This is a genomic window from Tamlana sedimenti (assembly GCF_038148895.1).
Lineage (GTDB): Bacteria > Bacteroidota > Bacteroidia > Flavobacteriales > Flavobacteriaceae > Tamlana.
Genome location: NZ_JBBVGQ010000001.1, coordinates 115,343 through 173,013, shown reverse-complemented (window position 1 = coordinate 173,013; position 57,671 = coordinate 115,343). Strand labels below are relative to the sequence as shown.

The window sequence follows — 57,671 nt, the reverse complement described above, 5'->3', positions numbered from 1 at the left end:
AAGATGTGGTGGTAACGCCAACGGGAACATCGGTTTCCGTGAAAAATCTGTTTTTCAATATTCCGGCACGGCGTAATTTTTTAAAATCGGAAGCGGTAGAGTTGCGTCATGTTATTGATGAGCTCCATCGTGTGGCTTTGGCGCATCCAAATATTGCTTTTGCCATGTACAACAATGGCAGCGAAACATTTAATTTACCTGTCAGCAATTATCGTCAGCGTATTGTAAACATTTTTGGCAGTAAAACCAATGAAAAATTGGTTCCAGTTGAAGAAGATACAGAGGTGGTTAAGATTTCAGGTTTTGTTGGTAAACCCGAATATGCCAAAAAAACCCGTGGCGAGCAGTATTTTTTTGTCAATAACCGTTTCATAAAAAGTGCGTATTTAAACCATGCTGTGGGTTCGGCTTTTGAGGGGCTGTTAAAAAACGGTACACATGCAAGTTATTTTTTGAATCTTTCTGTTAATCCGCAAACTATAGATATCAATATCCATCCAACAAAAACTGAGATTAAGTTTGATGATGAACATACGCTTTATGCGCTGTTGCGTTCTGCAGTAAAGCATAGTTTGGGACAATTTAATATTGCGCCGGTGCTTGATTTTGAACGTGACCCGAATTTAGATACACCTTACAGCTATAAAAGTAGCGCTGCCAATGCACCTAAAATTGAGGTGGATAGAAGTTTTAATCCTTTTAAAAGTGAACCTAAATTTTCTGGCCGACAAACAGCTGCTTTTAAATCTACGCCAAATAACTGGGACAGCCTTTACGTTGGTTTAGAGTCAAAAGGAAATGGTTCGGAACAAGATTTTAGTGAAGTTCAGTTTGAGAGTGAAGAAGAAACGGCTTCCATGTTTCAAAATGATAATCAGGTAGAAACGGCAAATACTACGTATCAACTGCATAACAAGTATATTGTTAGCACGATAAAATCAGGTATGTTGGTGATTGACCAGCATCGTGCCCATGAACGCGTTTTGTATGAAGAGTTCCTTCAGAATTTAACCATTCATGAAGCCACAAGTCAGCAACTGTTGTTTCCCCTTCAACTTCATTTTTCATCACAGGATATCACTATTGTCAATCAATTGAAAGATGATTTGGAGCATACCGGTTTTGTGTTTTCAAATATTGAGGAAGGCACGGTTGAAATTACGGGTGTACCCATCGGTGTTCCTGAAAGTGAAGTCTCCATTATATTGGAACAATTAATATCTGATGTGGAAAATGAGGTGCCAGATAGCAACTTCAGCGCAACTGATCTGTTGGCAAAATCTATGGCAAAGAGTTTAGCTATTAAAACAGGGCAGTCCTTAAAAAGAGACGAACAAGAGCATTTGGTAAATAAACTGTTTGCCTGTAAAGAACCCAATATGTCGCCCGCAAACAGAACAACATTTGTTACGATGAGTGTTGATGAACTGGATAAAAAATTTATTTGATAAACAATTATTGTGATGTCACCTTGAGCGCAGTCGAAAGGTTTACAAACAAGAAAATTAAGTTATGATGCAAATTTCAGAAACCGTTAAGCATTTAATAATCATTAATGTGATTATGTTTGTTGGAACATTGGCCATAGGGAATGGTACTTTGTTTTATGAATGGTTCGCGCTATACTTTCCAAAAAATGATGCCTTTCAACCTTGGCAAATAGTAACCCACATGTTTATGCACGGTGGGTTTATGCATATATTCTTTAATATGTTTGCCCTTTGGATGTTTGGTACCCCTGTAGAGCAAGTTTTAGGGAGCAAGCGGTTTTTGTTCATTTACTTTTCGGCTGGTTTGGGCGCGTTTTTATTTCAACTAGCGTACTATTATGTTCAATATGTGCCTAATTATAATGCTTTGATTGAGTCTGGTCTGTCTCCAGAAAAAATTAAACAAATGCTTACGACTAACGAGGTTATTTCTGGAACTACCAATGCACAGGTTTCAATGCTAAAAGATATCTTTCCGGCATATAACGCCTCTATGGTTGGAGCTTCAGGTTGTATTATGGGTGTTTTGGCCGCTTTTGGAATGATGAATCCAGAGGCCAGGTTAATGTTGATATTTTTGCCCATTCCAATAAAGGCCAAATATTTCATTCCTGGAATTATTATTTTAGATTTGATTTCTGGCTTAACGGGTCAGTCTTTTTTCAGTCCAAGCAATACAGCATACATGGCGCATGTAGGTGGAGCGTTAATTGGCTTTATTATTATGTGGTATTGGAAAAAAAATCAGTTTAATAATAACCGTTGGTATTGATGGGTTCGTTTTCTCAAGACATAAAATACAAGTTTTCTAGGCTTAATGCGCTAGAAAAAATAATCGTCGTAAATGTTCTGGTTTTTGTCTTAGGATTGTTATTAAAACCATACATGGACTGGTTTAAACTACCTAGCGATTTTGGCGATTTCATTTTAAAACCGTGGAGCCTTATAACCTACGCTTTTCTTCATTTTGATATTTGGCATATCTTGTTCAATATGCTTTGGTTGTATTTTTTAGGGCGTATGTTTTTGAATCTTTTTAGTCCTAAGATGGCATTGAATGTCTATTTTTTAGGGGCCATTTTCGGTGGTTTGCTGTTTATGCTTGGTTATACGTTGTTACCAAGTTTTTTTGGTAACTATTCCAAGTTAGTCGGTGCTTCGGCCGCCGTTAGGGCCCTGTTGATATTTTTATGCGCTTATATGCCCAATCAAGAACTACGTTTTTTTACTTTCAATTTAAAGCTTTGGTATATTGGGGCAGCTATAGTTGTATTGGATATTATTGGGGTTGTTTCAGGGATTAATAACCCTGCTGGAAACGCAGGAGGAAATTTGGCTCATTTGGGCGGAGCTTTGTTGGGTTACATTTATGCCAAACAATTATTAAAAGGACAGGATGTAGGTAAGGGTTTTGAGAACGTTATGGATACTTTATCAAGTTGGTTCAAGCCTTCAAAAAAAGGTCCGCTTAAAACAGTGCATAAAAATAAAAGTAAGGTTGGTGGCTATACTAAAGCTGATTTTAATGAGTTTAATAACCAAAAGAAAATTGATGTTATTCTGGATAAAATCAGTAAAAGTGGATATGATAGTTTAACTTCTGAAGAAAAGGAATTTTTATTCAGGGCAGGGAAGTAGTTCGTTTTTGTTAGAAGACGGAGGACAGAAGACAGAAGCAAAAGAGGAATCTAAGGTTAAAAATGGAGTTTGAATGTAATGGACAAGTTTAAGTTTGAAAAACTATTGATATGGCAAAAAGCCATGGATTTAGGAGAAGATATTAATTCATTAATTAAACATTTTCCAAATCATGAAGTTTACAATCTTTCAACTCAGATATTAAGGGCTGTAGATTCCGTTGCTTTAAATATTTCTGAAGGCTCAATAGGTCAATCCAATCCAGAGCAGAATAAGTTTATTGGATATTCTGTTCGTTCTTTGGCCGAAGTTGTAACTTGTCTGCATAAAGCTCATAGAAGAAATTATATCAATAGTGAACAATTTCAAAAATATTATGATGAATCGTTTCATTTGATGAATATGATGATAGCATTTAGAAAAAATTTGTAAACAAACTTCCGTCATCGGTCAACTAGCTTCAAGCAAAATATGGGTAAACTGGGCATAGTCAATAAAATCATTTATTTTATAAATGTAGTTGCTGCGGTACTGCTTTTATTGTCTTTTATTTTGCCCTACTTGCCCCCAAAAACCTTTGCCATATTGGCCGTGGTTAATTTGGGCGTTTCCTTTTTAATCTTGCTCAATATACTTTTCTTTCTTTATTGGCTCATTAAATTCAAAAAGCAGTTTATTCTTTCGCTTGTCGTACTCATTTTTGGGTATTTTTGGTTTGGTTCACTATATAAATTTTCATCATCTAAAAATGTTGAAGACCCAAATAACTTTAAGGTGATGAACTATAATGTGAGGCTTTTTAATCTATATGAATGGATTCCCGAAAAGGGCATAGAAACAAAAATAAGGGATTTTATAAAGCTAGAATCTCCAGACATTCTATGCCTTCAAGAATACCATCCACACAAGAATATCGATTTGTCATTCTTTCCTTATAAGTTCGAAAAGCTCTCTGGAAAAAGAGATAAATACGGACAAGCTATATTTTCAAATTTTCCCATTGTGAATTCTGGATCTGTTGAATTTCCAAATACCTCAAATAATGCCATTTTTGCCGATGTGGTAAAGGGTAGTGATACAATAAGGATTTATAATGTTCATTTACAGTCATTGAGGATAAACCCAAAAGCCGAAAGCCTTCAGCATGAAGATTCTGAAATGCTTTTAAAACGGGTTGGCAATTCCTTTAAAATGCAGCAGTTGCAAACCGAATTGTTTTTGGTCCATAAAGCAAAATGCCATTATAAAATGGTCATTTGCGGGGATTTTAATAATACCGCGTTTTCGTATGTGTACCGAAAGATTAGAGGCGATTTAAATGATACCTTTAAAGAGGCTGGACATGGTTTTGGTCGTACTTATGACTTTAATTCTTTCCCGGTTCGTATCGATTTTATTTTAACCGATGAAACTTTTGAGGTAAATGGTTTTAAATCCTATAAAGAACTGTACTCAGACCATTATCCAATTTCTGCCACTTTAAATTTAAGCAATTAGTCTTTGCAGCTTTGTAACTTTCAGGCTTAGTTACTTTTTAAAACGATGCTACATAAAACTACAGTCCACAAGATCGGCAATGATATGTGCTACAAGTCCTAGAGCTATCAATCTAGTTTTATTTGGAAAAAGCAATACAATATAAATGGCTATGGCATAATAGGAATGCAAGGGGTGAAAATTTATGCTGCACCTGTTAGGTGCAAAAATAGGACTTGCCAAAAGGTGGTCAACGTCTATCCACATGCCGGAAATCATGATCAAAAAAGCTATTTTCCATTCGGGTTTATACCAAATTAGCGCTAAGCCTAAGGGAAGCAGAATATGGCATCCATAATGGGCAAACAGTTGGAGCATTACGGTGTTTTTATGGTTTGCGATTTTAAATAATTCAATGCATTTGGGCCTTCATTAAAAAGTAAATCCAATATACTCAAATTGGGAATAAAACCGTGCTTGTTGCCAAAAACCTGTGTGTATGGTTCAAAGTCTTGAGGTATTTCTTTTTTTGCCTGCACCAAAAACCGAAAATCGGTTTTGCCTTCGGATACTTTTTCGTAGGTCTCGGTTTCTGAAATATTCAAATCCAATTGCAAACAATCGCAAATTACGTTCAAGCATTTCAAATTAAAATCTAATATGTAATCTACTTTTTGCTCAAACAACGGCCGGATGTCATCTTCATAATACTCAAAAAAAGGTGAGGTTCTATATGACGAAAGCAAGGATTTTAAGTGAATATCCTGCCATTTTTCTTCGTTGAAAATCTTAACATCTCGGTACTTCTGTCGATTTTTTTGCGAATGCACCACTGGGATGTTTAAAGCCAATTTGCCATTTGCTCCGTAAATGTAGGCTCTGTTTCGGTAGGTTTGTTTCAGGAAGTTGTCCTCTATTTCAAAAACTACTTCCGAAGCTTTAATCATAGCAACAAAATGAGCAATGTTAGGGAAATATGTGGGGTGGACAATTACGTTCATTTGTTAAGTTGTTTGTTGTTAAGTTGAAATTGGCTCAACAACTTAACGACTTCACATCTAACTATTCGCCTTTTTGCGTTTTCTCCATTTGCTGAAACCAATCCAACCAGCCAACAAAATTAAAAAAGGTATTAAGTACGATGTCGCTTTTCCTTTTCCGCTAACAGTAGTAAAGAAACGTTCCCAACGTGGAGATTTTCCATCCCAGCTCATCCAGATGAACACAGGTTTACCAACTACATGGTTAAATGGTACAAACCCCCAAGCACGTGCATCAATGGAATTATGACGGTTATCACCCATCATCCAATAGTAGTTTTGTTTGAAGGTGTAGTTGTCGGTTACTTCACCATTAATTAAAATCTGGTTTCCTTGTACCTGCAAGCTATTGCCCTCGTATTCCGTTATAACACGTTTGTAAAGCGGTAAGTTTTCTAAATTAATATCAATGGTTTTTCCTTTTTCAGGAATATACAGTGGCCCAAATTGATCCACATTCCAATTATAATTGGGGTCATGCGGAAAAATATTTGGGTCTCTTGTCCCTTTTTCTTTAATGTTTGGTGTTATGCTAACAACGTTTGGATGGTCTTTAAATTTAGCGAGAGCTTCATCTGAAATCGCCGAGAAATAATAGGTATTTTGCGCATTGATTATTCCAAAACCATCCGTAATATCATAGCGTTCTTTAAGGAACTTCGGATTGAATTGATGCGTTTTAGGTTGCACGTAATAGCTGAATTGTAAGTGTGCCCTATCGGGTAATTCGTTTTTCTGTCCATTGATATAAACAAAGCCGTCACGAACTTCTAAAGTGTCTCCAGCAATACCAACACAACGCTTTACAAGGTTTGTTTTTTTGTCTATGGGCTTGTAGTAGTTTCTGTCTGGATGAAAATCGTTCATATCCAAAAGCGTATCTGCCGGCTGATTGAATACTACAATATCATTTCTTTCGATATCTTCAAAACCCGGCAAGCGTAAATAAGGAAGCTGCAATTTGTTTTTCCATGAACTGCTGCCTTTATGGTCATCAAATAAATAGGATTTGCTTTTTAAAACAGGAATGGTATCGTGAACCATGGGTGCACCAACCGTAGTCATAGGCACTCTAGCACCATAATGGAACTTGCTTACAAAAAGGAAATCACCAACCAACAATGATTTTTCCAATGATGAGGATGGAATGGTGAATGGTTGAATGAAATAGGTATGTACAATTGTGGCGGCTACAATGGCAAACAAAATAGAACTTGTCCATTCACCTGAACTAGATTTTGGATGAATGCTTCTGTCAGAAATATAGCTTACATCGGCCACATAGTTTAAGTAGAAATTGTAGAAACCAAGGGAAACAACAGCCAACAATGTGTCTAAGGTTTTGTTTTTTCCAAAACTTCTGGCCGTTTCAACCCAAACCACAGGAAACATGATGAGGTTAACAATGGGCAAAAACAATAGAATCACCCACCACCAAGGACGATTGATTATTTTCATTAAAATAACCGCATTATAAACAGGAACAAAAGCCTCCCAAGCTTGTCTTCCAGCCTTAATATAGAGTTTCCAAGTTCCTAAACCATGAATAACTTGAATGATTAAGATGAAAATAAACCACTGTGTCCACGTCATAATCTTGAAATTTTAATTTTTTGTTGGTAGTAACTGCCTTTCTAACGTTACGTTTTTAAATAATATTAACCAATATTTAACACGTCCTTCATACTGAACACACCTGTTTTGCCCACAATCCATTCTGCGGCAATAACTGCTCCTAGAGCAAAGCCTTGCCTGTTATGGGCTTCATGTTCAATGGTTATAGTGTCCACTTCACTTTGGTAGGTTACCGTATGTGTTCCTGGAACATCAGCTATACGTTTAGCCACGATGGGAATTACCAAATCTCCATTTTCGTCCAATTTCCATGCATTGAAATTTTCATTATTTGAAATAATGTCATTGGCCAAAGAAATAGCCGTTCCACTTGGTGCGTCTAGCTTTTGGGTGTGGTGTATTTCTTCCATAGAAACGTTGTACTGTTTCAATGAGCTCATCATTTTTGCCAAAGTTTTATTAAGTTCAAAAAAGATGTTTACACCCAGACTATAGTTTGAAGCATAGATAAAAGCACCTTTGTTTTCTTTACAAAGCGCCACAGCATCGTCATATTTATCCAGCCAACCTGTGGTTCCAGAAACAACGGGAACATTATTGTTTAAGCAGTTTGATATGTTGTTGAAAGCAACCGTTGGAATACTAAAATCTATGGCAACATCGGCTTTTGTAATATCGTAATTATGGTCGTCTTTATCAATAGTCAATACTACATCGTGCCCACGTTTAAGAGCAATTTGTTCGATGGTCTTTCCCATTTTACCGTATCCAAGTAGTGCTATTTTCATCTGTTTATTTTTTTAATTTTAGCTTAGAATTTAAAATTTAATGTCAGTCCTAGGTTGCCGGTTGCATCAATTTCGTTAAATCTATAATGCGGTGCCAAAGATAAGTTTTCATCCACATTATATTGCATTAAATGGGCATCAACATTGGCATCAATAATATTTAGTGCATATAGGCCAAAAGTTACCAACAAAGATATTTCTTTGTTTCTTCGGTAAAATTTTTGTGCGTCCTCAAGCCTACTGGTGGTGATTCTGGGCGTTGTAAGTTGATTGCCGTTGGCATCAAAATAGAACTCATCATTTTTAAAACCAGCCAATCTGCTTTTGTAGGCATCCCTGTAACGATCATATTCTTTGCTGTTGTTAATGTAAAAGTAAATACCGGTACCAATAGCCCCATAAACAATAGGTATTTTCCAATATTTTTTGTTGTAAGCCTGACCCAAGCCTGGTAAAATAGCAGAATAAAAAGCTGCTTTTGCAGGGGACAAAGGATTTATTCGTTCTCGAGCTAATGAAATAGTATCAACAGCAATAAGCGGTTCCGGAATAATCTCTTCTTCAGGTTTTTTATCTTGGGCTATTAACGTAAAACAACTCAAAAAGGTTAAAGCTAATGCCAATAAGGATTTATTTGGAATCACCTTGAACTAATTTTTTTATGCGATTAAAGTCTTCTTCTGAATGGAAGGGAATGGTAATTTTCCCTTTTCCATTTTTAGAAACTTTAACGTCAATTTTATGTCCAAAGTATTCTGAAAATGCCGCAATGCCTTTTTTGACAAACTTTGGCAGTTCTTCATTTTCTGATTTTTTAGCAGGAACTTTAAGGTCTTCTGAAGCATTAAAGTCGCGTATCAAATTTTCAGTTTCCCTAACCGAAAGTTTATTTGAAAGTATTTTTTCGTAAATATCCAGTTGGATGGATTGGTCTTCAACCGCAATTAAAGCACGTCCATGTCCCATGGAAATAAAGCCATCACGCATGCCTGTTTGAATAATGGGGTCTAACTTTAACAAGCGCAAATAATTGGTAATTGTAGAGCGTTTTTTACCCACACGCTCGCTCATTTGTTCTTGGGTCAGGTTAATTTCGTCAATTAATCTCTGATAAGATAGAGCAATCTCAATGGGGTCTAAATCTTGTCGTTGAATGTTCTCAACCAAGGCCATCTCTAATGATTCTTGGTCGTTGGCAATTCTAACGTAAGCCGGAATTGTTTCTAAATCAATTAACTTTGAAGCTCTGTATCGACGTTCACCAGATACTAATTGATATTTATTTTGACCAACTTTTCTAACCGTAATGGGTTGAATGATGCCAAGCTCTTTTATGGATGAAGCCAACTCACGGAGCGATTCCTCGCTAAAATTGGTTCTGGGTTGAAACGGATTTACCTCAATAAAATCAATATCTAATTCAACTATATTCCCAACAACTTTATCGGCATTTTTATCATGAACCGATTGAATATCGTTTTCAGGGTCTTTCAACAATGCCGATAAACCTCTACCTAAAGCTTGTTTTTTAGTTGCCTTAGCCATAATTAAGCGTTTTTATTGATGATTTCTTTAGCCAAACTTAAGTAATTATCAGCACCTTTACTACTGGCATCGTAATTAATTATGCTTTCGCCATAGCTCGGCGCCTCGCTTAAACGGACGTTACGTTGAATGATGGTTTGGAAAACCATATCGTTAAAGTGTTTTTGTACCTCTTCAACCACTTGGTTTGACAAACGTAAACGCGAATCGTACATGGTTAACAATAAGCCTTCAATATCCAATTCTGAATTGTGTATTTTTTGAACGCTTTTAATGGTGTTCAATAATTTCCCCAAGCCTTCAAGGGCGAAATATTCGCATTGAATAGGAATAATTACAGCATCCGATGCTGTTAATGCATTCAATGTTAATAATCCCAAAGAAGGAGCGCAATCTATCAAAATATAATCGTAATCATCTTTAATATCGCCCAATGCTTTTTTCAGCATATATTCACGTTCATCTTTATCAACAAGTTCTATTTCAATAGCCACTAAATCGATGTGGGCAGGGATAATATCGAGATTGGGTGTTTCTGTTTTAACAATAGCTTCCCTAGCTACATTGGAATGCTCTAAAAGCTGGTAAGTTCCAATCTCAACGGACTCTACATCTATACCAATTCCAGAAGTTGCATTTGCTTGAGGGTCAGCATCTATAAGTAGCACTTTTTTTTCTAGAACACCGAGTGAAGCTGCTAAATTAACTGAAGTTGTGGTTTTTCCAACACCACCTTTTTGGTTAGCAATTGCAATTATTTTACCCATTAATTGTTATGGTTTGATGAGCCGCAAAAATACGATTATTTAGTTGGAATAAAAATGGAAGAAGTTAATAAATCGGTAAAGTGAAATCAATTATATTATTGATAATTATTCGGTTAATCTATTAGGATTTCTAAAATTTTAATTGCTGCATCACTAATTTTTGTACCGGGTCCAAAAACGGCCACGACACCGGCATCAAATAAAAATTGGTAATCTTGTTTTGGAATAACGCCACCAACAATAACCATGATATCATCGCGACCATATTTTTTTAATTCCTCAATAACTTGCGGTACCAATGTTTTATGCCCCGCCGCCAATGAAGAAACCCCTAAAACATGCACATCGTTTTCAACGGCTTGTTTTGCAACTTCCTTTGGTGTTTGGAACAATGGGCCAATATCTACATCAAAACCAACATCGGCGTAACCTGTAGCAACTACCTTGGCGCCGCGGTCATGTCCATCTTGTCCCATTTTTGCAATCATAATTCTTGGGCGTCTGCCGTCTTGCTCTGCAAAAACATCAGCCAATTCTTGGGCTTTTTTGAAACTGTCGTCTTCTTTAATTTCTTTTCTGTACACGCCTGAGAATGATTTTATTTGTGCTTTATATCTGCCAAAAACGGCTTCAAGTGCATCACTGATTTCACCAAGTGTTGCCCGCTCACGAGCCGCTTCAACAGCTAAAGCTAATAAATTTTCTTGTCCTGACTTTGCTGCTTCGGTTAATTTTACCAAAGCTATTTTTACCTTTTCAGAGTTCCTCGTTGCCTTAATGCTTTTTAAGCGCTCTATCTGTGCATTTCGAACGGTTTGATTATCCACTTCGAGCGTTGCAATTGGTTCTTCTTTTTTGAGTCTGTATTTGTTTACGCCAACAATAATGTCTTGCCCAGAGTCTATCCTAGCTTGTTTTTTGGCTGCCGCTTCCTCAATTCTCATTTTTGGGATTCCAGCTTCAATGGCTTTGGTCATTCCGCCAAGTTCTTCAACTTCTTGTATGAGTTTCCAAGCTTTTTCGGCAATATTGTGGGTTAACTTTTCCACATAAAAACTGCCTCCCCATGGGTCCACGGTTTTAGTGATTTTGGTTTCTTCTTGCAAAAATATTTGCGTGTTTCTAGCTATTCTTGCTGAGAAGTCTGTTGGTAATGCAATGGCTTCATCCAGGGCATTGGTATGTAAACTTTGTGTGCCGCCAAATGCCGCTGTCGCAGCTTCAATAGTTGTTCTGGCAACGTTATTAAAAGGGTCTTGTTCAGTTAAACTCCAACCACTGGTCTGGCAGTGCGTGCGCAATGACAACGATTTTTTATTCTTAGGGTTGAATTGTTTTACCAGTTTTGCCCAAAGCATTCTTGCGGCCCGCATTTTGGCAATTTCCATAAAGTGGTTCATGCCAATGGCCCAAAAGAACGATAGACGAGGCGCAAAAGAATCGATGTCCATACCGGCCTTAAGCCCTTTTCTTATGTATTCCAAACCATCAGCCAAAGTATAAGCCAATTCAATATCGCAAGTGGCACCAGCCTCTTGCATATGATAGCCAGATATGCTTATACTATTGAATTTCGGCATGTTTTTACTGGTGTATTCAAAGATATCTGAAATGATTTTCATGGAAGGCGTTGGTGGATAAATATAGGTGTTTCGCACCATGAACTCTTTTAGTATATCATTTTGAATGGTTCCTGCCAATTGTTCGGGTTTGACGCCTTGCTCTTCGGCAGCCACGATATAAAATGCCATTATGGGCAAAACCGCACCATTCATGGTCATAGAAACAGACATTTTTTCAAGTGGAATTTGGTCGAAGAGTGTTTTCATGTCCTCAACCGAATCCATGGCTACCCCAGCTTTGCCAACATCTCCAACCACACGTTCATGGTCTGAATCATAGCCGCGGTGGGTGGCTAAATCAAAAGCGACGGAAAGTCCTTTTTGACCTGCTGCCAAATTGCGTCTGTAAAAAGCGTTGCTTTCTTCAGCAGTACTAAAACCGGCATATTGCCTAATTGTCCAAGGCTTTTGCACATACATTGTGCTGTATGGTCCACGAAGGTTTGGTGCAATGCCAGCCACAAAGTTTAAATGTTCTAAACCTTCAACATCTTCTTTGGAATATATAGATTTAATCTCAATTCCTTCGGCAGTCTGGAAGGTAGAAACTTCAGGTTTCTGTTTTCCATCTTCTGTATTTAATGCTATATGTTGAAGATTTCTTCTCAAACTTTATTTTTTGTTATGGCTTTGGTAGGTTGTTAAAATCAACATTTTGAATGGGTTTGTTCAAATCTACAGCTGAAAAATCTATTCCAAATAGGTTGGCATAAAACAAATCTAAGGCAGTATAAAGTGCTAAATATTTATCGTTTTGCGTGTCCCTAAGTTTTGCGCTTAGTGGTGCTCCAAATAATTTGGGGCTCATGCTATTTGTGGTTAAGAGGGCATTAAAGGTTGTTTTTAAATCTTTATCTTGAATGTTTTTGGAAATGCAACTAACCGCCGAGCTGTTATAGTTTAAGTTGCTTTTAGGGTTATTGGTATCCCATAGGTCTGTTTCATTTTTTAAGGCCTCAAAAACATCAAGCGTGTGTTTGGAAATAATATCTTCATATTTTACGGTTGAGTATAATGCCGATCTTAAGTATTGCGAATAGGCTTGAAACAATGTGGTGTTAGGTCGTGCTCTCCTATAATAATTTATCATGTCGTTTTCAAAACTATACAAGGCTTCATTATATAATTTTGAATTTAAACCGTCGCAATTTATCAGTGTAGGTTGGACGGTATATTTATAATCTGTAAACGAGTTTTTATTATTACAACTGAATAAAATAAGTGCAAATAAAAATGTGGCAAGTGTAATTTTTGGGTTCATTTTAAAGTTCATTTTTTAATCGTTCTTGTTCTGTATGTTCCGCCAATCTTTTTTCTATGATTGGTTCAATTAGTGTTTTTCTCGGATTGTTTTTTGTGAATGGATAGAGTTCCAATTCATCTTTCATCCTGTCCTTGGGGTTGGCGTATTTGTTGGTTCCAAGCAAAACAATTTCACCAATGTCAAACTGCTGCTGTTCTTTGGAGGCACTTTCTTTTATTTTTCTTTGGATGGTACCACTTTTAAGTTGTTTTAAAAAGCCACCTTGAATTTCGATATCCTTGAAGAGAAGCAAAGCTTTTTCGGCAAGTTGATGGGTTAAACTTTCAATATAATAAGAGCTGTCGGATGGATTGTCAACTGTATCAAAATAGCTTTCATGTTTTAAAATCAAAAGCTGATTTCTGGCTATGCGTTCTCCAAATTCATTGTTTTTATGATAAACGGAATCATAAGCCAGATTGCAAATGGTATTTGCCCCGCCAAGTATGGCACTCATGCATTCCGTGGTGGTGCGCAACAAGTTCGTGTTAAAATCGTAAATGGTTTTGTTACGTTTTGATGGAACTGCAAAAATATGGCAATTCGGATTTATGTTATATTCAGCGGCCAAGGTTTTCCAAAGTAAGCGTAATGCCCTAAGTTTGGCTATTTCAAAAAAGTAGTTACTGCCAACTGAAACTTTGAAATTTATTTTTAGAGATTGCTTAGCTTCGCTCGTAAAGACATTGTCTAAATGATTTAGATATTCGTTGGCATGGCTTAACCCGTAGGCCAATTGCTGAATCATATTGGCTCCTGCATTTTGGTAAAGGGAAGTGTCAATGGAAAAAGAATTTGTGGTTTTTATGATGTTTTCGAATTTTTGAAAATCATCATTTAGATTTTTATGCCAATTTCCTGTTTTGGCCAAGTTGCCAATAATATCGGCGTGAATATAGATTCCCGCTATTGAACTGAATTTTGCAAGATTTTGAATGAATTCGTCCGAAAGAAAGAGCAGTTTAAAATGAAGGGAAACAAAATTCAAATCGATGTTCTTAAGTAAATCATCGATTGAAATATCTTCAGAAGGAATTATGAATTCTATGCTTTCTGCGCCACGTTCAATAACATCAATGGCATGAAGGTTTGATTTTTCTATATTGGCCACAAAAATGGATTGGCAGATTTTCCATTGCGTGGCTTTGGTGTCTGATATTTCTGGGAAATCATCAAAATCATCAGCGTGATAAAAAGGCTTTACGGCAATGTCTTCATTCGATTTCCAAATCAGGGTATCATTGTAATCAGCCCCTTTTAAATCGAACTGTATTTTTTGCTTCCATTGTTTTGAAGAAACGGCATCAAATTCGCTGAATAACGTTTTATTCATTATCCTTTGTTTTTAAACTGTCTTCGTATTCAATGATGTAAATTTCTTCGTTGTCGCGCTTCATATAATACTCTTCACGGGCAAATTTTTCCATGCCTTCTTCAGAACTCAATTTTTTCAGGTCTTTCTTATCTTTTTCTATCTCTTTTTGATAGTATTCTTTTTCATTTTCCAGATCGTCAATTTCGGTATTTAATTCATGGTGGATGAGCCATGAGTTGGCATCAAAAAATATCATCCAAACCGCAAAAACTGCCAAAATGAGCAGGAATATATTCTTGAATGGTTTTAAAAGTTTCTTTTTTGAAAAGCCCATAGTTATAGTTTTTGGGTTATGATGGTACGAACAATATCTATGGCCACGGTATTGTATTTGTTGTTGGGGATTATAATGTCTGCGTACTCTTTCATGGGTTCTATAAACTGGTCGTGCATGGGTTTTAAAGTGGTTTGGTATCTGCTCAAAACTTCATCTAAATCTCTGCCCCGTTCAGAAATATCGCGTTTCAATCTTCTGATGAGTCGTTCATCACTATCGGCATGTACAAAGATTTTTATATCGAACATGTCTCTCAATTCGGCATTGGATAAAACCAATATGCCTTCAACAATCATAACTTTTCTGGGGTGGGTTAAAATGGTGTCGCCCGTTCTATTATGTTTAACGAAAGAATACACGGGTTGGTGTATGGGCCGTTCATTTTTTAGCTCCAGTAAATGCATTGCCAAGAGTTCGAAATCAATAGATCTAGGGTGGTCAAAATTTATTTTAATGCGTTCGTCGTAGCTTAAGTGTGAGGTGTCTTTGTAATAGGAATCTTGGGATAGAATGCCCACTTCGCCTTCCGGAAGCTCATTTAACAATTGATTAACCACTGTGGTTTTTCCACAGCCGGTTCCACCTGCGATTCCTATAACTAACATGAATTTGGCTTTTTACAAAGTTAAATAAATGAAAAAATCAGCAAGGTAGAAATGCCATTATTTTTCAATTTTTGAAACTTCTGCTTCCGTAACCATGTTGTCGTTTTTGTTTCCCCAACTGTTGGAGATGTAGTTCATCACATCGGCCACTTCATCATCGGCTAAACCCATTGGTGCCATAAACCCATTGTATTTTTGACCATTCACAACAATTTCTCCTTGTTGGCCATATTTAATGCCTTTTATGCTGGCCGTTCTGTTGTTAATTAAATAATCTGATTTTGCCAGTGGAGGATAGGTTTTTCTGATGCCTTCACCAGTGGGTAAATGACAAGAAACGCAAAAATCTTGGTATATTTCACTACCTCGTTTTATGCTCTCTTCCAAGGGTGTGGTCTGGGTGTAGTCATCATTATTGGAAAAGAATTGTAATGCTGATGTTATTAAAACAATTAAAAAAATAACTACTGATTTCATAACTCTAGTTTTTAGGGACAATTTTATAGATACCTTTTCCCTCTACTCCAATGTAAATAATACCGTCTGGCGCTTGAATAACATTACGTAATCTGCCAATGCCTTCAAACAATTTTTCGCGTTTAACAACTTTGTTCTTTTCTAAAACAAGTCGCTCTAAATATTCAAATTTTAACGAGCCAACCAATACATCGCCTTTCCATTCAGGATAATTAATTGAGGATACTATGGCCATGCCACTTGGTGCGATGGAAGGCACCCAATAGAACAAAGGCTGTTCCATGCCTTCCTTTTCGGTAATGTCTGTAAACGTGGTGCCGCTATAGTTAATACCATAAGAGATTACAGGCCAACCGTAATTTCTTCCTTTTTTGATGACATTTATTTCATCTCCTCCTCTCGGACCATGTTCATTGACCCAAATGGCTCCGGTAAATGGGTTTTTTGTCATACCCTGCGGGTTTCTGTGTCCATAACTATAAATCGCTTTTTTGGCGTCTTTATTTTTATAAAATGGATTGTCCTTTGGAATGCTTCCGTCATCATTCAAGCGGTAAATTTTACCACAATCTCTGGTAATATCTTGTGGGTTTACATCGCGCTCACCACGTTCCCCAATTGAAAAATATAAATAGCCTTTATTGTCAAACTCAATTCTTGAGCCAAAGTGTTGGCCTTTTCTGGTATTTGGTTCAGCTTTGTATAGTACCTGTTTTTCAACAAATTTGTTGTCTTTTAATTTGGCTCGCATCAAAGCTGTGTTGCCACCATCACCATCACCTTCGGAGGAACTGTAAGTCATGTAAATCCATCCATTATTTGCGTAATTTGGATGCGTTTTTATATCCATTAAACCACCTTGACCACGAACATAAACTTCTGGGCCGTCTTCAACAGTTGTTTTCTTTCCATTTTTAAAATGGATTATTTCACCTGTTTTTTCCGTAATCAGCATACTGCCATCAGGTAAAAAAGTCATTCCCCAAGGGATGTATAAATCAGGAACAACCAATTCGGTAGTGTAATTTAAGTTTTCAGGTTTTTCAGCTTTAACTTCAGATTCTTTTTGTTGCCCGCAGGCCGAAAGTGCCATTAAAACAATGGCTAGAAAAGTGTGAATGTATTTCATAACACGATTTTTTTTGATTTAAAGTTACTTAAAAACTATAACTCACATTGATTCCCGTGTAAAAATTAGCGGGATTGCCAGGATAATAATATCGTGGCGCATTGCCTCCAAAACTTGGTGCATTTATTAATATTTGGGAGGCATATGCTTCATCAAAGATATTGTTTACACCGAAGAATGCATTGGACTTTAGCTTTTTGTTAAGATTTGTTTTGAACCCAAATTTCAGATCTGTAAGGCTGTAGCTTTCTGAATAAATGCTGTTGCTGTCGGTCATTGGCATTTTACCAACATGTTGAAAGTTGATGTTTCCATAAAACCCAATTTTAGAATTAAAGTCAATGCCCATATTGAAGATTTCAGCAGGTACGCCTGTTAAATCGTTTCCAGAGTAATCGGTCGTGTCGTCTACAAATTCTTTAAAGGTAAAGTTGTTTAATGTGTAGCTAATAAAAGTGCCGATTGAAAAATTCTCTTGAGTTCTAATTTGATAATCCAAACTTGCTTCAAGTCCGTCATGTTGGGTTTTACCTGCGTTAATGCCAATGAATTCATCTTGAGCAGTCCTTCTGGGCACCAACAGATTTTTGATGTTCAAGCGGTAGATAGACAAACTATATTGCAATCGGTTTTTAAATGAAGTACCCCGAGTACCCAGCTCAAAATTCCAGCCAGTTTCTGGTTTTAGGTCGGTGTTTATTTGCCCATCTGGCAGTAAAGTTTCATTTAATGAAATAGGTGAGAAGCCATGGCTGGCATTGGCAAAAACGGTAGAACTTTTACAAATAATATGTGAAATGCCCAGTTTTGGAGATACAATGGTTTTGAACTTAAAACTTCCAGATTGGTCGGGATTTGAGTTGGATGCCGGAAATCGGTCATCTAAAACATACCCTGTTTTATTCAGATTAAGCCCCAGGGAAAATGTGGTTTTTTCCGAAATCTCATAATTGCCATCAAAAAAAAGATTGAAATAATGCCTTTTTTCTGAAAAGCTAGACAATTTATTGCCGGCAACACTGCCCTTGTCTGGTGGAAAATCTGAATACAAATTCTCGAAAGTTTCGTAATCATAATTATCTTTAAAAATTTCCCCACCGAATGTGTAATTGAGGTTTTTGTTCGAGATATCTATGTTCCCAAGCAGCCGAGTCCGGATTCCAAAAGCCAAAGTTTCTTCTTTTAGAATATTGAACGGTCTGGGTTCGTAAGCATTTCTAAAAGACATAAAAACACTAGTAATTTGTTTTATTTTATTGGTGAAATCATGGTTCCACGTTATACCAAAAATGCCACGTTTAAAATCTTCATAACCTTGCGCGGCCTTCCAGTTTACATCGGCAGATTTTGGGCTATTTAGATAAGTTGTTTCGTTTATTGAACTCGGTATAAAAGCCCTTAAATCAACATAACTGGCCAAAAAGTATAAGCTGTTTTTTGCATTTAAAAAATGATTTGAATTGAAGGTAATTGTTTGTCTGTTATAGTTGTTGTTTTCTCGAAATCCATCGCTACTGGTATTGCTGTATACAAAACCCAAACTGTTTTTTGATGAACCATAGCTTCCATTTAAAACGCCTTTCCTCAAACCAAATGAACCTATTGAGAATTCTGAATTCACCTGCGATTCGTTTAAAAATGCCAGTTTTGGAGATATGTTTATGGTGCCGCCAAGTCCAGCGCCATAAATACTTGAAACGGCTCCTTTAGTTATTTCCATTCGAGAAATGGATGCCAATTCAAAATCTTCAATATTGGTTTCGCCACTACCATTTGTTAACGGAATATCTTTAAAATATGCCCTTATTTTTGATGAGCCAAAAAGGTTTCTGGAGCCAATGCCGCGAATGGTAATTCTGTTGGTGTTAAGGGCACCACTTTGCATAAAAACGCCGGGAACTCTATTTAAAACAGAGTTAAAATTTACGTGATTGTAGCGCTCAATATCCTTTGAGGAAATAATACTTATTGCCGTTGTTGCTTTTTTTAATTTAGTTGGAATTTGGTCAATTTTAATAATAATCTCGTTTAATTGTGACGTGCTGATTTCCAATTCAATAATCGAAAAAGTATTTCCTTTAAACTCAATTTGTTTTGGGGAATACCCTTCTTTTTTGAATAAAAAAGTTCCCAGACTGACTTCAAAAATTCCATTTAAATTTGAAAGAACAGAATCGTTGCTTTTCAAATTAATAATTAAAACCTCTGGGATAGGTAATTTGTTTTCCTTGTCAATTACTTTGCCGGTTATTGGGTTTTGCCCAATGGAAAAAGTGCTGATAAGGGCAAGGCACAGAAAGGATAGATGGGTTTTTATTGAAAACACAAATTCTAAATAATTGATAAAAGGCGAATTTATGATATTAAAAATAACTAGGGAATCAACGGCCATAAATATTTTTAAAAATTATGATTTGCCAAATGAATAAAAGAAGTATATTTGCAACCCGTTACAGATAACCAAAATCGGGGTGTAGCGTAGCCCGGTTATCGCGCCTGCTTTGGGAGCAGGAGGTCGCAGGTTCGAATCCTGCCACCCCGACCAATAAAAATTAATGAACACTGCGAAACTCGATATTTGCAGTGTTTTTTGTTTTTTTGGGACTTTATTTAAGATTGAATAAAAGCGTCTATTTCCAAAAATGTTTACATTTTAATCAAATAATGAGTTTACATCTATTAGTTTGTGGTTTATAAACCAACGATAATTACTTAAAAAATGTATATTTGATATTATTTCTTACCATAGATGGATAAGCACGTTGAAGTTACAATTTATGATATTGCAGAAAAGCTAAATTTAGCTACCTCAACAATTTCAAGAGCTTTAAAAAACCATCATAGCATCAGTAAAAAAACTATTGAAAAGGTTAAAAAAACCGCCAACGAAATGGGGTATCGACCCAATAATTTGGCGGCAAGCTTGCGAAGTAAAATAACGAAAACCATTGGAGTTTTATTACCTACAATTACACAGCCATTTTTGTCCTCATTAATTAGCGGTGTTGAGATTGCTGCCAGAAAAGCTGGTTATAGTGTTGTAATCATGCAGTCTCATGATTCTTATAAAGAAGAGGTTGATTTAGTTAAAGCTCTATACGATAATAGGGTTAGTGGTGTAATTTGTTCCTTGGCTATGGAAACCGTTGACACATCTCATTTTCAAATGTTTATGGATAGTCAAACCCCTCTTGTTTTTGTTGATAGGGTGCCAAAAGGGTTTAATACTTACCGCGTGGTTATTGATAATTACACTGCGGGCTACAGAGCTACAAAGCACCTTATTTCACAAGGTTGTAAAAGAATAGCTCATATTACAGCTGGATCGGAGTTTGGCTCAATTTACTTTGAAAGAAAACGAGGATATTTGGATGCGTTGAAAGAACATGGTTTGCCAGTGGATGAAAATCTCATTGTACGAGTTAAATCTATTACCTATGAAGATGGTGAAAAGGCCTCAGCTAAATTGTTGGGCATGAAAAATCCACCAGATGGCATTTTTGCGCCGGGTGATATTTTGGGTGTAAGTGCTATTCAAGTTGCCAAGAAAAAAGGGTTTAAGGTTCCTGAAGAACTGGCGGTAATTGGTTTTAATGATGACCCCATATCCCATATAATAGACCCTAATTTATCTACCGTAACCCATCCTGCTGAAAAAATGGGTCAAGCTTCGGCTGAAATCATTTTAAGCAAATTAAAAAACCCTAAAAAAGACGAAATACGGGAAATAGCCTTTTTAAATACCGAAGTGCTTATTAGAGAATCTTCATCTAGAAAACAATAAGTTTTATTTTTTTACTTCAAAAGGTGAAGCTGGTAAACCTTCTTCTGTGAATAAATTGGCAGTATCAGGATTGTCTCCCCAAGCATATCTTACAACAGTTGGATTTTTAATGGCATCATGCCAAACCACTACTTTATTGCCGTCAATTTTAGCTTTTGCCCAAACAAAATGCTCGCCGTCATTTGAAATAGAGAAATTTTGCAGCGCATTACCTTGTTTAATTTTAAGGCCAGAGCCCGTGTTTTTAAAGGAAATAATGGCCTGATTTTCTTCAAATTTTGATTTATAAGGAATGGGGCTTTCGGCATGAAGATGCTTTTCGCCATAAACCATTTTACGGGCCACAAGGGCCAATCGTACACCAACATCTTGTTTGTTTAATGGGTGTATGTCGTTCCACTCGCCTAAATCAATGGTAACGGCCATTCCGGTGCACGGAAGTTTTAAGGCTTCTAATTGTGCTTGCCTCAACGTTGCCCATTGGCTTTCACGAGGTTCAGGGTATGTTTCCATAAAATTGGCTAACTGCACATAAAGAAAAGGCATTTTGGCTTGTTTAAATTTGTCTCTCCAATTTTCAATAAGTTTTGGAAAGGTTTTGAAATATGAATCAGGGTCTTTTGTGTTGGATTCACCTTGATACCACAAAGCCCCCTTAATTTTTAAATTTAACAAAGGAGCAATCATAGCTTTATATAGCCCTACGGGTTTCCACCGAATAAATGTAGGGCCATCTAAAGGAGGCATTGCGGCACCTACTTTGTATTTCCAAGTCCCTTTTAAGTCGATAGTGTTATTACCAACTTGCATTAAATATGGCTTATCCATTACAAATCCACCGCTTCCCGAATTATTAATGACCCTCACAGCAACGGTATTTTTACCTTCTTTTAAAATTCCTGGTTTAATCTCATATCTACGAGGTGGGTATTGATAGCCTATGGTGCCTACAAAAGAGCCATTAACATACACCGAATCTTGGTCTACAATGCGACCCATGAAGAATTTTACAGGTTTGCCAACCATTTCCTTTGGCACGATTATATTTTTTCTAAACCAAAGAGATCCATTTAAATGTCCGATAGGCTCATTTTTCCAATAACCGGGAATTTCCATGGTGTCCCATTCGCTATCATCTAGGTCTGTTTGACTCCATTTTAAGCTATCCACTAAAATGCCTTTATCCTTGGCATTTAACTCACGGTACCAATGGTCATTCCTTTTTTTATCGCTCTTTACAATGCTGTCAATAAGCTTATCGTTTTTAAATTTTTGGGCTTCATTGTAAGCCTCTGGAAATTCCAAAAGCCCATCTTCACTCATCCATGCTTCCACTGGGGAGCCGCCCAAGGCGCTATTAATCAATCCTATGGGAATATGGTGTTTTTCATAAACCTCTTTGGCAAAGAAATAAGCTACTGCCGAAAAATCCAGAACATTTTCTGGGTTTGCAGATACCCAATGGCCAGATTCAAAATCCGTTTCATTTTGTTTAAAATTATATTTATCCGGCACCAAAAACTGGCGGATGTTCTTATTTTCAGAGTTTTTAATGATTTCACCATATTTTTCTTTAACGCGTTCCATGGGCAATTCCATGTTAGATTGCCCTGAACAAAGCCAAACATCACCAAATAATATGTCTTTAATTCGTATTTCGTTACTGGCTTTAATGAGTATTTCATGAGGTCCTCCAGCTTTTTGTTTAGGTAAAATGATGTTCCAATTCCCTTGAATATTGGCTTGTGTGGAATATTTTTGTTCATTAAAAAACAAATCTATTTTCTCATTTGGAGCCGCCCAACCCCAAATTTTTACTTTTTCGTTTCTCTGAAAAATAACCCCATCACTAATGAGTTTAGGAAGTCTAATTTGTGCTATTAAAGTATTGAAACATACAACACATAAAACAAAAATTATGGATTTAAGTTTATACATTAGTTAAATTATTTTACCGTTATCTGAATATCAGATAGTTTGGATGCCCCTAGTTCTGAACTTCTAGGCATTGGGCTCGAGCCTCCCACATATATTTTAAAAGTTCCAGATTCCACAGTTCTTGTACCATCATGAAGCACAATTTCAAAATCTTTTGGTGCTAATTCGAAATCCAAAATCTTGGATGCTCCTGATTTTAAATGGATTCTTTGGGTTTTAACCAATTGAAAATTGGGAACATCTACCGATGCTTCTTCATCTGAAACATATACCTGAATGACCTCATCAGAGTCTGTATTTCCCGAATTGCTTACCGTTATTTTTATCTTTAAAGATTCATTTTTTGAAATCGTGGAGGTTGAAGTTTGGATATCTCCATAGCTGAAGCTCGTATAACTTAAACCAAACCCAAATGGATACAGGGGATCTTGGTTCATATATTTATAAGTCCTTCCTTTCATGGAATAATCTTCAAAAGTAGGCAATTGACTTAATGATTTTGGGAATGTAATGGGCAGTCTTCCCGAAGGTGATATGTTTCCAAAAAGTACATCGGCCACGGCGGTTCCGCCTTCTTCGCCAGGATACCATACAAACAAAACGGCATCGGCCAGTTCTTGCACTTCTGTTAAATTTATGGGGCTTCCTCCAGTAATAACAGCCACAATAGGCTTTTTGTCACTCGGGTTTTTATCCGCTGTTTTTCTTAAATCGCGTAAATAATCTATTTGGTTTTTTGGCAAGTCATAATCCAATCGGTCGCCAGCAGTGTTGGAGTCGATAGAGTCGCCTTCTTCTCCTTCCAATTGACTGGAAACACCCAATACTACAATGGTGACATCACAGTTTGCGGCATTACCCGTTGCATAGTTTATGGGGTTTATAGAAGGTTTGTTCAACATAGCACCCAACCTAAATTGCAGTTGGCTTACGGGGCTTATTGCATCGCTAATGCCTTCTAAAATAGTGACCAAATTAGGGTTTACTCCATAGTAATTGCCTAAAAGTATTTCAGTACTTGCCGCGTTGGGACCGGTAAGAAAGTATTTTGGCAGGTTGTCTTTTAAGGGTAAAATTCCATTGTTTTTCAGTAAAACAATACTTTTTTGGGCGGCTTCTTTAGATAAGTTTCTATGGGCTTGGCTGTTCACTACATCAAACGGTATATTATCGTATGGATTGCTGCCTTTTGGGTCGAACAAGCCTAACTTAAAGCGCGTTTTTAATAACAAAGCTAATTTTTCATCTATTTCATCTTCGGTGATTAAACCTTCTTTTACGGTTTCAGGTAATTTGTTAAAAACACTTCCACAATTTAGGCTTATACCTCTTTTAACAGCCATTGCAGCAGCTTCTGCCTCTGTTTTGACAAAGCCATGGCCGCCTTCATTGGGTTGATTGTATAAATCCTTTAAAGCGCCACAATCGGTTAAAACATGCCCTTTAAAATGCCAAGTATCTCTTAAAATATCTGTAATTAAATAATTGTTGGCGCAACAAGGCTCTCCATTGGTACTGTTGTAGGCGCACATTACAGCTTCAACATTTGTTTCAACCAAAGCTTTGAAAGCAGGCAAATAGGTTTCCCATAAATCTTTTTGTGTGGCCTCGGCGTTAAACTCGTGGCGCAACTTTTCGGGACCACTGTGTACGGCAAAATGTTTGGCGCAGGCAGCCGTTTTTAAATAATTTGGATTATCACCTTGCAAGCCATTTACAAATGCTGCTCCCAAAACGGACATTAAATAAGGGTCTTCACCGTAGGTTTCTTGCCCGCGCCCCCACCGAGGGTCTCTAAAAATATTGATGTTGGGTGTCCAAAATGTCAAGCCATTATATCTATTGTAATAGCCTTTGTCGCTGGTTGCGTTATAAATAGCCCGAGCTTCATCAGATATGGCCGATGATACCCTATAAACCAAATCGGCATCAAACGTTGCTCCCAAGCCAATGGCTTGTGGAAATACAGTTGCTGCACAAGTACGGCCCACACCATGTAGGGCTTCATTCCAATAATCATAAGGAGGAATATGTAATCGTTCAATGGCTGATGTAGCATTAACCATTTGACTCGCCTTTTCTTCCAAAGTCAATCTTGAAATCAAATCTTGAACCCGCTCATCTATAGAAAGTTTAGGGTTATAAAAAGGAAATGTATCAATAACTTGAACTGTTTTATTTTCAGGACTTATCTTGTTGTCACCTTTTTTTGAGTTGCACGAATGAAAAATTGCTATTAAAAATATTGGCAACAGGGATTTTATCAATGACTTTGTCATGAGCGGTAAGGTTTTTAGTTAGTTGGATAGTAGATTAAAATATAAATCTATTCAAAATAAATTATTTAGAACAGTTTTTTAATTTTACGCAATCGGTTGCAATTTAAAATATTTTTTTTATCTTCACAATTTATTAGAGCACTTATTGTGGTCAAATATTTTAACCAACACTAAAATTGAATTTAATTAAACTTAAAGATTACCTGATTTAAAAGGAATAATATTAATGAAAAAAAAATTACTTCTTCTGTTTCTGCTATTGCTTCTGTATAATGGTTTTGCCAACAATGGTTACAAATTATGGTTGCAATATAGCTATATCGAAAATGACTCTTTGCGCGAGGTGTATCATTCACATATTCAAGATTTGATGCCTTTGGGTGGCTCTGAAACCATTAAGGCAGCAACCAAAGAACTACAATTGGGCCTAACAAATATGTTGGACATCCCTTTTTATGAAACAGATAGTATAAAAGGATATACGCTTATCTACGGTACAAAGTCCTATCTGAGTGATAACATTTCAAGTCAATTGATAAATGAATTTAATGCCGTTAACGATGAAGGCTTCATAATAAAAACTATAACTGTAAAAGGGGCCAAACAAACCATCATTACAGGTAAAACAGATGTTGGTGTACTATATGGGGTGTTCCATTTTTTAAGGCTGCTTCAAACATATCAACCTATCGAAAACCTAAACATCATTGATTCACCAAAAATAAAAGTACGTGTTCTAAACCATTGGGACAACCTAGATAGAACAGTTGAAAGGGGATATGCTGGGTTTTCAATTTGGGATTGGCATCGCTTACCAGATTATTTGGATATTAGATATACAGACTATGCTCGTGCAAACGCCTCTATTGGTATTAATGGTACGGTCTTAAACAATGTAAATGCCAATGCCTTAATTCTTACACCCCAGTATTTAGAGAAAGTGGAAGCATTAGCTAATGTTTTCAGGCCTTATGGGATAAAAGTATATTTAACGGCGCGCTTTTCAGCACCCATAGAGATTGGTGGATTAAAAACAGCTGATCCGTATGATGCCGAAGTTATTGAATGGTGGAAGGAAAAGGTGAAAGAGATTTATGCCAGAATTCCAGATTTTGGAGGGTTTTTAGTGAAAGCCAATTCCGAAGGACAGCCAGGGCCACAAAACTACGGTCGAAACCATGTAGATGGAGCTAATATGATGGCCAATGCCCTAGATCCTTTTGGAGGAATTGTTATGTGGCGTGCTTTTGTTTATTCGGAGCATGATACAACAGATAGAGCCAAACAGGCTTATTCGGAATTTGTGCCTTATGACGGTCAGTTTAAAGATAATGTTTTTGTTCAGGTTAAAAACGGCGCTATCGATTTTCAACCCCGAGAGCCATTCCATCCCATGTTTGGTGCTATGCCCAATACACCCCTCATGATGGAGTTTCAAATTACACAAGAATATTTGGGGCAGAGTACACATTCCATTTTTCTTCCAAAACTATATGAAGAAGTCTTAGAATCCGACACGTACAGAAAGGGGAAAGGCTCTTTGGTTGCCAAAGTAATTGATGGATCCTTGAATAGTAAGCGAATAACGGGTATTGCAGGTGTAAGTAATATTGGTAACGACTTAAACTGGACAGGAAACCCCATGTTGCAGGCCAACTGGTATGGCTATGGCAGGTTGGCATGGAATCCTTATTTAAGTGCAGAAACTATAGCGGACGAATGGCTTAGGCAAACATTTGCCAATAATGAAGCGTTTGTTGAACCTGTAAAGCAAATGATGCTTAACTCCTATGAAGCAGTTGTTAATTATATGACTCCCTTAGGTTTGCATCATATTATGGCTACGGGTCATCACTATGGTCCTGGACCGTGGGTATCTAACCTCTCAAGGCCAGAGTGGAACCCTGTATATTATCACAAAGCGGATACAGAAGGTATTGGTTTTGACCGTACGCCGACTGGGAGCAATGCTACCGAACAGTACGCACCTGAGGTTGCCAAAATGTTCAATAATATTGAAACCTGTCCAGAAAAGGATTTGTTATGGTTTCATCATTTGTCATGGAATTATAAATTACAAGATGGCCTTGCCCTTTGGGATGGATTAGCATTAAAATACCAGGCGGGTGTAGACCAAGTTAAATCGATGATAAAAACATGGGACGCTGCCAAACCTTATTTAGATGAAACGCGTTACGATGAAGTTAAGATGCTATTGAACATTCAATATAAAGAAGCCCAGTGGTGGCGTGATGCCTGTTTGCTTTATTTTCAGCAGTTTTCGGGCAAGCCTTTACCAGATGGTGTTGAAAAACCAACTAAAACATTAGAATATTTCGAATCTTTAAAATTTCCTTTTGCTCCTGGGAATTGATTAGAGTTTAAGTTCCATAAATGAATACCAAAATTAAAATACTAGCCTTCGTTCTTCTGCTTTCAATGTTGGGTTGCAACCATAAAGAAAAGAAGGATGCCATTCTTTTAACACCATCACTTAAGAACGAATTTAAGGCCAATTTCCTTATTGGAACTGCCTTAAGCGAAAATCAAATACTGGAAAAAGACACGATGGAAATCGCACTGATATCTCATGAATATAACAGTATTACTCCAGAGAATATTATGAAATCGATGTTTATCCATCCGCAAAAGGATACGTTCAATTTTAAAATAACTGATAAATATGTTGCCTTCGGAGAAAAGTACAATATGTTCATTCATGGACATACTTTGATTTGGCATAGTCAACTTTCATCTTGGTTTTCAGAATTAAAAGATAGTACAGCCATGGCTAATGCGATGAAAAACCACATTAAAACTATTGTTGGGAGGTACAAAGACAAAATGGGTTCTTGGGATGTAGTTAACGAAGCATTAAATGAGGATGGTACATTACGAAAATCTGTTTTTTTAGATGTTTTGGGTGAAGATTATTTGACTTTGGCTTTTAAGTGGGCAGGTGAAGCTGACCCAAACACAGACTTATATTATAACGATTATAATATGACATATCCTGAGAAAAGACAGGGTGCCAATAAGCTAATAAAACAGCTTCAAGAAAAAGGAATTAAAATTGATGGTGTGGGTATGCAAGGGCATTGGGGTTTAGAAAGGCCATCTCTTGATGATATTGAACAAAGTATTATTAATTATGCTGCTTTGGGAATAAAAGTAGCCATAACCGAGTTAGATATCAATGTATTGCCTAGTCCTTGGGATTTGGTAGGTGCCGATGTAAATCAAAATTTTGAAAGTGATGAAAAAATGAATCCCTACAAAAATGGACTTCCAGATTCTGTACAAACTAAATTTACCAAACGCTATAAGGATATTTTCAACCTGTTTTTAAAGCATCAAGATAAAATTAGTCGGATCACTTTTTGGGGCGTGGGTGATGGTCAATCATGGCTAAATGATTGGCCTATAGAAGGAAGAACCAATTACCCTTTACTTTTCGATAGAAAGCTACAACCCAAACCAGCTTATAATGCCATTTTCAATCTCAACCCACTAAATAACTAATATGAACATATCTTCTCAAAAACTATCTGTTAAAGAAAAAATTGGCTATAGTTTAGGAGACCTCGCGGCAAACTTGGTTTTCCAAACATTAATGACCTACCTGGCCTATTTTTATACAGATATTTATGGTCTGGAAGCACATCATGCATCTGCGATCATGCTAACTGTTGGACTTGTTGCCGCTTTTGGTTTTAACCCTATAATTGGGGCTTTAGCAGACAGGACAAATTCAAAATGGGGAAAATTTAGGCCATGGATTTTATGGACTTCCATACCATTGGGTGTAGTTGCATTATTGGCATTTACCACCCCAGATTTTGATTATAAAGGAAAGGTTATCTACGCTGTTGTAACCTATACCTTATTGTTGCTTTTGTATGCCGCAAATAATTTGCCTTATTCTGCTCTTAGTGGGGTTATTACCGGTAATATGGCTGAACGTAACAGTTTGTCGTCTTATAGGTTTGTGGCAGTTATGTTTGCCCAATTTTTTGTGCAGGTGTTTATGTTGGCTATTATTGAATCCGCTGGTGGTGGAAATAAAGCTGAAGGCATTGAAATAGTAATGACTTGGTTGGCAATTATAGGAACCATCATGTTATTGATTACCTTTTTTACAACACGAGAGCGCATCGTTCCAACACTTGAGCAAAAATCCAGTGTTAAGGAAGATTTAGCTGATTTATTTAAAAATAAACCATGGGTTATCATTTTGGTTTCAACCACCTTAATATTTGTAACACTTGCCATGAAAGGGGGTTCATATGTGTATTATTTTGAAAACTATGTTAACGAGGAAAAGTTGACACAGTTTATTATGCCCATATTAGATTTTCTTTCGGGCATTGGTATTAACTTTTTTGGAGAAAACCCAGTTTCTGCGGGCTTTGGTTTGTTTAATGCTGGTGGTATCATTTTTATGATAGTGGGTATAACGCTTTCAAAAAGATTTGCCGATAAGTATGGGAAAAGGGATGTTTTTAAAGTAGCCTTATTTATTTCCACATTGTTTATTCTGGCTTTTTATTTCTTTTCTCCAACTTCGGTGGAACTCATGTTCACATCACAAATTCTACATGGTTTTTTCTATGGCTTGACCATTCCATTACTTTGGGCTATGATTGCCGATGTGGCCGATTATTCTGAATGGAAAAACAACCGTCGCGCCACAGCTATCATATTTTCTGCTATGATGGTTGGTTTAAAAACTGGGCTTAGTTTAGGAAGCGCTTTTGTAACCTGGATTCTAGGTTTCTACCACTATGTGACTAAAGAAGCAGCACAGGCCGGAGAACTTATTGTTCAGCCAGAGAGTGCTGTACAAGGCACCAAAATGTTAGTAAGTATCTTTCCTTCCATACCATTTTTAATTTGTGTAGGCTTATTGTTCTTCTATGAGATCAATAAGAACATGGAGGTTCAGATAGAAAAAGATTTAAAAGAACGAAGAAAATAAAAAATTGAAAAACATGCCGGAAGATAATATTGAACATATCGACTTTAAAAGATTAGAAAAAAAGGCTATTTCTCAGCCCTTAGTTACTCATATATACACTGCAGATCCATCTGCACATGTCTTTAATGACAAAATTTACATTTACCCATCTCACGATATTGATGCGGGCATTCCTTTTAATGATAATGGCGACCATTTTGGTATGCAGGATTACCATGTAATTTCTATGGATACTATTGATAGTGAGGCGGTTGATAACGGTGTGGCTTTACATGTAGATGATGTGCCTTGGGCAGAAAAGCAAATGTGGGCGCCAGATGCCACAGAAAAAGATGGAACTTACTTTTTGTTTTTTCCTGCAAGAGACTATGATGGCATTTTTAAAATAGGGGTAGCCACAAGCCAGTATCCAATAGGGCCTTTTGTAGCGCAACCAAAACCTATTCAAGGAAGTTACAGTATAGACCCTGCGGTCTTTAAAGATGATGATGGCAGTTATTATCTCTATTTTGGTGGTATTTGGGGCGGGCAATTACAAAAATTCCGTAACAATATTTACGATGAAAATAACGAACTACCTAAACCAGATGAACCTGCCTTATTGCCTTTGGTGGCTAAGTTAACCGATGATTTGTTCAAGTTTTCTGAAGAAGTGAAAGAAGTTAAAATAGTAGATGAGCATGGTAATTTATTATTAGAAGGAGATAATGAGAGACGCTTTTTTGAAGCATCGTGGATGCATAAATACAAAGGCAAATATTATTTCTCATACTCCACGGGAGATACACATTTTATATGTTACGCCATAGGCGATAATCCTTATGGGCCGTTTACTTACACTGGACGAATTTTAAACCCTGTTGTGGGTTGGACGTCACATCACTCTATTTGCGAAGTAGAGGGGAAGTGGTACTTGTTTTATCATGATTCCAGTCTATCAAAAGGTGTAACGCATCTACGCTCAATAAAAGTAGCCGAAATATCTTATAACGATGACGGTACAATTAATACCATTGATCCTTATGCGTAATGAGGATATAATCAGATTAATAAAATAGCACCTTTAAGTATAAAAAACTATACTTAAAGGTGCTATTTGTTGATTTGCACCATAATCTATTGTGTTTATTTTTTCACTATAACTGTTGTTATGCTTTTTTTTGGGACAAAACTAAATTGAACGTTGTCTGTATTAGTGGTTAATGCAATTGGTTCTCTATTCTTTTCTAAAGTACTTTGGTAAGCCATAGCTGAACTCATTGAAGGCACTTTAAATTGTACTTTATCGGTGTTTAATGAACTGGTATTTAAAATTTCTATAACAATTTCAGTGTTGCTTTCGTAAGCAGTTACTTTTAAATCCACGTTATCTTCATTGTTTACTTGTACTCTAACATAGCCTGGTCTTACATATTTTGAAAAGTGGGAAAATGCATAACCACGCTTTAGAATTTTACCACTTTCTGTGCCTTGGGTGCCATCTCCTATAAATGAATAATACCGTTTAATGTACCACCATATATATGCGTTCCAATTAAAATCCATGGCTTTATGGATGGTTTCTAGCATCGTTAAAGTTTCATTCCATATAATATCTTCACCATATAAACTCCAGGCTGGTGCTCCGGCATTTCCAGTATTTAAGTTTAAGAGATATTCTGTCATCCAGATTTCTTTATCATTTTGTTCTGCCTTAGATATAAAGTCCAATCCAGAACCATAAATATGGCCTCCAACTATATCTAAATTATTGATAACTTCAGTATCGTTGAATAACGCATTAACATAAGATTGGTCAAATTTAAATGATTCTGGGGCAACTATTTTTGCATTTATTTGGCTACCATATGCTTTAATGTAATCTGCCATTTGCGTAGCTGTCCAATCGCAGGATTCATAGGATACCTGTATGTCTGGTTCGTTTTGAATTGAAATGGCGTAAATGGTAACACCATTATTTGCCATAAAGCTTATGTAATCATTTAAATGGTTTTTGTAGGCTTCGTAGTTTTCTGGCAGAAGATGCCCACCAACTAAATCATTATTGCTTTTTAAGTTGGCTGGAGGTGACCAAGGCGATGCTAAAATTTTAATACCTTTGGCTTGAACGGCTTTTAATGTTGGTAACATTATAGTCCAATCTGCCTGGACAGGTGGTATTCTTTCCCGAAAAATAGTTAAGCCAAGTTCTGTATCGGCTGTCCCAAATATGTTTTGGACTTCTGAAGTACTTAAGTTTTCTGAGGTCCACATTCTATTGGCCCCACCAAAACCAGTTATGGTTTGATATTTAATGCTTGTGTCAATTGTAAATACTTTTGCAGGGGTGACTCGTGTGTCACCGCCTTCATCATTTGAATTGCTACAACTATTTAAGAAAAAGCAAGAAGTTGCTAAGCATAAAGCTATTAAAATCATTTTTGTCATAATTGTTTTTAGTTTTTACGTGGTGGTTATAATTAAATAAACCGCCTTGTAAAGGCGGTTTATCAAACTAAAACAAACAACTTAATTAAAGTAAACTATACGTACATTGTCTATATCTACATCTACTAAGCCATCATTGGGAACTTGAATCTTAAATGTAGCTAAATTATCAGAATCTTCCGGTCTCAGCTCGTTTTGAGGGTAGTCGGCTGCTGTTTTATCTACATGGTTTCTATAACGTGGGCCAAAATCGTAATACTGACTCCATGCTATGGTCTGCCATTCACCCGTTGCGTTTTCAGGGTCAATAGGTATTGAGCTCCAAAACATAGGGTTTGCTGTATACTCGGGTAAATCATCTCCATAAAAAATAACTTGCGGATCGGCACCTTCCAATTGTATGATCATATAAACTCCAGTCGCAGAGGTGTTGTTAAACTTCATATCTGCCAAAACATAAAAATTTTTGCCTCTAACTCCTTCTGGCAAGCCGTAGCTTACACCACCAAACTCATATCCGCCTCCCCAAGATTCTCCGCTTGAGGTCATTTTTAGGTAGGAACCGGTTGGTCCGCTGCTTTTTACACCTGCATCTGTGGTAACTCCACTGTGTGGTCCATCCCAAGTTGCACCAACGCCATTCCCATCCCAATCTTCAATTACCGAAGTACTATAAGAGCCTTCCTTGAAGAAATAAATTTTATCTCCAGTGTAAACGTATTTAAAGTTTTCAAAACCATCTAAGTTTGAAATTTTAAGGGTGCCCGAAAGCTTATTTTTCACACCAGATGGAGGCATAAAGCTTAATTGAGTTTGGTTGCTATTTACATTAGGTGTTACTTCTTCTCCATTTAATGTTATGGTTAAATCGAAAAAATTAATGCCTTCAAATGAAATGTTATTGGCGTCTTGAACGTTTGCATAGCTTGTTACCGTAGGTGGTTCGGAAACCAAAACGTTGAAAGTTGCAGAAACTCTTGCATTATCGCTATATACTAACGTTATCAATGCGTCACCTACAGGTGTTCCGTTGGGTACAGATAAATTTATTGTGTTATCGTCAACCAATGCAAAATCCAAAACTTGTGTGTTGTTAAAGAATACTTCTTTTAAGTTGCTAAACCCATTACCACTTAAAGTTATAGGGTAATTTGGTTTTGCTTCAGAAGGTGTAACACTGCTTATTGCAGCATCAACAGAACCTTTTATGTTTATATCATCTTTATCTTCGCAACTTGTAAGGGTTGTTAAAGAAAATATAAAAACAATCAATAATGTTAAATATCTATTATTCATTTTCTTAGCTTTTATATTAATAGTTTGTGTTTTGATTAATACCTGTTAAATCTATAAAAGATTGTGGTATTGGCCAACGCTCGTTTTTGTCCTGCATTCCTGAAGCACTAGGGTTGTACAAAACGGCACGCTGACGGAGTATGCCTAGGCGTTTTAAGAATGCCCAACGGTGCCCTTCGTGCCCAAGTTCTCTGGCATGTTCTTCGATGATGGTCTCCATATCCACTGAGGCAAAGTTGTGCGCGTTGTCTCCATATGCGCGTTCTCTTAAAGTGTTCAGCCTAGCAGCAGCTGTACCTATTTGATTGAGCCTCCAATAGGCTTCAGCAGCCAAAAGATAAGCGTTCGATAACCTGTATACAATAATGTTTCTCCAGCCTTCACCTTCCGCGATAGATCTGCCATATTGGCTGTCTTCCCAAAATTTTGTAGGAACAGGATCTAAGTAATGTATTCTAATTGGGTCATTGCCAAATTGATTGATTAAATCTTGTTCTGTGGCAATGTCTCCTAACGCTCTTCCGCTAGGCAAATTGGCAGCATCATCAAAATAGTATTCCAATTTGTGCCAGGCTTGTAAGCGGCCATCTTCATTGTCAAAAAGCGACCAATAATAATCTGTAGGAGAGAAACGTCCCCATGGTCTTCCCCCTTGTGCCATGGTACGTGCAATTCCATCTAACCTGTCATAAAGTGAGTTGTAATGTACCGATGTATATTGAAAGATGTCTGGAACATCTTTAGTAAAACCCCATGAGAACACCAATTCTGTATTGTTTTCTTCTCCAGATTTGCCACCTTCCAATCCGAAGATATAATCTAAATTTTGTAATTGATAAGACCCTTCGTTAATTACAATATCTGCCGCTGTAGCTGCTGCTTGCCAATTACCCATGTCTAAATTGGCTTCTGCCAATAGCATGTTGGCCAATCCTTTTGAAGGAGCTAAAACGTTGCCATTTTCAGATCTCTTTTTTAAGATGGGTATAGCGGTTTCTAAATCTGATATTATAAGAGTATATAAAGCTTCTTTGGTCGCTTGAGTTGCTGAAAATACAGGAGGTGCGTTGGGGTCTGTAGGTTCACTAATTACAATGTTGTCCCAACGTCTAACAAGTTCAAGGTAGGCATACGCTCTTAAAGTGTAAGCTTGTCCAAGATAATCCAATAAAGTTGCGCTAGGTTCTTGTACCGAAGTAACACCCACAACAACAGAATTACATTTTGCAATTGCGGTATAATAAGTGTTCCATAGTGTTTCAATAGATTCACTAACTGCCGATAAACCCTCGGTATATTCATTCATGCCACGCATTGCATGAGCAGGCACGTCGCCCATATTGGTGCCAGATCCAGCTATATCTGTACCACATTGTTTATACAATGATATGTCCGGATTACTATGTATGGTTTTAAGTCCTTCAAAGGCTTCTGCTAACAATGCTTCTACTCCTTGTTCTGTTCCAGCTAAAATTTCTGCAGGAATACCATCTCGTTCTTCTAGGTCTAAAATCGCTTCTTCACAACTAAATGAAGAAATTAAGACCACTAATGCTATTGTGTATTTAATATATTTTTTCATAGTTGCTTTTTTTAAAATGAAATTTTAGTCCCTATTGTCCAAATTTTGCTTACTGGATATTGTCCTGTAGTCGTGTTTTCTGGAGAATATGCATTCTTAAAGTCTGTCCAATATTTCAAATTATTCCCTCTGACAAAGAAAGAAATACTTGTAAAAGGTGTTTTCTTAATAATATTATCATCTAAAGAATAACCAAAAGATACGTTTCTCAAAGCTACAAATGATGCGTCTTGAACTCTAATGGCGTTTGCAAAAGCGCCAGAGAACGGAGAATTTGCACCAACTCTTGGAAACTCATTGCTTGGGTTGGTTGGGGTCCAGTAATCTACTGCGATTGCATTATATCTGGCTTGATCGTACCTTCCATAAAGGGAATTTCTTTGTGTAGCACCTTGAACGGTTTCAATAAGCACGGAAAGTTCGAAATTTTTGTATTTAAAAACGTTGTTGATGCTTCCATACCATTCTGGATTTGGACTTCCTATAAATGTTCTATCATCAAAATCTATGTTGCCATCGCCATTTACATCTCTAATTTTGGCATCGCCAGGTTCTGGAACTTCACCAAATTGGGTTAAAGAAGGTGTTTCACCAGTTTGATAAACTCCTTCGTAATCAAAATCATAAATTACTTGCGGGTCTTGGCCAATGAACCATCCGTTAGCTGGATTATCAACTGGTTCTCCGTTAGGACCAACTTCATTCAACCTAACAATTTTAACCTTATTGCTCGTCCAATTAATTCCTGCATTCCATGAGAAATCACCTTTGTCTAATATGTTAGCCTTAAGGCCTATTTCAATACCTTTGTTTTCTGTTTCTCCTATATTTGAAGGATAGCTTGTAATACCGTTGTTTAGTGCCCCAGGAATGGACTGAAATAATAACAAATCGGTAGTTTTAGTTGAATAAGCTTCAATAGAGCCAGTTACAATATTGTTGAATAAACCAAAATCTACACCAACATTTATTTGCTTACTGGTTTCCCATTTTAGGTTTGGGTTTGTGCCAATATTAGACGTTGTAAAAGTGGTGTTTCCGTTGGTAAGCGTTACCACTCTGGATCCCTGTCTGTATAAGTATGTTGGGATATTGTCGTTACCCAAGGTACCGTAGCTCAGCCTTAGTTTTAGGTTGTTAATTTTGTTGTTGTCTCCCCAAAATGCCTCGTTATGGATATTCCAAGCACCAGAGATTGAAGGAAATATACCATATCTGTTATTAGGGCCAAATTTGGAAGATCCGTCTCTTCGTATTGTTGCGGTAATACTATAGCGACTGTCATAGTTATAACCTAACCTACCTACTTGATAGTATTTTCCCCATTCATCGGTGTAATAATCTAATGCTTGTTCGTTTTGAGGAGCACCGCCTATAGCATTGTAACCAAGTAAGTCGGATGGTAAATAGTCTGCGGTGTTGTCTGAGCCTTGCATCTCATACTTTTGGAAACCGAAAACCAATGTTGCATCAATGCCATGGTCGCCAAATTCTTTTTTGTAGTTGAAAATATTATCCAATAAATAGGTTGTGCCTTCTTCGTTGATTATTTGCCCGTGGTTTGGTTTGTTGTCCTCATAATTTGACGACCTAAAAAGACCATAAAATTCATTTCTGTTTTCGGCATAACTGTTCAAAGTGTATTTTAAGCCTTCAAACAAATCAATTTCAATATAAGGATTGATGTATGAACGCGTTACTTTTCTATCGGCGATTGATTCGTTGAATTTATGCAATGGATTTAAAGCAAATAAATCGTTTGTTACAAACTTAGTGGTATTACCTTCACTATCGTAAATACTTCCAAGAGGGCTGGCTTCCAATAATGGCGCAAAGGCTGCGTTTTCGTATCCATCAATAGAGCTGAGTGCTTCAGAGGTCTCATCTGCAAAGCTTTTTGAAAGCTGTACTCTCGCACCAATTTTTATTCTATTGGTAGCTTGTAAATCGGCATTAAATCTTAAGGAATATCTTTTATAATCAGATTCCCTAAGAATACCTTTTTCGTTATACATGTCTGCATTAAGGTAGAAAGTGGATTTTTCGGTACCTCCTGAAATTGCTAGTCCTACATTTTGTTGAGAACCAATTCTGTCTACCAAATCTAGCCAATTTACATTATTGCCAGCAACATAATTGGCCAACTCAACTTGATCTAAAACACTTTGTGTTGTTGGCATTGGGGTATTAGGATTGCCATCTACAACAACGTCTTTTCTAAACTGAACGAAGCGATCAACGTTAAAGGGCTTAACCTCATTGGCCAACTGAACAAAACCTGTGGATGAGCTTACTTCAAATCGGGTCTTGCCACTTTTTCCACTTTTGGTTGTTATTAAAATAACACCGTTGGCTGCACTTGACCCGTAGATAGCACCAGCTCCGGCATCCTTAATGATGTTTATACTTTGGATGTCATCCGAATCAAGTTCAGACATATTGCCTCCCACAAGAGGAACACCATCTACAACAATTATTGGTTGGTTGGAGCCATCTACATCTCCCGGGGTGGCCCCAAGGGAATTTGTTCCTCTAATTTTAAAAGTTACACCCGCACCTGGTTTTCCTGAAGTTTTGGTGATATTCAAACCAGATACTTGGCCTCGTAATGATTCAACCACGTTTGGCACGGGAACTTTAGAGGTTTCCTCAACGTCAACCGTAGTAATGGCTCCTGTTACATTAGCGCGATCCATGCTTCCGTAACCAACCACAACTACTTCATCAAGAGATTGTAGATCCTCAACCATCACCACATTAATTGTAGTTCTGCCATTAACAGCAACCGATTGTTTCACATAACCAATATAGCTGAACAATAAATTGCCATTTGAAGGCACATTTGACAGGGTGAATTTCCCGTCAAAGTCTGTAGCACCACCGTTGGTAGTGCCATCTAAGATAACGCTTACCCCTGGTAAGGGCCCGTTTTGGTCAGATACGACCCCCGTCACCGTTATTTGAGCATTTGCAACGGCACAAAACAGAAACATTAGGGCTAAAAACCCTAGCTTTTTTGTCTGTTTATCTTTGAAAATTAAAGATTTTGTCATAAAAATTTAGTTTAGTTGTTCTTTTAATTTGTATTCTATATTATCCTAGATAGATAGAATATTGACCAAATGTATAAAATAAAAACAAAAAACACAACCGATTGCGTAATTATTTTGATTTGTTTGTGTTTTAAGGTTTTAGTTTATTTATTAAGAAGGCTATTTAAGTCCATATTGTAAGTGCAAACAGTTGTGTGGAATTTGATCGAAATCACAGTGAAATTTGATTTTCAAATTTTCAACAGGATGGAGCAAGATTGGTTATTTTGATGTCTCTTGTTTTTTATTTGATACCACATTAATAATATAATGCTGGATATTCTTAATATCTTCTTCTGTTAACCTGTCATCGAATCTTGGCATACCATTGGTCAGCAAAGCACCGTTTAAAACCACCTCTTTAAAGGCATCATTACCAACCATAAAACTATATCCAAGGTCGGGAGCCACCCCACCGCCGCCTTCGGCCACAACATGGCAAGTGCCACAATATTGCCAAAAGAGAGTTTCACCTTCGACAATTTTACTTTTGTCCAACTCCCAGAGAGGGTTTATAAGTTCGCGTTCGTATAATGGATATGCTTCGGGTAATTGCTGCTTACCTCCAATTTTAAATGTATATATTGTTCCCGGCAGAACCAAGTTTGTGTGTTTGTTTTTCATGCCATAACCACCGCCCCAACCGGTAATAACGGTAATATATTGTACGCCGTCAACTAAATAAGTAATAGGTGGTGCCAAGATACCAGTTTGAAGGTTGGCTTCCCAAAGTAATTGTCCGTTAATGCCATTATATGCAGTTAGCTTACCATCTGCGGTGCCTTGAAAGACCAAGTTTGATGCGGTTGTCAATAAGCCACCATTCCAAATATTATCTTGTTTTACACTCCAAACTTGCTTCTGCTTTATTGGGTCCCAGGCCATTAGCTTTCCTGAAATTGTTGCTTTTTTATCTTTAATTGTGGGTCTGGAGTCTACACTACCTATAGCCAAATTCCAACCTACGCCAGTGCCAAATCCTTTTTTGTTGTATACCCAGGTGCTATCCTGGCCATAGTTTGAAAACGTTTCCCTAGCAGGGATGTAAACTAAGTTCAAATTTGGATTATAAGCCATTGGTTGCCAATTGTGTGCGCCATTAAAATTGGGAGCTACATCAACATTTGCTTGTCCGTATCGTGCCCATTTTGTTTCTACGGGTCGGCCAGTTTCAATATCAATACTGTCCGCCCAATTCACATAAGTTATTTTTTCAGCTGAAATTAATTCGCCATTGGTTCTGTCCAAAACATAGAAAAAGCCATTTTTGGGTGCTTGCATAATGACTTTCCGATTTTTTTCATCAATTTTTAAATCGGTGAGAACCATGTGCTGGGTAGCAGTGAAATCCCAAGAATCACCTGGGGTTGTTTGATAGTGCCAAATCAACTCGCCAGAATCTGGATTTATTGCAAGAATTGATGATAGGAACAAATTATCACCGCCTTCAGGACTTCTTTTATTTCTATCCCATGGCGAACCATTTCCCGTGCCTACGTATAGCAAGTTTAATTCGGGATCGAAGGCCATTGCGTCCCAAACGGTGCCCCCTCCACCAAATTTCCACCATTCGCCTGTCCACGTTTTTGCAGCTTTTTCCATGGCTTCATTTTCGAAGGGTTTAGACGGGTTTCCGGGTACTGTATAAAATCTCCATTTTTGCTCACCAGTATTGGCGTCATAAGCTGTAAAGTAGCCTCTAACTCCAAATTCGGCACCTCCGTTGCCAATAATTACGTTATTGTTAACTACCCTTGGCGCACCTGTAATGGTGTATGGTTTGGATTGGTCAACTGTTAAAACGGCCCATATTTTTTTTCCAGTTTTACTGTCTAATGCAATTAATCTTCCATCAAAAGAACCAACGTAAATTTTGTTATCATATAGGGCAACACCTCTGTTTACGACATCGCAACATCCTTTTTCTCCAAAACTTTTGGGTACTTCGGGGTCAAATTTCCAGATAATTTCATGGGTTCGAAGGTCAATTGCAAAAACAATACTCCATGGGCCAGTCAGGTACATAATGCCGTCTTTTACAATTGGCGTGGCTTCAATGCCTCTTTTCAATCCTAAATCTAAGCTCCAGTCTAAACCCAATTCGTTGATATTTGTTGCGGTAATCTGGTTTAAAGGGCTATATCTTGTTTCAGAATAATTCAACCCATGTAATAGCCAATTTCCATCAGTACCGTCAGCTAACTCAAGGTAGCTAGAATGATCTGTTTTACAATTAAAAAAGCAGAAGCCAATTAAAACTAGTAAGTGTATTTTTGTTAATATATGTTTCATTCTTATGATGTGCGTTTTGAATGTTGAAGACTAGATGTTTTGCTTAAATACCGGATAACTATTTAGCTGTAATTTCGGTAAATGTGGTTTTTAAGTTCTCAGATTTGGCGGTAATGCGAATAGTTCCCGTTTCATCTTTTTTAGAACGCACAATAACCAAAGCTAATCCATTAAAAGCTTTACGTTGTAGTGAAGGAAAAGCGACCAAATCTGTTGGGTCTCCATTATCTGTAGCAATAATGTCTCCGGGGCCTTCAACTGAAAATGTAATTAAATTGTTCGCCGTTGGTGCCATCAATCCGTTTTTATCAACAACTTTTATGGTTACGAACGATAGATCGCTGCCGTCGGCATTGATGCTGATTCTGTCTGCCGAGGCGCTTAAAGCAGAGCCTTTATCGGTTGTTTTAGCACTATTTTCTGCCCATTTTTCCCCGTTTTTATAAGCAACAACTTTGAGTTCACCAGGTTCATAGATTACATCATCCCAACGTAAACGGTATTGAAAGGCGTCTTTTTTCTTTTTTCCGAGCGATTTTCCATTAAGGAAAAGTTCAGCTTCATCACCAGACGTGAACACATGAACGGGGGTAACCTGTCCAATTCTGCCAGGCCAGTTCCAGTGTGGTAAAATATGTACCATGGGAAGGTCAGGTCTCCAACGGGATTGATACAAATAAAACCGGTCTTTTTTGAATCCGGCCAAATCTATGATGCCAAAATATGAGCTTCTAGATAAGTAATAGGGTGTAGGCTCTCCCAGATAATCCCAACCTGACCAAACAAACTCACCGGCCACAAAAGGGTTTTGGTCTTGTGCGGAAAAAACTTTGTCTGCTGAAGACCCAAAATTGGCTGTGTAAAGTTCGTAAGCACTAACATAGCCTTCTTTTTCAATGCCACCAATACCTTCTGAGATGGGAGAACTTTTTCCTTGCGTTACGGGAAACAAGTAAGTGCCACGAGAACTCAATGCAGCAGCAGTTTCGCTACTGATAATGACTTTTTCTGGAAAGGCATCTTTAAAATCTTGATATAATGGAGGCGTGTTTATGCCTTTTAAATGGGCATATTCTGGTGCATTTCTAATACCTTCGCCTTGATAATTTAAACTAATTGCATCCAGGCTATTTGGAAAAGGCATATATGGTTTCGCGTAATTCATTGAGGCCGTGGTAAGTCTTGAAGGATCCTCGTCTTTTACAATATCACTTAAAGTTTTGGCAAGCTTAGCTCCGTCTTCATCAGTGTATTGTTCACCTACCTCATTGCCAAAACTCCACAATATGACTGAGGGATGGTTTTTGTCTCGGCGCACAAAAGATCGCGTATCCGCCTCATGCCATTCAGGGAATATTAAATGAAAATCGTGTGGTGTTTTTTTTCGTTCCCAACAATCAAAAACTTCATTGATGACAAGAAAACCCATTTGGTCTGTCAATTCGAGTAATTCTGGAGCTGGTGGATTATGTGCTAATCTTATGGCGTTACAGCCCAATTCTTTCAATAGTTCTAATTGTCTCTCAGCAGCTCTAACATTAAATGCAGCGCCAAGTGCTCCCAAATCATGATGTTGGTTTACGCCCTTGATCTTTATAGGTTCATTATTTACCAAAAGGCCTTTATCGGGGTTGAATTCAATTGTGCGAATTCCAAAGATGGTCTCATATGTATCAACAGGTTGATTATCTAAGGAAATGGTAGTTATTGCTTTGTAAAGATTTGGTGTTTGAGCTGGTGGAGGCCCCCAAAGTTTTGGATTGTTTATGTTGGCTTTGCTCTCTACGGTTGTGGTGCCATGGGCATTGATTTTTGCTGTTAGTTTTGAAATAGTTGCCACAACGTTGGCCGAAAGTTCACCTTTTTCATTTATGTAATAAATATCTGTAGCGACATCTATTTTACTTTCAGAATCAGAATTGTTATCAATTGAAACGGTAAAATCTACAGTAGCATTTTCTTTAGATGCCTCGGGTGTAGTGACATAGGTTCCCCATTGGGATACATGTATTTTATTGGTTTTGGTCAACCATACGTTACGGTAAATGCCACCTCCAGGATACCATCGCGATGAATGGTTGGGGTTATCGACTCTTATGCTTAATTGATTCTCTCCCCCAAAAGTAAGATAAGGTGTTAAATTTAAACGCCAGGAGTTATAGCCATAAGGCCAGCCGCCAACCAATTGTCTATTAATCCAAACCATGGCATAAGACATAGCCCCATCAATATCCAGGAAAATGGATTTATTTTTGTCCGATTCAGGGATGTTCAATTTTTTTCGGTACCAAGCCACGCCATGACTGGGCAAACGTCCCATACCGCCTCCAACTTCAGCATCCCAACCAGAGTAAAAAGGGCCTTCAATAGCCCAATCATGAGGTAGGTTGACTGTTTTCCAATCATCATCGTTAAACTCGTTTTTCACAAAAGGAAAATCTTTTCCAGGCTGCCCTTCAGGTCTTTTGTAATGTTTGTTTGCATTTTTTATAAAAGCATTGGCAGTTGGTAAAATATAAGGTTTAAGGGCATTTTGTGTTGATACAATTTCTATTGCTTCGGTTGGCTTACTATCTGCTTCTTTCGTATCATCTGTATTTTCAATAATGGGGCGTACGTCATAAATTAAATTGTCAGCATCTTCAATAGTTTTATATTTAAAGAATTTCCAGTCTTCATTTATCAAAATTCTTTCTCTATTAATTTGATTAGTGTTTAAGCCTGAGTTGCAAGAAGATAAAAAAAGAAGGCAAAAAGATATTGGGAAAAGAAGAATTCGGTTGAAATTATAATAGTACATGTATCTAGTTTAGTGGTTGGAGAATAGCAAATGTAACAAATAAAATCAAATTACGCAATCGGTTGCTTTATTTTAGTTTGTTTGCCAATTCAAATTCAAAGACTTTTTTAATATAAAAAGTCAATATTTATTCTAATTTAAGGACATGTTCATTAATGGGCCACAGTTTAATGGTTTTCTGGGTCAATATACCCTTTGATATAGTAAGGTAATGCCTTTTGATGGCCTAAAGTGTTAATTTTAAAGTCAGATTTGTAAGGCCTCATATCAACTGGGATTTGCGCTTTTATGTTTTCGACCAATGTTTCTAATCTAAACTACGACAAAAGGATATAAATTAAAACGGTAAGAAATATTAATAATGAACCAAAAAACTTGACGTGTTTCCAGAATTTTTCTTCTTGTCCTTTGTATAACTCTGGATGATATTCCTCTGATGGGTAAAACCTTGATACAGCAAACATAATAATGAAGTTCAAAACAAATTCAATGCCCCATAGGTGGACAAAATGAATGTTTAGTTGTAAAATAAAAGTTGTTAATATATAGAAAGCAAATCCAAAGAACAATCCGGCTTTGGCTCCTGTGGTGTTTATTTTCTTAAAAAATATGCCTGCTATAATTATTGATGAAATTGGGATAAAAAATATACCGTTTAGTTGCTGCAACAATTGGTATAGGCCTTCTGGTGCATATGCAACCAAAGGAGCCACAGAAATGGCTATTATTGCCAAAATTACTGATGATAACTTGCCATATCTGACTAATTTATAATCACTGGCGTCCTTGTTAATGAGCTTTTTATAAATATCTAAACAGAAGATGGTACTTGCAGAATTCAAGACACTGTTGAACGTGCTAAGTACTGCCCCTAAAATTACAGCCGCAAAGAACCCGTAGAGATATGTTGGTAAAACCTTTTTTACCAGTAAGGGATAAATCAAATCCGGATTGTCATAATATTGGTCATGGAAATAGTAGAAACCAATCAATCCTGGTAATACAATAATAACTGGTACAAATAGCTTTAGTGCTCCTGTATAGATGAGTCCTTTTTGCGCTTCAACCAGATTTTTAGCACCAAACGCTCTTTGTATAATTGCCTGGTTCATTCCCCAGAAGTACAATTGATTAATCATTAAACCAGTAAATAATACTGAAAAAGGCAAGGTGGAATCCGATTTGCCAATAATATTAAATTTTTCGGGGTTAAATTGATATACTGTGTTTAGTCCGTTTAATATATGTCCATCTCCAATTTGATAAAGCGCAATTAAGGGAACTAGCAATCCCCCGAGCATCAATCCAATACCATTTAATGAGTCGGAGTAGGCCACCGCCTTTAAACCACCAAAAATGGCATACAATGAACCGATGATGCCTATAGTTAGAACGGTATAAATTAGTGACTGAGCTTTGGTAATACCAAACATAATAGAGAAGTCAAATATACTTTCAATATTAATTGCTCCTGAATATAGGACAATTGGCAATAGTGTAATCACAAAAGAGCACATCAACAAAAGTGCCACTACTGATCGGATTGTTCCATCAAAACGTTTTTCCAAAAATTCAGGAATTGTCGTCAATCCCATTTTTATAAACTTGGGAATGAAATAAATGGCAGCAATAACTAAGGCTATGGCAGAAGTTACCTCCCATGCAATTACAATTATGCCATTCTTATATGAGTTTCCATTCATGCCTATTAGATGCTCCGTTGATATATTTGTAAGAATCATGGAGCCTGCAATAATAGGTCCGGTTAGGCTTTTGCCTGCCAAAAAATAACCTTTTGAGGTTGTGAATTTATCTTTTCGGAGTTTGTAAGTAGTGTAAATGATAACGAACAAAGTAAATCCAAAAAACCCCAAATAGGTATAAACCATAGTGAATTATTTTAATTAAAATTTTAAAGTATCTGGTAAATATTTTTTCACTAACTCCTCATAATAAGGTCTGAGGCGTTTTGAGTCCGGTTTTACAGGAGCCTTTGTATATAAATCATAGGGATTAAATTTCTTAACCCATTCAAACATTTCAATATCTTTTTTATTCATTAAGTGGGCGTAGGCGTTTTCTCTATGTTGCGCGTAAAATGAGTGGTATCTAATTATGTAAAGTGCTGGCACAGGCAAATAATCCTTCATTATTTGGTATAAATACTCATCGTGGCCCCAACTCATTTTCACTTTGTCCAATCCACAATTTGGAGAATAAACACCAAATTTTGTATTGTATCTTTCATCTTTTGAATCGGGATTTTCATCAAAAAACTCAGGATATACTATTTTTTCTGAAAACTTACATCCCACAGGAAAGGTGTCTCCAACTACTGCCCATTGGGGTTCTCCGAACAAGCAAAGGACCTTGCCTACATCGTGTAAAAATCCAGTAAGCACAAACCAATCTGGGTGGCCATCAGCTCTAATGGCTTCAGAGGTTTGCAGTAAATGCTGAAGTTGGTCTAAGTCTATGTCTGGGTCGCTATCATCTACTAAGGTGTTGAGAAAGTCTATGGCTTCCCAAAGCGACATTTCCTTTCTGTCAAACTTTAGAAACTCTTGCTCCTTTTTACAAACAAAATCATAAGTTTGATATTTATGGTTGATTTTATAAAACTCTCTAACGGTCTCAGCACGTTCTGAATCCACATAATTTCGAAACTCTTCCTTTTCTTTTGAAGGTTTCTCCGGGTTGGGATAACGCTCAATTAAATTGTCCTCCCAGTCATCAATATTATGCATGGGGTTTGCCTTGTTGTTTTCAGGTGAAGTATCCATAATTTTATTATTTTTTGTTTCTTCCGTTAGTTAGTTGTTTTACATCCATATTGATATAACACCCTTGAGTGCCAGAAACTGTTTTAGTGTTATTCAAACACGCTGATTCAACAAAATTACAAAAGAAACAGATTTTTATAAATGGATGTTTTCTTCAAAAATATGGATAGAATGCAGTCTTTGTTTTTCAGGCCAATGTAATTGAGGATTTTATGAATAAGACATAATAAATAATCAGCAAAAATTGCAAGTTCCATGTTTTTGAAGAAAAAATCCATTTGTTATTTGTGCTGAAGCGATAATTTTAAAAAAAAATGGAGGTAATACTTTTTTGAGAATTTAAACCTATTTGGTGTGTAAAATTGAGGTGTTGGAAAAGAAAAGTGAGTTTTTTAATGGTTAGTTGGTTTAATGAGTGGGTTTTATTTCTCAACTTTCATAGAGTTGATGGGTAAATTTGAGGATGTTTTTGAGGTAAAAAAGATAATATTCAGCAAAGATTATATGTTTAGTATTTATTTAGTTTAATTAAATTTTAGTTTGATATAGGCAGGAGAATAATCCTGCTTATATTTTTATGTCTTGGAATAAAGTATTTTATGGAGTTAAGATTTTTAATCACATCGTTTTAATTCAAAATGAGCTTGAACAAAACTATTTCTGTTAAAACAATTGCTTTACTGGTGATTGCAATTCATTTTTTTTCTTGTCGGGATAAAAATGAACTTGTTAATGAATACGAGCAGAGAATTGATTTTGTTGAAAAGGTTTATCCGATTTCAGACACAAATAATTCTAGATGGTTTTTCTTTTCTTCAGCAAGCAGGCCATTTGGGATGGTAAACCTTAGCCCAGATACTGAAATTAATGGAGCTTGGGATAGTGGTTATAGGTTTAAAACAGACACAATTAAAGGCTTCAGTCATATTCATGCATGGCAAATGTCTGGTTTATCAATTATGCCAGTAATAATTAATCAAGAAAATAGTAACTCTATTTTTACAGACTTCTACTCTTCGTTTTCTCACGACAAAGAAGTTGTAAAGCCAGGTTATCATTCGGTTGGTTTAGAAAGATACGGTATTGATGTTGAGTTGACTAGCACCAAAAGGGTCGGATTTCATAAATACGGTTTTCCAAAAAATAAAGATTCAGGTATACTCTTCAATTTAAATACCATGTTAGGGCCTTGTGATAATGCTGAAGGAGTCTTGGAGCAAACTGGGAGAACTTCATTGGAGGGTAAATTAGTTGCAACCCCGACGCATAGGCGACCAAAACCTTTGACAATTTATTTTAAAATAGAGTTAAATGTACCAATACAATCAATTGAAAAGGATAGCAAAACAGGTAATTACTTAGTTCTTCTCGAACCTGTAAATCAAGCAGTTCTTTTAAAAGCGGGTATTTCATATACCTCGATTCAAAATGCGGAAAATAATATTATAAAGGAATTGCCTCATTGGGACTTCAACAAAGTAGTAATGGATTCTAAAGAGGAATGGAATGAATTGCTAGGTAGAATAAAAATTAAAGGAGGTACAGAAAAAGAACAAAGGAGGTTTTATACAGATTTATGGCATTCATTACAAGGAAGAAGGATTATTAATGATGCAAATGGCGAATATCCTGATAATACAGGAGAACGATTTAAGGTGGGTCAGCTACCTTTAAACAGTCGAGGAGAGCTAATGTTTAACCATTATAATTCAGATTCATTTTGGGGAGCTCAATGGACATTAAATACGCTTTGGGGATTGGTTTACCCAGAAATAATGGAAGAGTTTTCGTATTCATTGTTGCAATATTACAAAGATGGGGGGCTTATGCCTAGGGGACCCTCAGGAGGTAATTACACTTATGTTATGACAGGCGCTTCATCAACACCATTTGTAGTAAGTGCTTTTCAAAAAGGTATATTGGATAGCAATTTAGATTTGTTTTATAAAGCTTTAAAAACTAACCATATGCCTGGTGGAATTATGGAGAAGGCTGGTTATGAACACGATACGGAAAAAGGTGGTGGCCTTAAGTACTATTTGGAAAAAGGTTTTGTGCCTTATCCAAACCCCGATGGACAATATGGTAGCCATCAAGATGGAGCAAGCTTGACTTTGGAGTACGCTTATCAAGATTGGACTTTAGCTCAATTGGCAAAGAAATTAGGCAACGATGAAGATTATAAATATTTCACAAAAAGATCTGAAAATTATCGACATATTTACGATGCTGTTACTGGTTGGATGCGTCCTAAGGATGTTGATGGAAAATGGTATAAAAATTTTGATCCCTACCAATACCAGCATGGATTTATAGAGGCAAATGCAGCTCAGGTAACTTGGTTTGTGCCTCATGATATTGTTGGTTTGGCAGATTTAATGGGTGGGGCAGCAAAAAGTGTGAATAAATTAAATGCGCAGTTTGTTGAAGCTGAAAATTTAAGGTTTAGCTCCGGAGATTCACATGCCGCGGAACTGCATCCAGAGTTTAGCAGGATTCCTATTAATTATGGTAACCAGCCTTCAATACAAACTGCGTTCATTTTTGAAGAATTAGGAAGACCAGATTTAACGCAGTATTGGTCGAGAAAAATTGTGAAACAAGTTTTTTCAGGTCTAAGCCCTAATACGGGATACAACGGAGATGAGGATCAAGGACTTATGGGAAGTTTAGCCGTACTAATGAAAATAGGGTTATTTCAAATGAATGGAGGAACAGAAGAAAACCCGAATTACCAGATTGGAAGTCCTGTTTTTGATAAGATTATCATTCAGCTGAATAAAAAATACTACCCAGGAGAATCTTTCGAAATTATTTGTTTTAATAATAATGAAGACAATGTTTTTGTTGATGATATAAAATTAAACGATAACCCATTGAAATCATTTAAAATCAGTCATAAAGACATTGTGTCTGGAGGTGTTTTAGAATTAAAAATGAAAAAACATAAAGACACAACGAATTAATTAAATTATAAATTAAGAGTTATATTTAAATCAGACCAACGAGGTTAAGGATTATGGAAAATAAAGTAAGTCGCGCAGAATTCATTAAATTGGGAGGTTTAACATTATTGAGTGCTTTCACTAGCGATTTGGCGTTTGCGGGTGGAATTCCGTTTACTGACAAATCAACTAAAATGGATTCCGTGTTGATGGAAAAGCTATTATTGTATAATGATTTGGAAGCTGAAAAAATACTTAATGGAAATGCACTTGAAGGAATCGACAAACTCAGTAATTTTCGATTTTTAGCGGGCCATATATCAATAATGTCGGCCGCAATTGGCCATGGTGCTTCCAAGTACTATAAATCGAAACTTTTGGAGGAAAAGATAGACGACTACTTGAATGGTATGTTGAATGTACAATATGATGACGGAACTCTAGATGCTGGAGGAAATAGGCAATCACCTCCAGATACGGCATTTGTTTTGGAATATATGTGTGCTGCGGCAACTATATTGAATTCGAAGAACTTGAAGAAGTTTCATGTTCTAAGAGACAAGTTAAAAAAGTTTATTGTAAATGCCGGTGAGGCTATGGTTACTGGAGGTGTACATACCCCAAACCATAGGTGGGTTGTTTGTGCTGCCCTGGCAAATATTAATTCGCTTTATCCAAATGAAAAATATGTTCATAGGATTGATGAATGGTTGGCAGAGGGTATTTATTTAAATAAAGATGGACATTATTCTGAACGCAGTGGAGTATATTCCGCAGTAATCAACAAGGCCTTTATTACCATGGCACGGTTATTAAATAGACCAGAGCTATTAGATAATGTAAACAAAAACCTAATAACCTATTATTACCATACTGAGACAAATGGCGATATGATTTCGGTTGAATCTCGAAGACAAGATCAATTTATGGATTTAACCATTACTAAGTTTTATATGCAGTATCGTTATATGGCAATACTTACTGAAAATCCAATGTTTGCTTACATGGTTAAGGTTATAGAAAACCTGCCGGATTTTAAAGGCACCATTCTTTCAAAGGACTTGGCATTCTTTATGGAAAATGAAGCTCTTAAGGAGCAAATAACTGTTGATGCTGAAATTGTAAACGATTTTGAAAAGTTTTTTACGCTGTCAAATTTAGCCAGAATACGTAGGGGAAATAAGTCTATTACTCTTTTTGGTGGTAATGACAAACCTGTAATGATTGTTTCTGGTAGGTCTTCAAATCCAAATTTTTTAATGTACAGAAAAGGAGAGGCTATATTAAAATATATGCGTCTTTCCACGTCGTTTTTCAGGATGGGATACTTTAGTAGCGAGGGTATTACAAAAGATGGAAACAAATATGTGTTAAAGGAAACTAAGGTGGCCGATTACTACCAGCCCTTAGCATTAGAATACCGAAAGGAGGACGGAGATTATGAATTGTCGCCATCTTTGGATGGAAGGTTTTGGAATAAAATGAATTTTGGGTCGCGCACCAAAAGCAATGTTAAAGAACAGAATGTAATTATTGAAATCAAGGAGCATGGTGGGGTCTTGGATCTAGAATTTAACGTTGATGGCCCACCCAATGTTGAAGTTACTATAGAAATGTGTTTCAAAGAAGGAAGCCAATTTACAGGAGGAGAAAAGGATGTAAACGGTAATTATTTATTAAAATCTGGCTTTGGTGAATTGAAAATGGGCTCAGATTCTATTAAAATTGGGCCAGGAAAGACTGAGCATACAAATGTGGATTTATTGGATAGTGAAGAATACACATATCACCAAGGAAGCTTAAGAACGGATGGAGTGCATGTATACATTACTGGTTTTACGCCGTTTCAGCATAAAATGACCATTAGCTGATTTTGAATAATTTCAATTATTTATTGGCTAATTAAAAACTTCATCCTTGTTATTGTTAAAATAAACTTGATAATGAAAAAGAAAGGTGTACAATTAATTATTTGTTTCTTCTTTACTTTGGTTCTAACCTCCCAAAGTAATGTATGGGAGAATCCTTTAATTAATCAAATAAACAGATTGCCCGCTCATGCCAACTTCTATTCATATGAGAGTGAAGCATTGGCTAAAGAAAATATAAGGGAATCCTCGAAAAATTATAAAAGTTTAAATGGAGATTGGCAATTTTATTGGGTGCCGAGGCCAGAAGTTTCATTGAACACTTTTCATGAGCCAAGTTTTGATGCATCTAATTGGAAAGTAATCGATGTGCCGTCAAATTGGGAAATTAGGGGTTATGGAAAGCCTATTTATACTAACATAAATTATCCTTTTTTTAACAACTATCCTTTCATTAATCAAAGTGATAACCCGGTCGGGCATTATATTAAGAATTTCAATATTGATGAATCATGGGCAGATAAAGACATCATTTTGCATTTCGGCGGAGTTTCATCAGCTTTTTTTGTTTGGATTAATGGAAAATTTGTAGGATATAGTGAAGATACTAGATTGCCTTCTGAATTTGATATTACTCCGTATGTGGAAACAGGAACTAATAAAATAGCTGTAAAAGTATATAGGTGGTGTGATGGCAGTTATTTAGAAGACCAGGATACATGGCGTTTAAGTGGAATAGAAAGAGAGGTTTATTTGCAGGCATTACCTAAAGTAAGAATGTCTGATTTTACCGTTAGAACAAAACTAGATGCGTCTCATCAAGATGCGGTTTTGCAAATCAGACCAGAGTTTGTTATCAACCTTGAGGATAAGTTTGTTGAAAAAGTGGGGCATTTTAGCACTACTCCTTTACAGACGTTTGCGGATAATTGGACTTTAACGGCACAATTGTTAGATGCTGAAGGCCATTTGGTAGTCCCTTCCAAAACTTTAAAATTAGATGTTTTTTTAGCTGAGTCTCATCCAGCTAGAGACCAAGTTCATTTTGGAATTATGGAAATGGAGGTTGAAAATCCACAAAAATGGTCGTCAGATGAACCTTATCTATACACTTTGTTACTTTCATTAAAGGATGTCAATGGTGTCATGGTGCAGGCCACGAGCATCAATACAGGATTTCGAGATTTAAAAATAGATGATAGAGGAAGATTTCTTGTGAATGGAAGTGTTGTGAAATTGATTGGGGTCAACCGTCATGATCATAATATGCTTAACGGTAAAGTCGTGTCTAGGGTTGATATGGAAGAGGAGGTGCAAATTATGAAGAAGTTCAATTTTAATGCTGTTAGAACTTCTCATTATCCAAATGACCCTTATTTTTACGATTTATGTGATGAATATGGTTTATATGTAATTGACGAAGCCAATTTAGAAACTCATGGATTAGGGGGAAAACTATCTCAAGATCCTGTTTGGGCCCAAGCTTTTTTGGAGCGGGGAGTGCGAATGGTTGAGCGTGATAAAAATCACCCAAGTATTGTCATTTGGTCATTGGGAAATGAATCGGGAATGGGCCCAAACCATGCCGCGATGTCTGGTTGGATTAAAGAAATGGATCCTACTCGTTTTGTGCACTACGAGGGTGCGCAAGGTCTTCCTGAAGACCCAAGATATATAAAGTATTTTTGGCCATCCGATCGAGGGAATCCAACCGACCCGGACTGGGTGGATATGCTTAGTCGAATGTATCCACAACCAGAACAGCTGGATGCTTTAATTAAAGACACGAATTTTGATAAGCGTCCTGTTTTAATGTGTGAATATGCACATGCCATGGGCAATTCTTTAGGGAACTATCAAGAATATTGGGATGTTATTTACAAGCACGACAGAGCCTTAGGGGGATTTATATGGGATTTTATGGACCAAGGATTACTGCAAACTACGCATGACGGAAAATCCTATATTGCTTATGGAGGTGATTTTGGTGACAAGCCAAACGATGCGAGTTTTTGCTTAAATGGTATAATTGCAGCAGATAAAACACTTAAACCAGAGATTTATGAGGCAAAGAAAGTAAACCAGCCTGTGATAATCTCTGAAATTGATGCTGAACATGGAATTTTTGAAATTAAAAATCGTCATCATGTTTCTGATTTATCAAGATACAAATTAGTGTGGGAGTTAACAGAAAATGGACAAATAATTCAATCAGGGGTGTTACCAAGTTTAAAAACTAAGCCCGACAATACTGAAAAAATTATAGTGCCTTGTAAAAATGTTAAACCCAAAGCGGGCTATGAGTATTTTGTCAACATCAAAGGATTGTTAAAGGAGGATATGCTATGGGAAAAAGAAGGCTATTTGGTTTTTGAAGAACAATTTGCTTTAGATTTTAATTCAGATGAAGAAATTCACTTAACCAAAAGTAAAGATATGGTATTTCTAGAAAATACGGATGCCACAATTGTTGTAAAAAATAAAAGATTAAGCCTTACAGTCGATAAAAGTACAGGATTCATTAATACATATGTGGTAAACGGAATTCAATTAATGTCCAGCCCCCTAAAACTAAATTTTTGGCGTCCAGAAACAGAAAATGATAAGGCATACAGGCGCTCAATAGGAAAAACTAATGAGTTGGCATGGAAAAAGGCAGGAGACAATTTTAAACTTTCTTCTATTGATTTTGATAATTCAGATAAAACAAAGGTTATAGTTAAAGTTTCTGGTATCATAGAAAGTCCAAAGACTATAGTGAATCTTAGGTACTCGGTTTTGGGAAATGGATATGTGAAAATAGATTATAATGCAACAATAGATAAAGATGCCCCTGATGTTCCAAAAATAGGAATGCAGTTTGATGTTTCTAGTGCTTTTGAAAAAGTGAGCTACTTTGGTAAAGGCCCACAGGCCAATTATCAAGATAGAAAAACAGGGGCCTTTGTTGGCTTGTATTCTGGAAATGCACATGATATGGATTATATCTATGCTGTACCCCAAGAATATGGAAACCATATGGATACGAGGTGGTTTACTTTATTAAATGGTAAAGGAAACGGATTGTTTGTTAAAGGGATTGACCTCATTAATTTTAGTGTTTGGCCTTATGGCACGGCAAATATAGATGAAGCTACGCATACCCATGAATTACAGGACAGAGAAGTTTTGACGGTTAATATAGATTTAATTCAAATGGGTGTTGGAGGAGACAATACATGGTCGTTTAAAGCAGAGCCGCATGAGAAATATAAAATTAAACCGGGAACCTATAGTTATTCTTTCTATTTAGCTCCAACAAATAACGGTTCATATAAAAGATTGAATCTCAATTTTTAATTATAAGGGTAATCAAGCCAGAGATAAAATATGATTTTTACAAAACATCCAAATTCTAAGGGCAAAGCAGGAGTATTTTCATTATGGTTCATAGGGTTTTGGATTTTTATGGTTTCATGTTATCAAGAACATGGTATAAAACTTAATGATGTTCAAGTTATTGGAAGCCATAATTCGTATAAAATTGCGATTGAAAAACCTTTATGGAATTATCTCTATCAAAGAGATTCGGTAATGGCCAAATCTTTGCAATACGAACATATTCCTATTGAAGAGCAATTAAACCTTGGCTTAAGAAATTTAGAATTGGATGTTTTTTATGATTCCATTGGAGGGCATTTCACTAACCCCAAAGGTTTGGACATAGTCAGGTCCCTAGGTAAGGATGTCTCAGCATTTGATGAGGAACACAAATTGAAAAATTCTGGGTTAAAATTATTTCATATTCAAGATATAGATTTCAGAAGTCATTATCTGTTATTCAAGGATTGTTTAAAAGCATTGAAATCATGGTCTAATAAAAGCAAAAATCATACACCTATAATTGTTCTCATTAATGCAAAGGACAAAATGATTGAAGATCTGAAAAAGCCTTTTGTGTTTTCTGAAGAAGCCCTTGTGAGTATTGATCGAGAAATTCTTTCTATTTTTAGTTATCAAGAATTGATTACTCCAAATTTTGTGCAAGGCGATTATAAAACTCTGGAAGAGGCTATTTTAACCAATGGTTGGCCAAATTTAAATAGCGTAAAAGGAAAGTTTTTATTTGTACTTGATGAAAATGAAGAAAAAATCAATAGATATTTAAAAGGGCATTCAAACAAAAAGGACGTTGTAATGTTTGTAAACACAAAGGAGGGTACAAACAATTCAGCCTTTAGGATCATAAATAACCCTATTGAACATTTTGATTATATCAAGCAACTTGTTTCTAAAGGCTATATGGTAAGAACTAGGGCAGATGAAGGGACAAATGAGGCCAGATTGGATAGTTACGAAAGATTTGAGAAGGCAAAATTATCAGGAGCACAAGTAATATCCACAGATTATTACCTGCCATCAAAGTTGTTCAAATCAAGTTACAGAGTGAGTTTCAATGGGGGTGGTTTCGAAAGGATAAAATAATTATTTGAACAAATTAAATGCTTTATCATGTCACATTTCACTGTTTTAATAATAGCCGTTCTAAATTTAGATATATTCGGTTTGTCTAAATTAAAACTAAGTTTCCAGTAAAAACCTTTAAGCATAATTATTAGCATGTCAAATCAAATTATAAATAAGTCAAATCGGTTTTTGTCTCTGGATGTATTTAGAGGTTTAACCATTTGCTTGATGATTTTGGTCAACACGCCAGGCACTGGGGCGGAAATGTACCCTTATTTGGTGCATGCCGATTGGTTTGGCTTTACCCTAGCCGATTTGGTTTTTCCATCTTTTTTATTTGCAATGGGAAATGCAATGAGTTTTTCTATGGTAAAATTTAAAAGTTCTTCGGTAAATCTATTTTGGAAGAAAATAATTAAACGCACTATAGTAATTTTTTTGTTGGGCTATTTAATGTATTGGTTTCCATTTTTTAGATACCAAATCGATGGAGGGTTGGAATTGATACCTGTTTCAGAAACTCGGGTGATGGGCGTTCTGCAGCGCATTGCTATTTGTTATTTTTTAGCTTCCGTATTCGTTTACTATTTTAAAGAGAAAATGGTGATTGTAATATCAATTACAATATTGTTTTTATATTGGGGAATTCTTTATTTATTTGGACAAAATGGCAATGAATTAGGTATGGCAACCAATGCAATTACGCGTTTAGATTTAGCAGTTTTGGGCGAAGGCCGTATTTATAAAAAGGACGCCATTCCGTTTGATCCTGAAGGGATTCTAAGCAGTTTTCCTGCAGTAATTAATGTTGTTTTTGGATATTTAGCTGGGACATTTATTCAAAAAAAAGGAATGACCTTTGAGGGTATTTCAAAATTATTGATTGTTGGTTTTTTAATGGTGACTTTTGCTCTTTGGTGGGATTTAATTTTTCCAATAAGCAAAAAACTCTGGACCAGTTCATTTGTGTTGTATACGGTTGGGACAAACCTGTCCGTTTTGGCCGTGTTGGTTTATTTCATTGAAATGAAAAAGCAAACTCTGGGAGTAAACTTTTTTAGCATATTTGGAAAGAATTCTTTGTTTATATATCTGTTTTCAGAATTATTTTACATCTCACTAAGATTAATTCCTGTCGGTTCAGGTATGGATGCTTTTGAATGGATTAGTGAGCGTGTATTTCAACAAATATTTCATGGAAGTTTAGGAGCATTGGTAACAGCCATTATGTTTGTACTTGTATGTTGGTCCTTAGGCTGGTTGTTGGATAAAAAACATATATATATTAAGGTTTAGAGTAAGACATAAATAAAATTCACAATGAAGTATTGGAGTATTATTCTGGTATGTGCTATAGGTATATTTAATAGGGGTTATTCCCAAGATAGTTTTGCCATAGCGTCCAGTAAACAGATGCCAACTGTAGTAATAGACCCTCAGGAAGCAAAAGTAGTGAGCATTAGTGCTCAAATGTTTGCTGAAGACGTTTTTAAGGTAAGCAACAAAACACTAAAGGTTGAAAGCCAACCCAATGAGGAGCATGTTATTATACTTGGTACAATTGGTCAAAGCAAATGGGTGAATAAGCTTGTTTCTAGCGGAAAGATAGATGTCTCTGACATAGAGGGGAAATGGGAGAGCTACCAAATTCAAATTGTAAATAAACCTTTCGAAGGGGTTGATAAAGCGCTTGTGGTTGTTGGTTCAGATAGAAGAGGTGCCGCTTTTGGGGCTTTAGAATTATCCAGGAAAATAGGCGTGTCTCCATGGGAGTGGTGGGCAGACGTAACTCCAGAAAAACAAGACAGCATTAGCCTTTTTTTTAATCGAGAGGTTTTTGGAGAACCTTCCGTAAAATATAGGGGCATATTTTTAAATGATGAAGATTGGGGGTTGCAAAGATGGGCGGCCTTAACTTATGAGCCTGATACAGGAGATATCGGACCAAAAACCTATGCCAAAATTTTCGAGTTGTTGCTACGATTACGCGGAAACACTATTTGGCCTGCTATGCATAAATCCACAAAGGCCTTTTATTCGTTCCCAAAAAACAA

At 36.6% G+C, this 57,671-nt stretch carries 41 protein-coding genes and 1 tRNA gene (2 of these 42 running past the window's edge); 17 read left to right on the top strand and 25 right to left on the bottom strand.

Annotated features, from left to right (window positions below):
- The 5 genes from mutL to WJN01_RS00695 all read left to right on the top strand — a co-directional run.
- Positions 1–1,448: the 3' portion of a DNA mismatch repair endonuclease MutL gene (gene mutL, locus WJN01_RS00715; protein WP_445195255.1), read on the top strand. 403 nt of this gene lie to the left of the window's left edge; the window shows 1,448 of its 1,851 coding nt (coding positions 404–1,851); the start codon falls outside the window, past its left edge; its stop codon occupies positions 1,446–1,448.
- 64 nt (positions 1,449–1,512) lie between these two features.
- Positions 1,513–2,262: a rhomboid family intramembrane serine protease gene (locus WJN01_RS00710; RefSeq protein ID WP_445195254.1), complete on the top strand. Its 750-nt coding sequence runs from the start codon at positions 1,513–1,515 to the stop codon at positions 2,260–2,262.
- A complete protein-coding gene (locus tag WJN01_RS00705; protein ID WP_445195253.1) occupies positions 2,262–3,128 on the top strand; it encodes a rhomboid family intramembrane serine protease in 867 nt (288 codons plus the stop codon). Before WJN01_RS00710 ends, WJN01_RS00705 begins: the two co-directional genes overlap by 1 nt.
- A gap of 78 nt (positions 3,129–3,206) precedes the next feature.
- Entirely contained in the window at positions 3,207–3,560 is a 354-nt protein-coding gene (locus WJN01_RS00700) for a four helix bundle protein (protein WP_445195252.1), read from the top strand.
- 39 nt (positions 3,561–3,599) lie between these two features.
- The gene (locus WJN01_RS00695; protein WP_445195251.1) at positions 3,600–4,625 is read left to right on the top strand and encodes an endonuclease/exonuclease/phosphatase family protein; all 1,026 of its coding nucleotides are present in this window, start codon (positions 3,600–3,602) and stop codon (positions 4,623–4,625) included.
- A 48-nt stretch (positions 4,626–4,673) separates the two neighbouring features.
- On the opposite strand, the gene WJN01_RS00690 is transcribed toward WJN01_RS00695, so the two are convergent.
- The 15 genes from WJN01_RS00690 to WJN01_RS00620 all read right to left on the bottom strand — a co-directional run bounded on the left by WJN01_RS00690 (position 4,674) and on the right by WJN01_RS00620 (position 19,499).
- Complete coding sequence (locus WJN01_RS00690) at positions 4,674–4,982, bottom strand: DUF6122 family protein (protein WP_445195250.1); 309 nt, start codon at positions 4,980–4,982, stop codon at positions 4,674–4,676.
- Positions 4,982–5,605 carry a WbqC family protein gene (locus tag WJN01_RS00685; RefSeq protein WP_445195249.1) on the bottom strand — a complete coding sequence of 208 codons (624 nt, stop codon included), beginning with the start codon at positions 5,603–5,605 and terminating at the stop codon, positions 4,982–4,984. The genes WJN01_RS00690 and WJN01_RS00685 overlap by 1 nt, the downstream gene beginning before the upstream one ends.
- A gap of 57 nt (positions 5,606–5,662) precedes the next feature.
- Positions 5,663–7,237: a signal peptidase I gene (gene lepB / locus WJN01_RS00680; RefSeq protein ID WP_445195248.1), complete on the bottom strand. Its 1,575-nt coding sequence runs from the start codon at positions 7,235–7,237 to the stop codon at positions 5,663–5,665.
- Positions 7,238–7,302: 65 nt separating this feature from the next.
- Positions 7,303–8,007, bottom strand: coding sequence for a 4-hydroxy-tetrahydrodipicolinate reductase (dapB, locus tag WJN01_RS00675; protein ID WP_445195247.1), 705 nt, complete (start codon positions 8,005–8,007; stop codon positions 7,303–7,305).
- Between the two features lie 23 nt (positions 8,008–8,030).
- Positions 8,031–8,648 (bottom strand): DUF5683 domain-containing protein, encoded by a 618-nt coding sequence (locus WJN01_RS00670; protein ID WP_445196284.1) that lies wholly within the window; start codon positions 8,646–8,648, stop codon positions 8,031–8,033.
- Positions 8,638–9,552 (bottom strand): ParB/RepB/Spo0J family partition protein, encoded by a 915-nt coding sequence (locus tag WJN01_RS00665; protein WP_445195246.1) that lies wholly within the window; start codon positions 9,550–9,552, stop codon positions 8,638–8,640. The genes WJN01_RS00670 and WJN01_RS00665 overlap by 11 nt, the downstream gene beginning before the upstream one ends.
- Before the next feature lie 2 nt (positions 9,553–9,554).
- Positions 9,555–10,319: a ParA family protein gene (locus WJN01_RS00660; RefSeq protein WP_445195245.1), complete on the bottom strand. Its 765-nt coding sequence runs from the start codon at positions 10,317–10,319 to the stop codon at positions 9,555–9,557.
- A gap of 113 nt (positions 10,320–10,432) precedes the next feature.
- The gene (gene scpA / locus WJN01_RS00655) at positions 10,433–12,550 is read right to left on the bottom strand and encodes a methylmalonyl-CoA mutase (protein ID WP_445195244.1); all 2,118 of its coding nucleotides are present in this window, start codon (positions 12,548–12,550) and stop codon (positions 10,433–10,435) included.
- 13 nt (positions 12,551–12,563) lie between these two features.
- Positions 12,564–13,214 (bottom strand): hypothetical protein, encoded by a 651-nt coding sequence (locus WJN01_RS00650; RefSeq protein WP_445195243.1) that lies wholly within the window; start codon positions 13,212–13,214, stop codon positions 12,564–12,566.
- On the bottom strand, positions 13,204–14,577 hold the full coding sequence (locus WJN01_RS00645; RefSeq protein ID WP_445195242.1) for a methylmalonyl-CoA mutase subunit beta: 1,374 nt from the start codon (positions 14,575–14,577) through the stop codon (positions 13,204–13,206). The genes WJN01_RS00650 and WJN01_RS00645 overlap by 11 nt, the downstream gene beginning before the upstream one ends.
- Positions 14,570–14,893, bottom strand: coding sequence for an FtsB family cell division protein (locus WJN01_RS00640; protein WP_445195241.1), 324 nt, complete (start codon positions 14,891–14,893; stop codon positions 14,570–14,572). The genes WJN01_RS00645 and WJN01_RS00640 overlap by 8 nt, the downstream gene beginning before the upstream one ends.
- Before the next feature lie 2 nt (positions 14,894–14,895).
- Positions 14,896–15,501, bottom strand: a complete 606-nt coding sequence (gene udk, locus WJN01_RS00635; protein ID WP_445195240.1) for a uridine kinase — start codon at positions 15,499–15,501, stop codon at positions 14,896–14,898.
- Positions 15,502–15,558: 57 nt separating this feature from the next.
- Positions 15,559–15,978, bottom strand: a complete 420-nt coding sequence (locus tag WJN01_RS00630; protein WP_445195239.1) for a c-type cytochrome — start codon at positions 15,976–15,978, stop codon at positions 15,559–15,561.
- 4 nt (positions 15,979–15,982) lie between these two features.
- Complete coding sequence (locus WJN01_RS00625; RefSeq protein ID WP_445195238.1) at positions 15,983–17,107, bottom strand: PQQ-dependent sugar dehydrogenase; 1,125 nt, start codon at positions 17,105–17,107, stop codon at positions 15,983–15,985.
- 28 nt (positions 17,108–17,135) lie between these two features.
- The gene (locus tag WJN01_RS00620) at positions 17,136–19,499 is read right to left on the bottom strand and encodes a TonB-dependent receptor domain-containing protein (protein ID WP_445195237.1); all 2,364 of its coding nucleotides are present in this window, start codon (positions 19,497–19,499) and stop codon (positions 17,136–17,138) included.
- 75 nt (positions 19,500–19,574) lie between these two features.
- On the opposite strand from WJN01_RS00620, the gene WJN01_RS00615 reads away from it, so the two are divergent.
- A tRNA-Pro gene (locus tag WJN01_RS00615) sits at positions 19,575–19,652 on the top strand.
- A gap of 204 nt (positions 19,653–19,856) precedes the next feature.
- Complete coding sequence (locus tag WJN01_RS00610; RefSeq protein ID WP_445195236.1) at positions 19,857–20,891, top strand: LacI family DNA-binding transcriptional regulator; 1,035 nt, start codon at positions 19,857–19,859, stop codon at positions 20,889–20,891.
- Between the two features lie 3 nt (positions 20,892–20,894).
- Here the strand turns inward: WJN01_RS00610 and WJN01_RS00605 are convergent, their stop codons facing one another.
- Together WJN01_RS00605 and WJN01_RS00600 are read right to left on the bottom strand one after the other, a co-directional pair.
- Positions 20,895–22,829: a sialate O-acetylesterase gene (locus WJN01_RS00605; RefSeq protein WP_445195235.1), complete on the bottom strand. Its 1,935-nt coding sequence runs from the start codon at positions 22,827–22,829 to the stop codon at positions 20,895–20,897.
- Positions 22,830–22,837: 8 nt separating this feature from the next.
- On the bottom strand, positions 22,838–25,108 hold the full coding sequence (locus tag WJN01_RS00600) for a glycoside hydrolase family 3 C-terminal domain-containing protein (protein ID WP_445195234.1): 2,271 nt from the start codon (positions 25,106–25,108) through the stop codon (positions 22,838–22,840).
- A gap of 226 nt (positions 25,109–25,334) precedes the next feature.
- On the opposite strand from WJN01_RS00600, the gene WJN01_RS00595 reads away from it, so the two are divergent.
- From WJN01_RS00595 to WJN01_RS00580, 4 genes are read left to right on the top strand one after another with little or no spacing between them, the layout of a single operon-like run.
- A complete protein-coding gene (locus WJN01_RS00595; protein WP_445195233.1) occupies positions 25,335–27,482 on the top strand; it encodes an alpha-glucuronidase family glycosyl hydrolase in 2,148 nt (715 codons plus the stop codon).
- A gap of 20 nt (positions 27,483–27,502) precedes the next feature.
- Positions 27,503–28,630, top strand: coding sequence for an endo-1,4-beta-xylanase (locus WJN01_RS00590; protein WP_445195232.1), 1,128 nt, complete (start codon positions 27,503–27,505; stop codon positions 28,628–28,630).
- Between the two features lies 1 nt (position 28,631).
- A complete protein-coding gene (locus WJN01_RS00585; protein WP_445195231.1) occupies positions 28,632–30,086 on the top strand; it encodes an MFS transporter in 1,455 nt (484 codons plus the stop codon).
- 13 nt (positions 30,087–30,099) lie between these two features.
- The gene (locus WJN01_RS00580) at positions 30,100–31,116 is read left to right on the top strand and encodes a glycoside hydrolase family 43 protein (protein WP_445195230.1); all 1,017 of its coding nucleotides are present in this window, start codon (positions 30,100–30,102) and stop codon (positions 31,114–31,116) included.
- 95 nt (positions 31,117–31,211) lie between these two features.
- Here WJN01_RS00580 and WJN01_RS00575 read toward each other — a convergent pair whose 3' ends face one another.
- The 8 genes from WJN01_RS00575 to WJN01_RS00540 all read right to left on the bottom strand — a co-directional run bounded on the left by WJN01_RS00575 (position 31,212) and on the right by WJN01_RS00540 (position 46,358).
- Positions 31,212–32,513 carry a glycoside hydrolase gene (locus WJN01_RS00575; RefSeq protein ID WP_445195229.1) on the bottom strand — a complete coding sequence of 434 codons (1,302 nt, stop codon included), beginning with the start codon at positions 32,511–32,513 and terminating at the stop codon, positions 31,212–31,214.
- An 81-nt stretch (positions 32,514–32,594) separates the two neighbouring features.
- Positions 32,595–33,809, bottom strand: a complete 1,215-nt coding sequence (locus WJN01_RS00570) for an IPT/TIG domain-containing protein (protein WP_445195228.1) — start codon at positions 33,807–33,809, stop codon at positions 32,595–32,597.
- A 16-nt stretch (positions 33,810–33,825) separates the two neighbouring features.
- On the bottom strand, positions 33,826–35,391 hold the full coding sequence (locus WJN01_RS00565; protein WP_445195227.1) for a RagB/SusD family nutrient uptake outer membrane protein: 1,566 nt from the start codon (positions 35,389–35,391) through the stop codon (positions 33,826–33,828).
- Positions 35,392–35,402: 11 nt separating this feature from the next.
- Complete coding sequence (locus WJN01_RS00560; protein WP_445195226.1) at positions 35,403–38,444, bottom strand: SusC/RagA family TonB-linked outer membrane protein; 3,042 nt, start codon at positions 38,442–38,444, stop codon at positions 35,403–35,405.
- Between the two features lie 261 nt (positions 38,445–38,705).
- Positions 38,706–40,775: a PQQ-dependent dehydrogenase, methanol/ethanol family gene (locus WJN01_RS00555; RefSeq protein ID WP_445195225.1), complete on the bottom strand. Its 2,070-nt coding sequence runs from the start codon at positions 40,773–40,775 to the stop codon at positions 38,706–38,708.
- A 58-nt stretch (positions 40,776–40,833) separates the two neighbouring features.
- A complete protein-coding gene (gene galB, locus WJN01_RS00550) occupies positions 40,834–43,461 on the bottom strand; it encodes a beta-galactosidase GalB (RefSeq protein WP_445195224.1) in 2,628 nt (875 codons plus the stop codon).
- A 431-nt stretch (positions 43,462–43,892) separates the two neighbouring features.
- A complete protein-coding gene (locus WJN01_RS00545) occupies positions 43,893–45,464 on the bottom strand; it encodes a solute:sodium symporter family transporter (RefSeq protein ID WP_445195223.1) in 1,572 nt (523 codons plus the stop codon).
- Between the two features lie 15 nt (positions 45,465–45,479).
- Positions 45,480–46,358: an inositol oxygenase family protein gene (locus WJN01_RS00540; protein WP_445195222.1), complete on the bottom strand. Its 879-nt coding sequence runs from the start codon at positions 46,356–46,358 to the stop codon at positions 45,480–45,482.
- Positions 46,359–46,996: 638 nt separating this feature from the next.
- On the opposite strand from WJN01_RS00540, the gene WJN01_RS00535 reads away from it, so the two are divergent.
- From WJN01_RS00535 to WJN01_RS00510, 6 genes are all read left to right on the top strand, one after another.
- Positions 46,997–49,324, top strand: coding sequence for a GH92 family glycosyl hydrolase (locus tag WJN01_RS00535; protein ID WP_445195221.1), 2,328 nt, complete (start codon positions 46,997–46,999; stop codon positions 49,322–49,324).
- 53 nt (positions 49,325–49,377) lie between these two features.
- Positions 49,378–51,174, top strand: coding sequence for a hypothetical protein (locus WJN01_RS00530; protein WP_445195220.1), 1,797 nt, complete (start codon positions 49,378–49,380; stop codon positions 51,172–51,174).
- Between the two features lie 72 nt (positions 51,175–51,246).
- Positions 51,247–54,510: a beta-galactosidase, LacZ type gene (gene lacZ, locus WJN01_RS00525; protein ID WP_445195219.1), complete on the top strand. Its 3,264-nt coding sequence runs from the start codon at positions 51,247–51,249 to the stop codon at positions 54,508–54,510.
- Between the two features lie 30 nt (positions 54,511–54,540).
- Positions 54,541–55,635: a phosphatidylinositol-specific phospholipase C1-like protein gene (locus WJN01_RS00520; RefSeq protein ID WP_445195218.1), complete on the top strand. Its 1,095-nt coding sequence runs from the start codon at positions 54,541–54,543 to the stop codon at positions 55,633–55,635.
- A 135-nt stretch (positions 55,636–55,770) separates the two neighbouring features.
- Positions 55,771–56,913, top strand: a complete 1,143-nt coding sequence (locus tag WJN01_RS00515; protein ID WP_445195217.1) for an acyltransferase family protein — start codon at positions 55,771–55,773, stop codon at positions 56,911–56,913.
- Between the two features lie 24 nt (positions 56,914–56,937).
- Positions 56,938–57,671, top strand: the beginning of a protein-coding gene (locus tag WJN01_RS00510; RefSeq protein ID WP_445195216.1) for a glycosyl hydrolase 115 family protein. It continues 2,227 nt past the right edge of the window; 734 of the gene's 2,961 nt are visible here — the first part of the coding sequence; its start codon is at positions 56,938–56,940; its stop codon lies off the right edge, out of view.

Bases quoted from the DNA above. Each gene is read 5' to 3' on its own strand.
- WJN01_RS00575 (WP_445195229.1), bottom strand. From the start codon at position 32,513: ATGACAAAAATGATTTTAATAGCTTTATGCTTAGCAACTTCTTGCTTT.
- WJN01_RS00560 (WP_445195226.1), bottom strand. From the start codon at position 38,444: ATGACAAAATCTTTAATTTTCAAAGATAAACAGACAAAAAAGCTAGGG.
- WJN01_RS00530 (WP_445195220.1), top strand. From the start codon at position 49,378: ATGGAAAATAAAGTAAGTCGCGCAGAATTCATTAAATTGGGAGGTTTA.
- WJN01_RS00620 (WP_445195237.1), bottom strand. From the start codon at position 19,499: ATGGCCGTTGATTCCCTAGTTATTTTTAATATCATAAATTCGCCTTTT.
- WJN01_RS00685 (WP_445195249.1), bottom strand. From the start codon at position 5,605: ATGAACGTAATTGTCCACCCCACATATTTCCCTAACATTGCTCATTTT.
- lacZ (WP_445195219.1), top strand. From the start codon at position 51,247: ATGAAAAAGAAAGGTGTACAATTAATTATTTGTTTCTTCTTTACTTTG.
- WJN01_RS00545 (WP_445195223.1), bottom strand. From the start codon at position 45,464: ATGGTTTATACCTATTTGGGGTTTTTTGGATTTACTTTGTTCGTTATC.
- WJN01_RS00605 (WP_445195235.1), bottom strand. From the start codon at position 22,829: ATGTATAAACTTAAATCCATAATTTTTGTTTTATGTGTTGTATGTTTC.
- WJN01_RS00690 (WP_445195250.1), bottom strand. From the start codon at position 4,982: ATGCTCCAACTGTTTGCCCATTATGGATGCCATATTCTGCTTCCCTTA.
- WJN01_RS00610 (WP_445195236.1), top strand. From the start codon at position 19,857: ATGGATAAGCACGTTGAAGTTACAATTTATGATATTGCAGAAAAGCTA.
- WJN01_RS00665 (WP_445195246.1), bottom strand. From the start codon at position 9,552: ATGGCTAAGGCAACTAAAAAACAAGCTTTAGGTAGAGGTTTATCGGCA.
- WJN01_RS00630 (WP_445195239.1), bottom strand. From the start codon at position 15,978: ATGAAATCAGTAGTTATTTTTTTAATTGTTTTAATAACATCAGCATTA.
- WJN01_RS00640 (WP_445195241.1), bottom strand. From the start codon at position 14,893: ATGGGCTTTTCAAAAAAGAAACTTTTAAAACCATTCAAGAATATATTC.
- WJN01_RS00570 (WP_445195228.1), bottom strand. From the start codon at position 33,809: ATGAATAATAGATATTTAACATTATTGATTGTTTTTATATTTTCTTTA.
- lepB (WP_445195248.1), bottom strand. From the start codon at position 7,237: ATGACGTGGACACAGTGGTTTATTTTCATCTTAATCATTCAAGTTATT.
- WJN01_RS00535 (WP_445195221.1), top strand. From the start codon at position 46,997: ATGAGCTTGAACAAAACTATTTCTGTTAAAACAATTGCTTTACTGGTG.
- WJN01_RS00695 (WP_445195251.1), top strand. From the start codon at position 3,600: ATGGGTAAACTGGGCATAGTCAATAAAATCATTTATTTTATAAATGTA.
- WJN01_RS00555 (WP_445195225.1), bottom strand. From the start codon at position 40,775: ATGAAACATATATTAACAAAAATACACTTACTAGTTTTAATTGGCTTC.
- WJN01_RS00625 (WP_445195238.1), bottom strand. From the start codon at position 17,107: ATGAAATACATTCACACTTTTCTAGCCATTGTTTTAATGGCACTTTCG.
- WJN01_RS00600 (WP_445195234.1), bottom strand. From the start codon at position 25,108: ATGACAAAGTCATTGATAAAATCCCTGTTGCCAATATTTTTAATAGCA.
- WJN01_RS00595 (WP_445195233.1), top strand. From the start codon at position 25,335: ATGAAAAAAAAATTACTTCTTCTGTTTCTGCTATTGCTTCTGTATAAT.
- WJN01_RS00580 (WP_445195230.1), top strand. From the start codon at position 30,100: ATGCCGGAAGATAATATTGAACATATCGACTTTAAAAGATTAGAAAAA.
- WJN01_RS00515 (WP_445195217.1), top strand. From the start codon at position 55,771: ATGTCAAATCAAATTATAAATAAGTCAAATCGGTTTTTGTCTCTGGAT.
- WJN01_RS00565 (WP_445195227.1), bottom strand. From the start codon at position 35,391: ATGAAAAAATATATTAAATACACAATAGCATTAGTGGTCTTAATTTCT.
- WJN01_RS00520 (WP_445195218.1), top strand. From the start codon at position 54,541: ATGATTTTTACAAAACATCCAAATTCTAAGGGCAAAGCAGGAGTATTT.
- WJN01_RS00700 (WP_445195252.1), top strand. From the start codon at position 3,207: ATGGACAAGTTTAAGTTTGAAAAACTATTGATATGGCAAAAAGCCATG.
- WJN01_RS00660 (WP_445195245.1), bottom strand. From the start codon at position 10,319: ATGGGTAAAATAATTGCAATTGCTAACCAAAAAGGTGGTGTTGGAAAA.
- dapB (WP_445195247.1), bottom strand. From the start codon at position 8,007: ATGAAAATAGCACTACTTGGATACGGTAAAATGGGAAAGACCATCGAA.
- WJN01_RS00710 (WP_445195254.1), top strand. From the start codon at position 1,513: ATGATGCAAATTTCAGAAACCGTTAAGCATTTAATAATCATTAATGTG.
- udk (WP_445195240.1), bottom strand. From the start codon at position 15,501: ATGTTAGTTATAGGAATCGCAGGTGGAACCGGCTGTGGAAAAACCACA.
- WJN01_RS00540 (WP_445195222.1), bottom strand. From the start codon at position 46,358: ATGGATACTTCACCTGAAAACAACAAGGCAAACCCCATGCATAATATT.
- WJN01_RS00585 (WP_445195231.1), top strand. From the start codon at position 28,632: ATGAACATATCTTCTCAAAAACTATCTGTTAAAGAAAAAATTGGCTAT.
- WJN01_RS00705 (WP_445195253.1), top strand. From the start codon at position 2,262: ATGGGTTCGTTTTCTCAAGACATAAAATACAAGTTTTCTAGGCTTAAT.
- WJN01_RS00645 (WP_445195242.1), bottom strand. From the start codon at position 14,577: ATGAATAAAACGTTATTCAGCGAATTTGATGCCGTTTCTTCAAAACAA.
- WJN01_RS00590 (WP_445195232.1), top strand. From the start codon at position 27,503: ATGAATACCAAAATTAAAATACTAGCCTTCGTTCTTCTGCTTTCAATG.
- WJN01_RS00650 (WP_445195243.1), bottom strand. From the start codon at position 13,214: ATGAACTTTAAAATGAACCCAAAAATTACACTTGCCACATTTTTATTT.